The organism is Labrys okinawensis (assembly GCF_047345005.1).
Classification (GTDB): Bacteria; Pseudomonadota; Alphaproteobacteria; order Rhizobiales; family Labraceae; genus Labrys; species Labrys okinawensis.
Window position 1 is genome coordinate 6727434 of sequence record NZ_CP178864.1, and the last position, 57671, is coordinate 6785104.

The following is a 57671-nucleotide window of genomic DNA, read 5'->3' on the forward strand; positions in this document are numbered from 1 at the left end:
ATTGGGCACGAAGCTCGGCAGCGCCAGCGCTCCGGCCGCCATCACGGCGGCGACATCGGACTCGCCGCAGCCGGGCTCGGCGCCGTCGAGGATAACAGCATATTCGCGTCCGCCCATGAATTTGGCTGCCGGCACCGGCCGCGCCTCGACATCGGCATAGGCCTGCATGTCGCGCGCCGGATCGAGCCGCCTGGGGTCGGCGCCCATCGCCATGATCACCACCCAGGTGCCTGAGGAGATCAGCGTGAAGGGCGGCTCGAAGGAGATGAGGTGCGGCAGGATCGAGCCGTTGGAATCGTGGATGCCAGCCCGCACGCGCACGGTCTCGGGCAGGCCCGTCTCGGCCCTCACCCCGGGCAGCAATGGCCCGATCGCCTCATAGGCTTTGACGAACGGCGGAAAGAAAGTCCGCCAGCCGCGCCGCGTGACAAGGGAGGAGAGGCTCCTTTCCTGCATGGCCCAGAGGTCGGAGTGGCCGCCGATGCCCGTGACCTCGCTGCGGGCGATGCCGGTGAGGCGCCAGGCGAAATATTGCGGATAGGGAATGATGTGCCTGACCTTGGCGAAGCCCTCGGCGCAGCGCGTCTCCTGGTAGAAGATCTGGCGACCGGAGTTGAGCCCCGCCGACATCGGCGGCGACAGCGTCTCCCCAAAGGACGGCCGAAAAGGCGCGTATTCGGCTTCGATCGTGTCGACGCCTTCGAACTCATAGTCCATCACCGGCAGTGCGAGGCCATCCTCGCCCAACAGCGCCATGGCGGCGCCATGGGTGGTGACGGCGACATCGGCGATAGCGTGCTCGGCCCCCGCCTGGCGCAAGCCGTCCAGCAGGAAACGCCAGATCGCCTCGACGTCGGCATGGGGATAGGGTGGGCCCGGCAGCGGCCGATTGGGCATGGAGGCCTGCCAGACGATGGCGGCACCCTCGAACAGCACCAGCTTCACATTGGTCTTGCCGACATCGAGAACGGCAATTGCGGGCATGTTGACCTCGGGCGCTCCTCGCTCCCTGTCGGGAGGGCCGGCCGTCGAGGGCCTGACGAATTGCTTGTTGCGCAATTCATTTCCGAGGGCGCGAAGAGCGTCAAGGTCGGGAAAGCCCCATGCGCGAAGTTGAGCGATATGGGGGAGGCTGGTCGCGCCCTCAATACACGTCAGCGAATTTCGAGAAATTCTTCTCGTCCACCACGAAGGGCTTCAGCGTGACGACGCCGCCTTCGGCCATGGTGATCTGGCCGAGACGGCCCGCGTCGAGCGTGCTGCCTGCATTGGCCGTGAGCGTGTTCTTGGCGAGCGCCGCAGCGATTTCGACCGCACCATAGCCGAGATCGACCGGATTTACCGAGGCGAAATATTCGATGGTCTGCGCGGCCATCGCCGTCTTCAACTGTGAAGGGCGCCCGAAGCCGGTGACGAAGACCTTGCCAGTCAGCCCCTTGTCAGCAATGCACTGCGCCGCGCCCACCAAAGCCGCGCCATTGAAGACCAGGATGCCCTTGAGATCGGGATGATCGGCGAGAAGTTTCTCGGTCGCGGCATAGCCCGCCTTGTCGTCCTCGTTGCCGAACACGGTGGAGGCGAGCTTGAGCTTGCCATAGGCCGGCTTCAACCATTCGGCCATGGTGTCGGAGAGCAGTGCCTGCCCATCCGAGCCCGGCCGATTACCGGCAATGATGGCGATATCGCCGCCCTGCTTCACGTCGCCGGCCAGCATGTCCATGAAGGCAGAGGCCTTGCCGCGGCTGCTGACGGCGTCAAGATGGACGAGGCGGGTCGCCTGCGGCAGGGGCTGGTCGAAGGAAATGACCTTGATGCCGCGCGCCATGGCCCGCCGGCAGATCGGGCCGAGTTCCGCCGCATCCACTGGCGCGATGGCGATGGCGTCGACCTTCTGCTTCACGAAACCATTGAGCAGGATCGCCTGGTCGCGGAGGTTGCGCTTGTCCGGGCCGGCGACCACGATGTCGAGGCCGCCGATCTGGGCCGCTGCTTCCTGAGCACCATCGGCGCACGCCTTGTAGAAGGGATCGTCCTTGGCCGGGAGGAGCACCGCCAGCCGCAGATTGCCTGGATTGACCGGTATCACCGGCGTCGGATCCGCGGCTGGCTTGGGCGCAGCGAAGGCAGCGGGCGCGGATGCGGCAAGCCCCAGACCGGCGAGCAGCATCGCGATCTGGCGGCGGGTGAAGATATCGGTCATGAGAACTCCGTCAGTGCGGCCGAATCAGACAGCCGGTGTCATCACAACACATGCCATCATCTTTGCAATATGGCCGTTACCGGGGCATCATTGGGCCGGGAGTCGCGCAGATTTGATGGGAACAATCGGAGTGGCAGTCTCCGACTGCCATTCTGGGCCACGAGCGAATGTCGCTGTGATGAAGGAAGATGGCGGTCGGAGACCGCCACTCCTATTTCACGCCATCAGTATGCGGGCCTGCCGCCCCGCCGCCTGCAGCAATTCGTAGACCTTGAACTTGGCGTCGTGGAAGGCCTTCATTCCCGCTTCGTTCGGTGCATAGGTCGCGCCCAGGGCGGACATGCCGCTCATGGCATCCGCCAGTGTCGGATAGGCCCTGGCGGCAACGGCGCCAAGCATGGCGGAACCAAGCAGGACAGGTTCTGGCGTCTCGGCCACCGCCACTTCAAGGCCGGTGGCGTCGGCAATGATCTGGCGCACCAGCGGGCTCTGGGCCGCGCCGCCGCTGACGATGACCTGCTGCAACGCGATGCCCTTGGCCTCCATCGCCTCGACAATCTGGCGCGCGCCATAGGCAAGGCCGCACAGGCCAGCGAGATAGAGCTTCACCAGGCTGTCGAGATCGTCCTCGAGGTCGAGGCCGGCGATGACGGCGCGTGCATCGGGATCGGCATGCGGGGCGCGGTTGCCGAGGAATTCGGGCACGACATGGAGATCGCGCGCCAGTGTGACGTCGCCGGCGATATTGGCGTGTGCTTCCAGCCAGGCGAGCAGCGGACGGTTGGCGGTGGCAGCCTTCTCCACCGCCTGGGCATAGGAGGGGTGGAGGGTGAGAAGGTGATCGAGCGCCGCGCCGGCCGCGGACTGCCCGCCCTCGTTCAGCCACAGCCCAGGCACCATCGCCGAGAAATAGGGCCCCCAGACGCCGGGCACGAAGGCTGGGTCCCGGGTGCTGGCCATGGTGCAGGCCGACGTGCCGAAGACATAGGCCATGCGTGTTGTGACATCGGCTGGCTGGCCGTCCTTGCCCGCCGCGCCGACCGTGCCAATGCCGCCGGCATGGGCGTCGATCAGCGAGGCGCCAACCGGGATGCCGGCGAGGAGGCCGAGATCGGCGGCGGCCCGCGGGGTGAGGCCGGAGGCAAGAGGCGAGGCGACATCGACGATCTTGTCGCCTATGCGCCTGAAGCCCTCATCCGCCAGGGCACCGAGCCCGATCTTGTGGAAATAGCCGGCATCCCAGCGCTTCTCATGGGCTAGATAGGTCCATTTGCAGGTGACGGTGCACGCGGACCGGTCGAGGCTGCCCGTCGCGCGCCAGCTCAGATAATCCGGCAGGTCGAAGAACCAGCCGGCTGCCTCGAAGATCTCCGGCTTGTGCTCCTTCAGCCAGAGCAGCTTGGGCGTCTCCATCTCCGGGGAGATCACGCCTCCGACATAGCGCAGCACTGCTTCGCCCGTCTCGTTGATGCGCTTGGTCTGGTCGAGCGCCCGGTGGTCCATCCAGACGATGATATTGCGGTTGGCATCCCCGGAGGGACCAACGGAGAGCGGGCGACCCTGCCTGTCCACCACCACCAGGGAGCAGGTGGCGTCGAAACCGATGCCGGCGATGGCGGCGGGCTCCACCCCGGCCTCTTCCAGGGCGCCCTTCACGGCCGTGCAGATCGACTGCCAGATATTCTCGGAGGACTGCTCGACGATATCGCCGGATTCATGCCAGACCGTGATGCCCTGCCTGGCCGAACCTCTGAGGACGCCCTTGATATCGAACACGCCGGCACGCGCCGAGCCCGTGCCGACATCGATGCCAATGAAGAACTGTTCGGCCATCGTGCTGTACTCTCCCGGATTCCTGCCGTCTCATCTGCAACCGCGCTGCAGAGTAGAGCGGCGGGCGGGGTTGGCAACTGCGAAAAAGGGGAGGTGCGGGAGCGCCGGTTTTGATCGCGAAACGGAAACCATTCGTTGCTCGCCCGACTTCTTGCGCCGTCCCTGTGGACATGCATGATGCGGCGACAATGCGGGGATATGGTGAGATGAACTCTGTAACTGTTCTGATTGTCGGGGCCGGTCCCACGGGTCTTCTCGCCGCAGCGGAGCTCCATCGCCATGGGGTGGATTGCCTCCTCATCGATGCCCATGACCGACCGATGGAATGGGACCGCGCGACCGTCGTCCATCCGCGTTCGCTCGAAATCTTCGAGGGGCTCGGCATCGTGGAACCGCTGCTGGCTGCGGGTGTGAAGCAGCGCAAGGCATGCATCCACGCCGGTGGCGACCTGCTCGGCGAGATCGATCTCGAACTATGCGGCAGCCGATATCCCTTCAACATCGGAATTTCGGAAGAGGTCACCGAAGGGATTTTGACCGACTATCTCGCGCGACAGGGCGGCAAGGTCACGCGGGCAGCAAAGCTCGTCGCCCTCGGCGAGCGCGAGGACGGCATGCTCGCGACCATCGAGCAGGAGGGCGTCGCGACCGACGTCCTGGCCCAATGGGTGATCGGCTGCGACGGCCATCACAGTGCCGTCCGCACGCTCATGGGGATCGAGCAGGACGGACACGACATCGCCGAACCCTGGGCTGTCTTCGATGCCGGCGTGCGCGACTGGCCGCATTCCCTCGAGGCGAATTATGGCTATCTGGACGAGCCGCCGGTCATCCTGACCGCCCTTCCAGACAAACGCTGGCGTGTCTATCTGAGGCCGACGTCTGAAGACTCCGATCTGGTCGCCGACGCCCTGCAGACGCTGCAACGTTATTTGCCCACGGCGAGCTTTGAGGACATCGCCAACCCCACGCGCTTCCAGTGCCATACGAAGGTGGCAAGGCAATTCCGATCGGGGCGCGTCCTGCTCGCCGGCGATGCGGCGCACACCTGCAGCCCGGCGCAGGGCCATGGCATGAACTCCGGTCTCCAGGATGCCTTCAATCTCGCCTGGAAGCTTGCCCTCGTGTGCAAGGAACATTGCTCCGAGGCGCTGCTCGACAGCTACCAGGCCGAGCGGCGCCCGGTTGCGGATGTCGTGATGGCCTCGGGCGACGCGGCGGAGAGCGCCCAGATGGTCAAGAGCGCGGAGGAACGCCGTCTACGCGATACCGCCATTCGCAGCGCCTTCGCAGATCGCGCTTCGCGGCATCACGAGGCCGTGGCGGAGGCCGAACTCGATGTCGACTATGGCGAATCCCCGATCGTCGCAGGACAGCGGAACGCCGCTCTCTCACCCGGCCAACGCTTGCCCGACCGGATCGAGATTCAGCTCGCGGCGGGGGGCAACGGCATGCTCCATGACTACACCAATCGCCGGGGCCATACGGCCTTCCTCCTTATCGGCGCATCGGCGTCAGATCATGAGCTGTTGCCGTTGCGGGAGGCCCTGGACCATCCGGGCAGCGCCTCCATCCTCGAAACCACGGTCACGCTGGCAGCACATTCGGGATCAGCGGTCGCGGGCGTCGACGCCCACCTCAAACCGGAGATGGCGCAAAGACTGGGTGCCGGCGACATCACGCTCCTCCTCGTCAGGCCGGACGGCCATGTCGGCCTGCGCGCCGAAGAGGATCACGGCGCGATGCTGGCAGGCTATATGGGACTGCTGGGCTCCAGGCAGGTTCGAGGCGCCTGAAGAGGCCCTCTCTTAACCTCTCGCCACCACCTCGACGTCGACGCCTGCCTCGCGGAGCATTTCCAGAGCCGCCTCCGGCGCCCCGTCATCGGTGATCAGCCTCTTGATGCGCGACAGAGGCGCCACAGCCATCGAGCCGCGGGGCTCGAACTTGGAGGAATCCGCCAGCACGATCAGATCGGCCGCGCGGTTGAGGAGCTTGGCCTCGGCCCTGGCGATGAGCGGGTCGCTCTCGATCACGCCGAGCGGGCCGATCGACATGGCGCTCATGAACATCCTGGATGCCGTGTAGTGCTGGATCGAATCCTCGTCGAAGGGCGAGAGGATCAGGCTCTGGTCGCGATAGATCTCGCCGCCTGGCAAAATGATGCGGTTGTCGCTCTCATGCATCAGCGCGGCGGCGATCGGGAAGGAGTTCGTGAGGATCTGCAGGCGCATGGCGCGCAGAAACTCTACCATCTGGAAGGTGGTCGAACCGCCATTGATGATGATGGATTCACCGTCGCGACACAGGGCCACGGCCCGCCGGGCAATGGCGCGCTTGCGGTCGGCATGCAACGTCTGGCTGACGGTGAAGCTGGCGCTCTCCAGCTTGGCGTTGCCCTTTAGGCCGACGGTCCGCACACCGCCATGGATGCGATGCACAAGGCCTTGGGCGGCGAGATGCGTCAAGTCTCGCCGCAGGGTGGCGGCCGAGGCGCGGGTGATGTCGGAAAGCTCACGCGCCGAGATGACGGAGCGCTCCTGCACCAGGCGCAGAATCGTCTGCCAGCGTTCCTGTTCGTGCATGCCTCCTCCATTCGCTCATGGACTTGCTCAAGTGCTCATTGTCATCAAACATTTGAGCGATAATTGCAATGAACCTCGACTTTCGTGACTCAGCGCGAGCGATCTTGATTGACCATGACTGAACCCCTTCCTACCGTCCAGCCCATCCTCATCAGGCGGAACGCCGCGCGCGCCGCCACCCCACCAAAGGAAACGACCCATGCCCATTGGAAAGCTGGTTGATCTCTGGGACGACGCCGTCGCCGCCAAGCTCGACGAACCGGGCAAGCTGCTCTACCGCTCGAACCTGCTCGGCTCCGACCTGCGCATCACCAATTTCGGCGGCGGCAACACCTCGGCCAAGGTCAAGGCCACCGATCCCCTCTCGCGTCAGGAGGTTACCGTGCTCTGGGTCAAGGGCTCGGGCGGCGATATCGGCTCGATGAAGCTCGATGGCTTTTCCACTCTCTATCTCGACAGGCTGGAGGCCCTGAAAGCCCTCTATCGCGGCCTCGATCATGAGGACGAAATGGTCGGCTACCTGCCGCACTGCACCTTCAACCTCAATCCGCGCGCCGCCTCGATCGACACGCCCCTGCACGCCTTTGTGCCCAAGATCCATGTCGACCACGTCCATCCCGATGCGGTGATCGCCATCGCGGCCTCGAAGAATTCCGAAAAACTCACGCAAGAGATATTTGGCGGCGAGATCGGCTACCTGCCCTGGCAGCGCCCGGGTTTCGATCTTGGCCTGAAACTGTCGAAAATCGCCACCGAGAACCCCCACCTCGTTGGCGTGGTGCTCGGTGGCCACGGCCTCTTCACCTGGCATGACGACGCCAGGGCCTGCTACCAACTCACCCTGCGCATCATCCAGAAGGCGGCGGATTGGCTGGAAGCCAATGCCAAAAGGCCTGCCTTCGAGGGCGAGAAGGTCAAGGCGTTGCCGGCTGGGGAGCGGGCCGCCGTCGCGGCAAGGCTGATGCCGGCGATCCGCGGCCGAATCGGCAAGGACCAGGCCAAATCAGGCCATTTCACCGATGCCCCGGAAGTGCTGGAATTCGTCGGCTCGCGGGCCCTCGACCGGCTCGCCCCTCTCGGCACCTCCTGTCCCGACCACTTCCTGCGTACCAAGATCAGGCCGCTGATCATTCCCTTCAGCGGCGACGTCGACATAGCGATCGCCTCGCTGGACGGGCTGATCGAAGCCTATCGCAATGACTACGCTGCCTATTACGAGCGCTGCAGGCATCCCGATTCGCCGAAGATGCGCGACCCCAATGCGGTGATCTATCTGGTACCGGGCGTCGGCATGATCTCCTTCGCCGCCGACAAGGCGACCGCTCGCATCGCCTCCGAATTCTATGTCAATGCCATCAACGTGATGCGCGGGGCCGATGGCACCGACACCTATGTCGGCCTGCCCGAGCAGGAAGCCTTCAACATCGAATATTGGCTGCTCGAAGAGGCCAAGCTCCAGCGCATGCCCAGGGCGAAGAGCCTGGCGGGGCGGGTCGCCCTGATCACCGGCGGGGCCGGCGGCATCGGCAGCGCCATCGCCGCCCGCCTGATGCAGGAGGGCGCCAATGTCGTGCTGGCCGATATCGACCAGGCCTCGCTCGACCAGCGCATTGCCGATTTCGGCAAGGTCTTCGGCAAGGACGTGGTGCGCGGCGTCAAAATGGACGTCACCAGGGAGGATACCGTGATCGCCTCCTTCCAGGAGACGGTACGGGCCTATGGCGGCATCGACATCGTGGTCAACAATGCCGGCATCTCCTCCGCCGCCGTGGTCGAGGACACCACGCTGGACTTGTGGAACCACAACATGTCGATCCTCGCCACCGGCTATTTCCTGGTGGCGCGCGAGGGTTACCGCCTGATGAAGACCCAGGGCAATGGCGGCTCGATCGTCTTCATCGGCTCGAAGAACGGCGTCTCCGCCTCGGCCGGCGCCTCGGCCTATTGCACGGCCAAGGCGGCCGAACTGCATCTGGCCCGCTGCATGGCGCTGGAAGGCGCGCCCTTCGGCATCCGCATCAACTCGGTCAACCCGGACGCGGTGCTGCGCGGCTCGAAGATCTGGCAGGGCGAATGGCGCCAGCAGCGTGCCGCCTCCAACAGGATCGCGGAGGACGACCTCGAGGAATTCTATCGCAAGCGCTCGCTGCTGCAGCGCTCGGTCTTCCCGGAGGACATTGCCGAGGCGGTCTATTTCTTTGCCTCCGACCTCTCGGCAAAGTCGACGGGCAATTTTCTCAATGTCGATGCCGGCAATGTGGTGAGCTTCACGCGATAGGCCGAAGCCTTGCAAGGTGGGGCGCGGGATCCCCTCTCAACGAGGCTGGGGAGCCCCGTTTCGTGGAGAAGACCTTGTTCCGCCCGGCGGCCTGTGCCAAGTGGCAGGATCATGCCCCGGATCGCCTTCTATGCCCCGCTGAAGCCGCCCGACCATCCCGTTCCCTCGGGCGACCGCGAGATGGCGCGGCTGCTGCTGGCTGCGCTGCAAGCGGCGGGTTTTACGACGCAGATCGCCTCGGGCCTGCGCACGCTGGACGCCGGCGGCAGCCGGGATTTCACGGCGGAGGCTGCGGCCGAGACCGCCTCGCTGCTCGCCGGCTACCGGGCGCATCCTGAAAGCCGGCCGGATCTGTGGTTCACCTATCATGTCTATTACAAGGCGCCCGACCTGATCGGCCCGGCCGTCAGCAAGGCGCTCGGCATTCCCTATGTCATCGCCGAGGGCTCGCGCGCACCCAAGCGGGCCGCCGGCCCCTGGGCCGTCAGCCACGCGCAGGCGGAGGCGGCACTCGATGCGGCCGACCTCATCCTAATTCCCAATCCCAAGGACCGCGAGATGCTGGAGGCATCGAGACCCGCGGGCCAGGTTCTTGTCGACCTGCCGCCCTTCATCGATGCTTCCAAATGGCCATTGCTGGAAGCGAGCAGGGGCGAGGGCGAGCATCGCCTGCTCACGGTCGCCATGATGCGAGAGGGCGACAAGCTCGCCTCCTATCGCATCCTGGCCGAGGCCCTCCACCTGATGCATACCTCGTCCTGGCGGCTGGACATCGTCGGCGATGGCCCGGGACGGCAAGAAGTCGAGACCGTATTTGCGCGCTTCGGCGATCGCATCCGCTTCCATGGCCTTATCGACGAGACCGCCGTGCTCGCCGGTCGGTATGCCAAGGCAGATATCCTGGCTTGGCCAGCCGTCAACGAAGCCTTCGGGATGGTCTTTCTGGAAGCGGCGCTGCAGGGTTGCCCCTCCGTTGCCGGGGACTACGGCGGTGTCGGCAGCGTCGTGATCGACGGCGAGACAGGCCTTCTCGCCCAGCCAGGCGATGCTCGCGATTTTGCCGCCGCGCTGGAGAGGCTCATAGGGGACGCGAGGCTCAGGAAGAGCCTGTCCGCAGGCGCCTCGCACTTTGCACGCGAGGAACGCTCTCTTGCAGGAGCGGCACGACTTTTGCGGGAAGCGCTTCCTGGGAGCGCGGACGTCTCGTCCGCTCTTGAAACGAGGCGGCATCAGGATGGTGCGCCGGACGCGTTCAAGGTAAAGCCGCAGGACAAGCAGGACCCTTGATGCCAGTGCCGCCCAATCCCCAATGCGATCGCTTCAAGAGCGGACGAGACGTCCGCGCTCCCGGCGTGTTCATCCTGGTCACCCACCTCCTCGGCGTCGGTCATCTCGCGCGTATGTGCGCGCTCGCGCGAGGCCTGGCCGCAAACGGACATCGCGTCACGTTGGCAAGCGGCGGTCGCCCGGCGCCGCTCATCGGCAAGGACGGCTTCGATTTCGTGCAACTGCCATCGGTGCATTGCGTCGGCGTCGACTTCCACACCTTGCTCGCCGTCGACGGGACGCCGATCAGCGATGAGGCGCGTCAGACACGCATCGACCAGATCCTCGCTGCGCTGGAGGCCTGCGACCCGGATGTGATTGTTACCGAAACCTACCCTTTCGGGCGTCGCCAACTCGCCGCCGAATTCCGGGCTCTGCTGGAGGCCGCGCGCCGGCGGGCGAGGCCGCCAGCCGTGCTCTCCTCCATCCGCGACATCCTCAATCCACCTGCGAAATCGAGCCGCGCCGCAGAGGCGGAGGAGGTGCTGGCGCGGTTCTACGACGGCGTGCTGGTGCATGGCGACAGCCTCGTCACCCCGCTATCCGCTTCATGGCCTGCGAGCAAGGCGCTCGAAAAGCTGCTGACCTATACCGGCTATATCGCCGACACCGGGCAGGGCCCGATCTCGCCGATCCCTTCGGACGACATCCTGGTTTCTGGCGGAGGCAGCGCCGCCAGCCTGCCGCTCTATCATGCGGCGATCGGAGCAGCCGATATGCTGGACCGACCCTATCCCTGGCGCATCCTGGTGGGCCATGGCGTCGCGGCAGGCGATTTCGAGGCGCTGGCAGCCAAGGCAGGACCAAAGGTCACGGTGGAACGCGCCCGCCCGGATTTCCCGGCCCTGCTGGCGGGTGCGGTCCTTTCAGTCAGTCAGGCCGGCTACAACACCATGATCGACCTCGGCCGCGCCGGCATACCGGCCGTTGTGGTGCCCTTCGAACAGGGCAAGGAAGCCGAACAGCGCCTGAGGGCCGAGCGTTTCCATGCTCTCGGTCTCGCGGGCATCGTGAGCGAGGCTGAGTTGACGCCGGAGCGCCTTGCCATGGAGGTGACCGCCACGCTTGACCGGCCGCGAGCAACCGTTGCCTTCCCCGGCATCGCGGGTGTCGCCAACAGCATGAAAGCCATCGAGGTCGCCGCCTTGCATGCCGAGGCCGAGGCTGCGGCCTGGGCGCGCCTGGACACAGTTCTTGCCGCCCGCGGAGAGATCCGCCTCTGGTGGCGTGATGACGATGCGATCGCCGCCACACCAGCGCTCGACCGCCTGCTCGACCTCGCCCGCCGTCATGACGTGCCCCTTGCCCTCGCCGTGATTCCGGCCGAGGCGACGCCGGCCCTCGCCGAAAGGCTGGCGTCGGAGCCGCTCGTCGATGTGCTCGTGCATGGCTACAGCCATGCCAGCCATGCGCCTGACGGCAGGAAGAAGCAGGAGCTCGGCTACCGTCCGCTTCCCGAAATGAAGGCCGAGCTGCAGCAGGCTCTCTCCCGATTGCAGGGCCTTTTCGGCCCACGCTGCCTGCCCGTGCTGGTGCCGCCCTGGAACCGTATCGATCCGGCGCTCGTGAAGGTTCTGCCAGCCTGTGGGTTCCGAGGTTTGTCCGTCTCCGGCGACGGCCCCGGCGAAGCGTGCGACGATCTTGCCGTCGCCAATATTCGCTTTGACCCGATCGACTGGAAAAACGGCGGCGGCCTGATCAACAGCCTCACCCTGCTGCGGCAGTTCACACAAATGCTGGAAGCCGGAGAACCCTTAGGCATACTTACCCATCATCTTGTGCATGATCCCTGGATCTGGGCATTCCTCGACAGACTTCTTGAAAAGCTCAAGCAGCATACCAATCTGCGCTTCATGCGGGCCGCTGAGTTGTTTGTATAAAATGCTGCAACGAAAAGAGGATACCTGCGTTAGATAGGTGTGGCGCCGATTTCATTGTGCGAATAGGCTGAGGTCCTCACAGCACCGGAAAACGGTCAGAGGGGACAGGTTGCGGAGCGGGAATGAGCAGTGAGCCCTTGCTGAGCGTGCGCGACCTCAGCGTTGACTTCCAGGGAGACGCGGGCGTCGTCCACGCGGTTAAAGGAGTCTGCTTCGACGTGTTCGAAGGCCAGACGCTTGCGGTTGTCGGCGAATCCGGCTCAGGGAAGTCGGTAAGCGCGCAGGCGATCATGGGCCTGCTCTCCAAGAAGGCCCGCGTCACAAGCGGCAGCTGCCTGTTCCGTGATCCCAAGACCGGCGTCACCACTGATCTCCTCAAGCTCGATGCCAACGGCCCACAGATGCGGGCCATCCGCGGCGGGCGCATCGCCATGATCTTCCAGGAGCCGATGACCTCGCTTTCGCCGGTGCACACCATCGGCGACCAGGTGAGCGAAGCGCTTGTCGTGCATACGGGCTGCTCGCGCCGCGAGGCGGAAGAGAAGGCGATGCTGCTCTTCCGGCGCGTCGAATTCCGCGATCCCGAGCGCATGCTGCGCACCTATCCCTTCGAACTCTCCGGCGGCATGCGCCAGCGCGCCATGATCGCCATGGCGATGATCTGCCACCCGGCACTGCTGATCGCGGACGAACCCACCACGGCGCTCGACGTCACCACCCAGGCGCAGATCCTCAGCCTGATCAGGGACGTCCAGGCCCAGAAGAAAATGGCGGTGATGTTCATCACCCATGATCTCGGCGTGGTCGCCAACATGGCCGACGATGTCGTGGTGATGTATCGCGGCGAGGTGATGGAACTCGGCGGACGCGAGACCATCTTCGAGGACCCGCATCACCCCTATCTCAAGGCGCTGATCCGCGCCGTGCCTCATTTCAACATGAAGCCGGGCGAGCGGCTGAAGCCCGTGCGTGAGATCGCCGTATCGATCCCAGGTTCCTGGAAATGCGAGACGCCCGCTCCCGCGGCCACTCCCGCACCCGTCCTGAAGGTCGACAACGTTTCCAAGAGCTTCATCCTTCGCTCCGGCATGTGGTCGGGCCGGGTCGAGAAGATCCAGGCCCTCAACAATGTTTCCCTTTCCCTCGACCGCGGCACCACGCTCGGGCTGGTGGGCGAATCCGGCTCGGGCAAGACCACGCTGTCGCGCATGATCATGCGGGCGCCAGGCAACCAGCCGGACGAGGGGCGAATCTGGTTCGACGATGGTACCGGCCCGCGCAACGTCTTCGAACTCAAGGACGAAGCCCTGAAGGCGTATCGCCGTTCCGTGCAGTTCGTCTTCCAGGATCCCTTTTCCAGCCTCAACCCCCGCATGACGATCTACGACATCCTGTCGGAACCGCTGCTCATCCATAATATCGGCACGCGCGATGAGCGGCATGAGCGGGTGAAGTCCCTGCTGGAACTGGTGGGACTGGAGCCCACCTATATGCGGCGCTACCCGCACTCCTTCTCGGGCGGCCAGCGCCAGCGCATCGGCCTTGCCCGTGCGCTCGCCCTCGAGCCGTCGGTGATCCTGTGCGATGAACCGACCTCCGCGCTCGACGTCTCCGTGCAGGCCCAGATCCTCAATCTCCTGAAGGACCTGCAGAAGGCCCTGGGTGTCTCCTACCTCTTCGTCTCGCACAACCTTGCGGTGATCGAATACATGGCGCGCGACATTGCGGTGATGTGCCGTGGCCATATCGTCGAGCAGGCCCCGCGCGAAGTACTGTTCCGTTCGCCCAAGCACCCCTATACCAAGGCATTGCTGCACGCGATCCCGGATGTCGACCTCGATCATCCGCTCGATTTCACCGCGTTGAAGGCGAGCGCCTCCTCCCATCCCGAACGCTGGCCGGCGCCCTTCACCATCGCGCCAGGCGAGCCACCGCCGCTGATGGTGGAAGTCGAGCCTCGGCATTTCGTGCGCATCAGCGCCGTCAATGCCGGTGTGCCGACGGGAGTGGCAGCATGATCTCCCGACGCACCCTTCTCGTCGCCGCTGCCGGCCTGTTCGCCACGCGGGCGCTCGCGGTCGAGTCGCCTCTCCTCGGCCCGCTGGTCGCTGCCGGCAAGCTGCCGCCTCAAGCCGACCGTCTGCCGAAGCAGCCTCTCGTCGCCGACATGCTGGAGCGCAAGCGTACGATCGGCCAATATGGCGGGGACATGCGCACCCTCGTCGCCAAGCCGAAGGACCTGCGCTACATCACCGTGATGGGCTACACACGCCTTGTCGGCTATGACGAGGATCTCAACCTAAAGCCCGACGTTCTCTTCGATGTCGTCGACGACGGCGACCGCTCCTTCACCTTCGTGCTGCGCGAAGGCCATCGCTGGTCCGATGGGGCGCCCTTCACCACCGATGATTTCCGCTTCTACTGGGAAGAGGTGGCGCTCAACGCCGACCTTACGCCCGCAGGGCCGCCCGCCTTCATGGTGGTCGATGGCGAGCCGCCGAAGGTGGAGATCCTCGACGCCACCCATATCCGCTACAGCTGGACGCGTCCCAACCCGCGCTTCCTGCCCTCGCTGGCCGGCCCGCGCCCGGAGTGGATCTATACGCCTGCTCACTACATGAAGCAGTTCCACAAGAAATATGGCGACATGTCCAAGCTGACGGGCATGGCCAAGGACCTCCAGATGAATTCCTGGGCGGCGCTCTACAATCAGCTCGACGATCCCTATGCCGCCAGCAATCCCGATATGCCTACGCTCGATCCCTGGTGGATAAGGACCAAGGCGCCGTCCCAGCAGTTCATCTTCGAGCGCAATCCCTATTTCCATCGCGTCGATCCGCAGGGCCAGCAACTACCCTATATCGACCGCATCGTGGCCAATGTCGCCGCCACCGGCCTGTTCGCCGCCAAGGCCAATGCTGGCGAGGTGGACCTGCTCTATCGCAGTCTCAACACCGGCGACATTCCCATGCTGAAGGGCGGCGAAGCCTGGCATAATTACCGCACGCTGGCCTGGCAGATTGCCAGGGGGTCGGCCTTCGCGCTCTATCCCAACCTCACCTGCAGCGATCCGGTTTGGCGAGCCCTCAACCGTGACGTGCGTTTCCGCCGTGCCCTGTCGCTCAGCATCGACCGCCACGTTCTCAACAACACGCTGTATTTCCGCAGGGGCATCGAGGGCAACAACACCATGATGCCGGAAAGCGCCCTGCATTCCGACGAGGACCGCAAGGCGTGGGCGACCTTCGACCCCAAGCTTGCCGGCGAGCTTCTCGACGAGGCCGGCCTCGGCAAGCGGGAAGGTTCGGGCACCCGCCTCCTGCCGGATGGGCGAGTGGCCGAATTGATCGTGGAAGTATCCGGCGAGGCGAGCGACATCATCGATGCCCTCGAGATCACCAGCGAGTTCTGGGCCGATGTCGGCATCAAGATGGTGATCAAGGCGGAGGATAGCGGTGCCCTCAACAAGCGAGCCTTTGCCGGACAGACGGTGATGGTGGCCAGCCAGGGCCTCGACAATGCCTATGCCACCGCGGTGATGGCCCCTACCGAACTGGCGCCTCTGAAGCAGGACAACATGGCCTGGCCGAAATGGGGCCAATATGCCGAGACGGCGGGCAAGGCTGGCGAGAAGGTCGACATGCCTGAGGCGCAGCAATTGCTCGACCTCTATGACCGATGGATGGACGCGTCCACCCTGAACGAGAAGACGAACGCCTGGCGCGATCTGCTGCGCATCCATGCAGACCAGCAATTCATCATCGGCACCGTGCAGGGCGCCCTGCAGCCGATCGTGGTGACCAAGACCATCCAGAACATTCCGAAGAAAGCGATCTTCTCCTGGGAGCCCACGGCCAATCTCGGCGCCTATCGCGTCGATGAATTCTACTATGAGCAGAAGACGGCGCAGGCCGACACGGCACCATGATTCGCTATGTGCTGCGCCGGGTGTTGACCATGGCGGTGACGCTCATCTTCATTTCGCTGCTGATCTTCATCGTGATCAAGCTGCCGCCTGGCGACTACATCACCAACCAGATCGACGAATTACGCGCTCAGGGCGAGACGGCCAGCATCGCCAAGGCTGAGCAGATGCGCGTGCAATACGGTCTCGACAAGCCCGTGCTCTATCAGTACGGCGCATGGATTGGCATTCTTCCAGGTCATGACGGCTACAGCGGCCTGTTGCAGGGAAAGTGCGGCTGGTCCTTCGAATATGGTCAACCGGTATGCACCGTGGTCGGGTCGGCCATCGGCCTGACCATATTGGTCAATATACTGGTGATCATTTTCATCCACCTCGTCTCGATCCCCATCGCCATCTATTCGGCGACGCACAAGAATTCAGTCGGGGCGCACGCGGTCACTTTCCTCGGCTACATCGGGCTGGCGACGCCAAGCTTCCTGCTGGCCCTCGCGTTGCTCTATTACCTCAATCGCTGGTTCGGCATTTCCATCGGCGGTCTCTACGATCCGAAATATGCCAATGAAGCGTGGTCCCTGAACAAGCTCGGCTCCTTGCTCAGCCATCTCGTCGTGCCGGTGGCGGTGATTGGTCTGGCCAGTACGGCCGGCATGATCCGGCGCCTGCGAGCAAACCTGCTCGACGAACTCTCCAAGCAATATACGGTCACAGCCAAGGCCAAGGGCCTGCCGCCCGGCAAGGCGCTGCTGAAATATCCCTTCCGCATCGCGATGAACCCGTTCGTCGCCGATATCGGCAATCTCCTGCCCAGCGTCGTCTCGGGTTCGGCCATCGTCTCGATCGTACTCAGCCTGCCGACCATCGGCCCCTATCTGGTGCAGGCCCTGAAGTCGCAGGACCAGTATCTGGCCGGATTTATCCTGCTCTTCGTCGCCTTCCTCACCGTGACAGGCATGTTCATCGCTGATCTCGCGCTCGCCGTGCTCGATCCGCGCATCCGCCTCGGTGGCGGCAAATAGGGTTGAAATGAGCGAGACCAGCACGCCCCATTACGTCAACCCGGCGCCGTTCGACCCGCATGTCGCCAAGCCGATGACCAAGGAAGAGGAGCGCTTCTACCGCGCCTCTTCCTTCAAGCTGATCTGGTGGAAGTTCAAGCAGAATCGCCTGGCGCTGGCCGCCGGCATCTTCTTGGCTCTCACCTATCTCAGCCTGCCCTTCGTCGAGGTGATCGCGCCCTATTCGCTGGCGCAGCGCAACAGCGACTATCTCTATTCACCGCCCCAGGAAGTGCACCTCTTTCATGATGGCAAGTTCGTCGGTCCCTTCGTCTATCCCCTGACCTTTTCCATCCGTGATATCGACGATCCGCTCTTCCCAGGCCTCTACCAGACCGACAGGACCAAGCCGCAGCCCGTGCGCTTCTTCTGCCAGGGCGATCGCTACAAGCTCTGGGGCCTGTTCTACAGTGATTTTCACCTGTTCTGCCCACCGGCGGGCGGCACTGCGTTCCTGCTCGGTACCGACAAGCTCGGGCGAGACATGCTCTCGCGCATCATCTATGGCGCCCGCATTTCGCTCACCGTCGGGCTCCTCGGCATCGCCGTCTCCTTCTCCATCGGCCTGACGCTCGGCGGCTTGGCGGGTTATGTCGGCGGTATCCTCGACAGCGCCATCATGCGCCTCATCGAGGTGCTGCGCTCCCTGCCCGAGCTGCCGCTCTGGCTGGCGCTCTCCGCGGCCATGCCGCCCAACTGGAGCCCGGTGATCGTCTTCCTCGGCATCACCGTCATTCTCGGCCTGCTCGACTGGCCGGGCCTTGCCATCGCCGTGCGCTCCAAGCTGAAATCGCTGCGCAACGAGGATTTCGTGCATGCGGCCGAGTTGATGGGCGCCTCGCGCCGGCGCATCATCGGGCGGCACCTGCTGCCCAACTTCATGAGCCACCTGATTGCCAGCGCCACGCTCTCGATCCCGGCGATGATTCTGGGCGAAACAGCACTCTCCTATCTCGGCCTCGGCCTGCGTCCGCCGGTGACGAGCTGGGGCGTGCTCCTGAACTCGGCCCAGAATCTCGGCTCGATCAGCCTCTATCCCTGGCTGCTGATGCCGATGATTCCCGTGATGCTGGTGGTGCTGGCCTTCAATTTTCTGGGCGATGGGCTCAGGGACGCGGCGGATCCCTATCACTGAGCGGGAGAGCGGGCTTCCAGTCCGCTCTTGGAAACCTCGGCTTTGCTTGTTAAGGGCAGTGGCTCCATGCTTACCCATTGGAACGCCCCGTTTCCAAGAGCGGACGAGGACGTCCGCGCTCCCGGCAGTACCTCATGACCTCCCCCCTCGCCTCCGAACTCCTCGCCCGTATCGACAACCGCCAGGCCGTGATCGGCATCATTGGCCTCGGCTATGTCGGCCTGCCGCTCGCCATCGCCATCTGCCGCGCTAATTTTCGCGTCCTCGGCTTCGACATCGACACGCGCCGGGTCGAGGCCCTCAACCGGGGCGACGGGCTGATCAGGCATATCCCGAACGAGCCCATCGTCGAGGCGATCGGCAAGGGACTGTTCGAGGCGACCGCCGATTTTGCGAGGCTGGGCGAGCCTGATGCCATCCTGATCTGCGTGCCGACGCCGCTGACGCGCCAGCGCGAGCCGGACATGTCCTTCGTGCTGAAGTCGACGGCCTCGGTCGCCACGACGCTCCGCCGCGGCCAGCTCGTCATTCTCGAATCCAGCACCTGGCCCGGCACTACCGAAGAACTGATGAAGCCTTTGCTCGAGAAGAGGGGCCTCGGCTCCGGCAAGGATTTCTTCCTTGCCTACTCGCCGGAACGCGAGGACCCAGGCAATCCCGTCTATGGCACGCAGAACATCCCCAAGGTGGTCGGTGGCGACGGGCCCGATGCGCTGGGCCTCGCTGCCAGGCTTTATGACGCCTTCGTCAGCCAGACCGTGCCGGTCTCCTCGCCCACCGCGGCCGAGGCCGTGAAACTCACCGAGAACATCTTCCGTTCGGTGAACATTGCCCTCGTGAATGAGCTCAAGGTCATTTATGACGCCATGGGCATCGATGTCTGGGAAATCATCGACGCCGCCAAGACCAAGCCCTTCGGCTACATGCCCTTCTACCCCGGCCCCGGGCTCGGCGGCCACTGCATCCCGATCGACCCGTTCTATCTCACCTGGAAGGCGCGGGAGTTCGACGTAACCACCCGCTTCATCGAGCTCGCCGGCCAGATCAACACGGCGATGCCCCGCCATGTCGTCGACCGCCTGGCGGAGGCGCTCGACCGTCGCTTCAGATGCGGGCTCAACGGCGCCCGCATCCTCGTCCTGGGCGTCGCCTACAAGAAAAATGTCGACGACACCCGCGAAAGCGCCTCCTTCAAGCTGATCGAGATCCTGGAAGAGCGCGGCGCCATCACCGATTTCCACGACCCCTATGTCGCCGAGATTCCGCGCACCCGCGAACACGCCGCCCTCGCCGGCCGTCGGTCCGTAGCGCTTACTCCCGAGAATTTAGCCGGCTACAACGCCGTACTCGTTGCAACGGACCATGACGGCATCGACTATGCGATGGTGGCCAAGGAAGCAAGACTCACCCTCGACACCCGCAACGCCTGCGCCAAGGCAGGAGCCGATATGACGAGGGTTGTGAAGGCTTGAGTTGAAAACTTCACATCCGCCATCTCGGGCCAAAGCCATCCAGCCGATTAGGAGAAGCGCTTTTTCGAGCAGATCATTACATCTGCCCCAAGAGGCGCGCGATTGCCTTGACAAGCTCATTCTGTCCTCCTAATTAAATGAGCAGGCACTCACTCAATATTTTCAACCCATGGCCCGCCCCCTCAGCGAAGCAAAACGTGAAGCGATCCTGGTATCTGCGACCAAGCTGGTTGCGGCGCTGGGCACCGCTGCGCCGACCGCGAAAATCGCGCAGGGCGCCGATATCGCCGAGGGCACGCTGTTCAAATATTTCGCCACCAAGGACGATCTGCTCAACGAGATCTACCTGACGCTTAAGGCCGATCTCGCAAGGACTCTCAATGAGGGTTTTCCGGCCCTCACAGACCTGCGGGAGCGGGGCTGGCATATCTGGAGCCGTTGGATCGACTGGGGTGCGAAATATCCGGACAAGCGCAAGGCCATGCGTCAGCTCGGCGTTTCCGAGCGCATCACCCCGGCGAGCCGGCAGGCCGGCATGGCTGCCTTTCTCGAGGTGAGCGAGACGCTCGAGCGTGCCATCGCGGCCGGGCCACTCCAAGGCCAGCCGCTCGCCTTTGTCGGGGCGCTGTTCGAATCCCTGACCGAGGCAACCGTCGAGTTCGTCGCGCGAGACCCCGAGCACGGCGAACGATACAAGCAGGCCGGCTTTCACATGCTGTGGAGCGGGCTGTCCAAATGACCCCCAGGCGTGACCTCATTTACGCCTTTAATGAGCGATTACGCACTCTCTAAATGGAAGGATGCAAGCAATGTCACAAGTCTGGCTGATTACAGGTGCGGCCCGCGGTCTCGGGCGTTCGATCGTCGAAGCGGCGCTGGCCGCCGGCAACAAGGTGGTGGCGACGGCGCGCGATCCCGACCGCCTCGCCGACCTCAAGGCTCAACACGGCGACAGCCTGCTCACCTTTGCACTCGATGTCACGGACGCCGAGGCCTCAGGCAAGGCCGTCCAGGTTGCCGTCACCGCCTTTGGCCGCCTCGACGTGCTCGTCAACAATGCCGGCTTCGGCAATATCGCGCCCTTCGAGCAGGCGAGCGCCGAGGATTTCAAGGCGCAGATCGACACCAATCTCTATGGCGTGGTGAACCTCACGCGTGCCGCCCTGCCGGTGATGCGCAAGCAGCGATCCGGCACCATCATCAACGTGTCCTCGGTGGGCGGACGCGTCGCCACGCCGGGCCTCAGCGCCTACCAGGCGGCGAAATGGGCCGTCGGTGGCTTTACCGAGGTGCTGGCACTGGAAGCGGCGCCCTTCGGCGTCAAGGTCATCGCGCTGGAGCCAGGCGGCATGCGCACCGATTGGGGCCACACCGCACATGGCAGCGTGCCGGAACTCCTGCCTGACTACCAGCCGAGCGTCGGCGGCATCTTGCAGCTGATGCAAGCTTATGCGGGCAATGAGATCGGCGATCCCGACAAGATCGCCAAGCTGGTGGTGAGCCTGCCCGGACGCGAGACCCTGCCGAACCATCTCGTGCTCGGCACCGATGCACTCTACGTCTTCGGCCAGGCGGAAGCGGTGCGCCAGAAAGCGGCGGCAGAATGGGCCGAGGTCAGCGCCTCGACCGATTTTGAGGGCAGCAATGTCACGGCGCTGTTGGAAAGCCTGCATCCATGAGTGCCTGGTCGATCCGGGATATCCCCGCCCAGAAGGGGCGTCGCGTGATGATCACCGGCGCCACCGCAGGCCTCGGCTACGAGGCCGCACTGGCGCTGGCTGGGGCGGGCGCCGACGTGCTGCTGACGGGGCGCAATCCCGCCAAGGGCCGGGCAGCGCTGGAGCGCATCCGCGCTCTCTATCCGGCCGCCATCATCCGCTATGAGGATCTCGACCTCTCCGAACTCGCCAAGGTCGAGGCCTTCACCGAGCGGCTTGCGGGTCAGCAGGAGGCGATCGACCTCCTCATCAACAATGCCGGCGTGATGACGCCGCCGTCGCGCTTCGAAACCAAGGACGGTTTCGAACTGCAGTTCGGCACCAATTATCTCAGCCATTTCGCGTTGACGGGACGTCTCCTGCCCCTGCTGCGGCGGGGCAACAGGGCTCGGGTGGTCAATCTGTCGAGCGGTGCCCACCGGCTGATGGCGGCGATCCATTTCGACGATCTGCAATGGCAGAAGAACTACAAGCCCTGGCAGGCCTACGCCCAGTCCAAGCTGGCCATGATCCTGTTCGCCTTCGAGCTGGAGCGGCGCAGCGAAGCCAGTGGTTGGGGCCTGATGAGCAATGCCGCCCATCCCGGCTATGCCGTCACGGGCCTGCAGACCAGCGGTCCCCAGATGGGTCGGAACGGCAGGCCGCATCCCATTCAGTTCGTCAGCCGGTTGATGCAGCCTCTGATGTCGCAATCAGCCGCCGATGGCGCGCTGCCGACCCTGTTCGCCGCCACCTCGCCCGATGCCAAGCCGGGCGGCTACTATGGCCCGCAGAACATGTTCGAGTTGAAAGGACCGGTCGGCGAGGCCAGAATAGGCAAGGAAGCACAGGACAGGGCCCTGGCCGCCCGTCTATGGTCCCTCTCGGAAAAACTCACAGGTGTGATATGGCCGACCCGTCAAGCGAGCTTCGTCTAACCGACCCGGGCACGTCCCGTGCCGATTTCAGCCGCTTCTTCCGCGCCTGGGTCTCGAACCCCCGGCGCGTCGCCGCCGTCGCGCCGTCCAGCGACGCCCTCGCTCGCGTGATCACCCGAGAGGTGACGCCGGACATGGGTCCCGTGCTGGAGCTCGGCCCCGGCACCGGTGTCTTCACCCGCGCCTTGCTGGCGCGCGGCGTCAAGGAGAGCGACCTTACCCTGATCGAGTTCGGCCGGGACTTCGCCCACGTATTGGAGGTACGCTATCCGCAGGCCCGCGTCCTCTCGATGGACGCTGCGCATCTGGCCAGGGAAGCGATCTTCGACGGCCGGCCCGTGGGTGCCGCAGTGAGCGGCCTGCCCCTCTTGATCATGCCGCCCAAGCAGGCGGAAGACATCGTCGCGGGCGTGTTTCACTATATGCGCCCGGGCGGCGCGCTCTACCAATTCACCTACGGACCGCGCTGCCCGGTGCCGCGCGCGACGCTCGACCGCCTCGGCCTGAAAGCGGTGAGGATCGGCGGCGCGCTGTGGAATATCCCACCGGCCGGCGTCTATCGCATCACGCGCAAGGATGGCAATTGAGGCGCAAGGCGGGTGGCGCTCCTGGGACCGCAGGCGCCTCGCATGCTTGCAGATTTCGCCGGACGCAAGACCTCCTCACGCTGCGGCGGCAGCAGGCTGTGTGCCGCCGCCCGGGATCAGCACGGTCTGCGTGCCGTCGGCGAATGGAATGCCGGCCTCCTTCAGCGCGGCCTCGATGCGCCTGAAGGCCTGGGCGCGCACGTCGAACTGCTTGCCCGGCGCGGTCTGGAACTTGCACCGGAAGATCTTCACGCCGGGGTCGATGCGGTAAAGTTTCGTCTTGAGCGGCTCGCGCATCAGGGGGCCGACGTCGGGGTCGGCCTTCATGGCTTCGCCGACCTTCTTGACGATCTTCCGTATCTGCTCGGAATCGACATTGACCGGCAGTGGCAGGTTGAACTTCTCGATCACCCAGTCGCGCGAATTGTTGCGCACCGTGCCGAGGGAGCCATAGGGCACGAAATGCAGCGGCCCGTTATGGTGGCGCAGCGCCACCGTGCGTAGGGTGATGCGCTCCACCGTGCCCTTCGTTGTGGTGCCGCTCTCGATATATTCGCCGATGCGGAAGACATCCTCGACGAGATAGAAGATGCCGGCGATGACGTCGCGCACCAGCGCCTGGGCACCGAAACCCAGCGCCAGGCCAAAGACGCCGGCGCCGGCCAGGAGCGGCGTAATCTCGATGCCGAGTGTCCACAGGGCCGAGAGCACGAGCAGCACCAGGAAGACGATGGCGCTGGTCATGCGCATCAGCGGCAGCAGCGTGAGCAGGCGGGCATTGGGGCCGGCCTCGCCATGCGGATCGAAGGGGCCGATGGCGCGCAGGCGGCGGTCGATCAGCTCGCGCACGGCGATCCAGCCGATATTGGTGGCGAGCGCCAGGCCCGCGACGCCGAGCAGATGCAGCACGAAGCGCATCAGGGGATTGTCGTTGTTCATCGCCATGTCGGTCAGCGGCGCGCCCAGTGCGAGGACGGCAGCACCGATGCCGAGGATCACCACCGCATAGCGCGAGAGCGAAAGCACGATATTGGGCACGAGCCCGGCACCCGACGTGCCCTCGGTGGGTAGCACCTCCTCCGGCCAGAAGAAGAACACCCAGTCGCGCAACTGCGTCTGGATCGCCGCGACGATAGCCGTGATGGCGAAGAGCGAGGCGGCCCTGGAGCCTGCGGCCAGCCAGACGCCGTAAATGCCGAGAACCAGCGCCGTTGCCAGGAAGGCATAGGGAAAGCGTGGCGGCGTGCGCCCACTGGCCTTGGCCCGGGCGTGGCCGTGGCGATGGCCCGAGAGCACGGCGGCCAATACGATCAGGGCGAGCAGGGTGGTGGCAAGGACGCGAAGGGCGGAAGCGGCATGCGGTGCACCGGCGCTGCGTTCCAGGAGATCGAAAATGAAATAGGAGAGCGCGATCAGGAAGACCATGCCGACCGTGGCGGCAACGAAACGGCCAGCATGGCCAGGTTCGATTGCGGCCAGGCGCAATTGCGGATTGCCAGGCGAGGCGATGGTGTTCGCGCACAGCCAGGCGAAACGCACGATCATCGTAAGCAGGATCGAGGCGATGACGAACCCGTCGAAGCCCGATGGCCAGTTGAAATAGGCGGCCGCGCCGACGATGCCGACGACGAAGAGGGCGAGCCCGAAGAAGCGCATACCGAAACGCCGCATCGCCAGGCGGAAACCCTGGCGGGGGTTGGCCACGGGCGCCGACTCCACCGCGCGCACCACCGGAGAGGCATAGGTCCAGTAGAGCCACTCCGCGCCAGCCCCGACAATGACGAGGATGAGGCCATAGGTGATGGTGAGAATGCCATTGCCGGTGGGCATGGCGGTGGAGGCATCGCTCATCAGGCGCATGAGTTCGCCCGGCGCCTCGAAGATATCGGCGGCCAGGCCCGACAGCCGGTGCTTGGCCGCCACAAGGATGCCACCGATCAACCCGGAGACCTGCGCCTCCGCGCTTTCCGAGGCCGATGCGGCCTGAACGCCGGCGGATTGGGCGAGCGCGGCCTGCGTCAGGCCGGCAAGCAGGACCATGGAGGCGGCGACAATCTCGGCAGGCTTTCTCATGGCGCACCTTCGGCGGTGGCGACAGGCGGCAGGACCGGCTTCCATTCTTCCGGATTGCGCGAAGCGGAGGCGTCGGCATAGGCCGGGCGCAGCCGCGTGACCTCGACCGGCGCGCCTGTGAGGCGTGCCTGGCAGGCGAGGCGCTGCCCCGGTCTCGCATGGATGCGATGAAGCGTGGCCGCTTCGTCTCCCTTGATCGACGTCAGCCCCTGGGCGCCGCTGTCGACCTCGATCAGGCAGGTACCGCAACGCGCCCGACCCGAACAGACATGGGCATGCGGAACATGGTTGAGCAGGCTGACTTCCAGCACCGAGAGCCCGCGCTTGCCGGAGGCCGAAACGCCGCCATCATAGAGCACCGGCACGGGCTGGGCCCTGGTGCGCAGGGCCCTCATGATGAAAGTCGCGAAGGCGAGAAGAGTCAGGATCGAATAACCCAGCAGCATCCCGTTCCTGATGCTGTCGATCTCGGCCTTGGAAGCGGTGATGAGCGCCATGTTGTCGGCGATCTTCGCCTGCCATTCGCCGTTGCCGGCGAGGCGGACCATCACATCCTTGCCGCCCTGTGCAAAGCCGAGCAGCGCGGCGATCGGCACCAGGAAGAAGAGAGGCGTCACCAGCGGCCCGATCCGCCGCCACGCCGGCCGCAGGACCAGCCAGGTATAGAGGCCTATGGCACCATGCACCCATACGGCCACCACCCCCAGCACCTGGAGCAAGGCGTTGGTGGGCATATATTTCCAGAAGATCGCGAAGAGCAGGCCGTAATCGGGCTGGAACTGGCTGTTGAGGGTCTTGAAAACTCCCACCAGCGCGAGGTGGTTTATGAGGAGCGGCACCGTTGCGACACCGAGCAGCAGTTGCACCCAGTCGGTGCGCGAGAGCGCGAAGCTGCGACGTGAGGCGATGGTGAGGAGGCCGAGAACGGCGTGAATCAGCATCGATCCCGCCAGCAACACGGTGCCCGGCAGGGTGCGCCAGGGCGCCAGCAGGACGGCCCGGGCCTGGTTCATTGCCTCGATCGAATCAAGGGCAAGGGCGAGATTGATCAGGTGCCCCAGGGCGAAAACCAGAAGCACCAGGCCGCCGAGAAGACGCAGTCGACGCACGAAGGGTGGGAGAAGCATGGAAGAGCCGCCCGCTTGGAACCGGTTCACCCTATACGCAAGGACCGAACCTTCAGTTCACAATCGTACCTTTGCCGTCGCACGCCTGCAAATTGCATGACGCAGATGTGATGCTGGCAGCGCGGACGTCCCGTCCGCTCTTGAACCGCTGCACAATGAGGAAAAGGCGCTGGCGTATTTAATGCTGCAGCCTTTCTTGCAAGCTTCCCGGTTCAAGAGCGGACGAGGACGTTCTCGCTCCCAGGCGATACAGGAAATACCGCTCATGGGGCACCTCCACGGGTAGGTTCAATGGCACCAATTCCGGATGGCACAGGGCCAGGCCGCTGGCGACGATGCCACCCTCCCGCAGGAGGCTGGCGGCGAGAGGCGGCAGCCAGCGGGCGGTCTCGGCGTCGACATCGGGGTAGTTGGTCTCGATGTCGGCATGCACGAGTGCGGCACCGATGCCGGCGAAGCGGGCGGCTGTCTCGCTGATTTCGCCGATGACCAGATCCTCCCCCGGCGGGATCGAACTCTCATGGGCGCCGAGCGCACGATCGAAGGCGATGACACGCCGGCGGGGGAGCTTCTCCCGCAGATGGTGGAAGGTGCGGCCATTGCCGAGGCCGAGCTCGATCACCGGGCCCGGCAGGTCAACCAGCAGCGTGCAGACATGATCGAGCACGTCGCGCTGGGCCGTCACCCGCCGGATGAAGCTGTCGAGGCGGCTCATGCTTCCTTCCCCGCCAATATGGCATCGAACCTTTCTGCGAGAACGGCAATGCCGGCCTCGAAGGAAAAGGCTTCGCTCACGCGCCGGCGCGCGCCATTGCCGAGTTTCCGCCGCAAGGCAGGATCCCCGATCAGGGTCGCAAGGGCTTGCGACAGCGCGGCTGGATCCTGTGGAGGCACCAGCAGGCCCTCCTCGCCCTCGCGCACAAATTCCGGCACGCCGGCAAAGCGGGTGGAGGCGATGGGCAAAGCCTGCGTCGCCGCCTCCATGATGACATTGGGCAGGCCGTCGCGATCCCCGGCTTCACCCTCCTTGCAAGGCAGCACGAAAATGTCGGCGGCGCGCAAGGCCGCAATGACCTCGTCCTGCGCCAGCGCCCCGCGCCAGGTGATGCGGTCGGCAAGCCCCAGCCGCTCGGCCTCGGCCTTCAGGGCAGCGCGCAATTCGCCCGTGCCGATATGGCTGAGCCGCCAATGGAGGCCGGCGGGCAGCTCCGCCAGGGCGTCGAGCAGATCGTCGAAGCCCTTCTTTGCCACCGCCCGCCCGACGGTGACGAGTTGCACCGGATCGTCGCCGTTGCGGCCATCGCGAGCCGGCCGATCACGCGGCGGCTCGGGAAAACGGGCGAGGTCGAGGCCGTGATAGAGGAGGCTGACCCGATCGGGGTCCGACGGAGGCGCCAGCTTCCGGAGGATATCGACGCCGGCGCGCGTGCAGGTGACGCCCCATGAACTGTCGGCGATCTTCTCACGCTTTTCCCAGTCCGTCGTGGTCCAGATATCCTTGGCATGGGCCGAGAAGCTGAAGGTTCGCCCGGTCAGCAGCGCCGCATAGCGCACCACCGAGGCGGGCGTGTGCAGATAATGCACGTGGATATGTCCTATGGCCGGATCGAGCTCGCGCGCCATCACCAGGGCCTGGCCGAGACGGCGACCGCGATTGGCGCTGAAATCGCGGCTGAGATCGCGCAGGAACAGGCCCAGCAACCTGAAGAGACGAGGCCGGGCAAGGGCAGTGAGCGCTCCGGCCAGGACTCGCCCCGGCGCCTGGTAGAGATATTCCGGCAGGTAGACGGCCCTGGCCTTGATCTGCTTGTTCAGCAGGTGCACCGCTCCATCGGTCGGATGGCGTAGCGACCAGATCTCGATCGCGAAGCCCGCCTTCTCCAGCGCCAGGATCTCCTGGGCGATGAAGGTCTCGGACAGGCGCGGATAGCCCTTGACGACCACGGCAATGGGGGATCGGACAGGCGCCATGGATGGGTTCAGCGCACGCCGGTCATTTGGAGGCGACGCGATCCAGCTGGACGGCGTTCATCCTGGCGTCGAACCATGGCGTCGTCAGCTTCTCGATGCGGTCGAGCCCCTCCAGGAGATGAGGCAGGAAGGCCTTCGAAGGCAGCGGCTGCTCGGGCAGATGGCGGATCGCCCGCGCCATCGCCATGGCATCGCGCTTGGCGCCAGGATTGAGATTGTCGCCGTCGAGCATGCTGACGAGGCCTATGCGAGCGGCCTGCTCGGCCCGGATCGACTGTTCGCGCCGGGGCGTCGTGCGCGGCACGATGAGCGCGCGCTTGTCGAGCGACAGGATCTCGCAGAAGGTGTTGTAGCCGCCCATCGAGACGATGCCCTGCGCCTTCATCATCAGGTGCTCGATCTTGGCGTCGAAGGTGATGGCATCGACATTGGGCAGCCGCGCGATGCGATCCATGAAGGGCCCGCGCCGGTCTCGCGCCACGAAGGGTCCGAAGACCAGCAGCGCCGGCGTCGGGATGCCCGGATCCTGCTCGTAGGCCGACAGCACCCAGTCGATCAGTTCATGCCCGTCGCCGCCGCCGCCGGTGGTAACCAGGATGAACGGGCCCTTGGTGAGCCGGGGATAGCGCATCAGCTGGGGCAGAGGGGGCAGCTCGCGACGCAGGAAGCCGGTATAGACGATGCGACGCCGCACATGCTCCGGCAGGTCGAGACCAGCCAGCGGTTCGTAGATCTCGCGCAGGCCATAGACCCAGATGTCGTCATAATAGCGGACCAGCGCATCCACGGCGCCCTTGCGCTCCCATTCCTCGGCGAGGACGGTGGGCTCGTCCATCACGTCGCGCACGCCCAGCACGATTCGGGCGCCGCCTTTGCGCAATTCCTCGAGTGCCGGCAGCAATTCGCCGCGGAAGCCCGTCGGTTCCTTGTCGACGATGACGAGGTCCGGCCTCAGCGTGCGCGCCGTCTGCAGGATGATCCCCTCGCGCATTGCCACCGCTTCGTCGAGCGGCATGTTGAGGCTGAGGGTGGTGTAGTCGCCATTGGCGTGCTTCACCACGCCCGGCACGCGCACATAATCGACGCCGTCACCGAATTCGAAGCTCCCGATGATAGGCGAGCCCGAGATGATGACGATCGAGGCGTCCGGATGGCCTTCGACCAGGCGGTTGGCAATGGCACGCGACCGCCTGAGATGGCCCAGGCCAAAAGTATCGTGGCTGTAGATCATCACGCGCGGGCCAGAAAAGGCGCGTTGCGCGCGGCGGGAGCTTCCCCCCGGCCCGGGCTGATGCAACATATCTATAAGCCCCCCGCGCCTGGTAGGATGCTCTTCATGCAAAAATCCGAAGTCTTGTCCGACACTTAGGCCGAGGTTTCCGCATCAAGTAAGGTGGGCCAGCCGCGGCAAGCCAGCACCACTCGCAGATATCATATCCACACGATTGCCTAGCCACAACGGGGGATGCGCCGATAGTTGCGACTCTGATATCAAGGTCCCTTGATGATTTCGTGACCCTTGCCCGCGTTGACGTGCGGGCCTCGAATTCCTACTTCAACGGAAATAACCATAGGCGTCGCACGTTGGACCCTAGTCTGTTCCGATATATCTGGCGGCATTCTCGCGGTGAGCAGATTTTTCTGCTGCTGGTGATTCTGGTCTCGCTTCCCTTCAATTGGATCGCGCTGGAAATCCCCAAGCGCATCGTGAACGATGCCATTCAGGGCGACGCGTTCAAGGTCGCAGGTCAAGCCATGAGCTTGATCGACTGGACGGCCTACCTGCCCGATTATCTCGGCGGCGGGCGCTGGAAGATCCTGGTGGAGCATGGCGCAACCAGTCATGCAAACCAGACCGCGCGCCTGTTCGCATGGTCGATTTCGCTGCCGAGCTATCTGGGCGGCTACACCTGGAAGATTTTCGACGGCATCGAATTCACGCGCCTGCCATACCTCATCGCGCTGAGCTGCTGGTTCCTCGTGATGGTGCTGATCAACGGCGCCTTCAAATACGTCATCAATATCCGCAAGGGTATCCTGGGCGAACGCATGCTGCGGCGCATGCGCTTCGATCTCTTCGCCATCCTGATGCGTTTTCGCCCCGAGGACATCGCACCGCTGAAGCCGGCCGAGGTCGCCGGCATGATCAAGGACGAGGTCGACCCGATCGGTGGCTTCATCGGCGATGCCTTCATCCAGCCCGTCTTCCTGCTGAGTCAGGCCGGTACCGCGTTGGTGTTCATCCTGGTTCAAAGCCCGAGCATGGGGCTGGCGGCTCTCGCCGTCGTGCTGGTGCAGGCCATCGTCATCCCCTATCTGAGGCGGGAACAGATTCGCCTGGGGCGCATGCGGCAGCTCGCCTCGCGCCAGCTCGCCGGACGCATTGGCGAGGCCGTCGAGACGGCCCCTGCCCTGCATACCTTCGGCGCCACGCGCTATGTCGAGGCTGACATAGGAGACCGGCTGGGTGGGCTCTATCAGATCCGCACCACCCTGTTCAAACGCAAATTCGCGGTCAAGTTCCTCAACAACCTGCTGGCCCAGATCACGCCCTTCATGTTCTTCGCCGTGGGTGGCTATTTCGCGCTTGCCGGCAGCGTTAACATCGGCCAGCTCGTGGCCGTCATCAACGCCTACAAGGATCTGCCGCCGCCTATCAACGACCTGATCCTTTGGGATCAGCAGCGCCAGGACGTGCAGGTCAAGTATGAGCAGGTCTCGGCCCAGTTCTCACCCGATCGGCTGCTGCCCGATTTCGAGCCGGCCCACAAGCAGGACCTGCCGCCGTCGGATGCCCCGATCCAGCTCACTTCGGTGAGCGTGCAGGATGCGCGCGGCGTGCCGCTGCTCGACCGGCTGTCGCTGCAGCTCGAGCGGCCGAGCCATGTCGCGCTCACCGGCGCTGTCGGTACCGGGCGCGACATCCTCGCGCGCATCATCGGCCGCCAATATCTGGCCTATCAGGGCAGCGTGAAGATCGGCGAGGCCGAGATTTCGACCTTCTCCGACGTGGAGCTCAGCCAGATCCTGAGCTTCGTCGGATCGGACAGCCATCTCTCACCGGGCTCGATCCGCGACAATATCCTGTTCGCCGCCAAGCGCCGGCCGCCCTCGCTCGGGGATATCTCGGTGCTGGTGTCCGACAACGAGCAATACCGCGCCTTCGTGGAATCGCGTCGCTCCGGCAATCCGCTGGTCACCGCCAATGCCGACTGGATCGATTACCGTGCGCTGGGCGTCGAGGGGCCGGACCAGGTCTATGAGGCCTTGCACCGCGCCCTCGAGGTTGCCGGCGCCCTGCCAGACATCAACCGCTTCGGCGTGCGCGGGCGTTTCGACGACAGCTATGGCGACGAGTTCCTCGAACTCTTCGTGCATGCCCGCCATGTGGTGCGCGAGCGCCTGGCCGAGAAGGGCATGTCGCACCTCGTCGATTCCTTCGACCCGCGGCTTTACAACGCCGGCGCCTCCGTCGGCGAGAACCTGCTGTTCGGCGTGCCCAAGGGCAAGAGGCTGCGCATGGATACGCTTCAGCGCGACATCTTCGTGCGCTCCATCCTGGAGGCCGAGGCGCTGATGGAGCCCCTGATCGACCTTGGCCTCCACATGGCCGAGATGGCGGTGGAGACCTTTGCCGGCCTGCCGCCCGAACACCCGGTGTTCGAGCGCTATTCCGCCATCCGTCCCGAGGATCTGCCGCGTTTCCAGGAGATCGTCGACTCCGTCCATGCCCGTGGCACGACGCGGGCCCTCTCGGCCTCGGCGCGCACCCGCCTGCTCGGCGCCGGACTCGCCTATATCGAGCCTCGGCACCGCCTCGGCCTGGTGGACGAAGCCTTTTCCAGGCGAGTGCTGCGCGCGCGCCAGAGCTTCCGCGACCACCTGCCATCGCATTATTCCGACGAGATCGAGTTCTATGATCCCGATCGCTACATGCGGGCCGCCCCGGTCGGCGACAACATCCTGTTCGGCCGCATCTCCTATGGCATCGCCAATGCTCCGGAGCGCGTCTATGCTGTGGCGCGTGGCGTGGTCAAGGAACTCGATCTCGAAAGGCACATCCTCGCGCTGGGCATGGAGTTCGAAGTCGGCAAGGGCGGCTGGCAGTTGCAGCCGGCCCAGCGTGCCCGCGTCGCCATCGCCCGCGCCCTGATCGCCAATCCGCAGATCCTGGTGATGGAGAACGCCTTCCTTGCCTTCACGCCAGCCGAGGCGGAGGGGCTGCTCGCCAGCATCCGCCAGGCCATGAAGGGCCGCACGCTGATCGCCACCCTGGCCGAGAGCGAGGAAGCGGAGGGTTTTGACCGGATCGTTCAGTTCGAAGGTGCAAGAATCGTTAGCCGGGATGTTGTAGAGCTTGCGCGGAGTGCCTAGATAATGCTTCAGTGAGTCTGGATTTCGCCTTGATCGCTCAACGATCGGTTGTTGGGTTGGGAGTGTGGCCTTGGATCTGGATCTGGAAGTCAAGACCATCAGGAATGCACCGATCTTCACGGGCATCGACCCCTGCAAGATGCGCCTGCTGGCCTGCATGAGCGAGCAGATCACCTTTGAGAAGGGTGACTATCTCTTCCGCTGCGGTGAAATTCCCGACGCTGCCTATGTGATCCTCAAGGGCGAAGTCGAGTTCATGGCGCAGACGGGCGAAGGCATGAGCGTCATCGGCCAGGATGGCCCCGGCGCCATGATCGGCGAGGTCGCGATCCTGTGCGACGCCAAACGCTTCACGTCGGCCCGCGCCCTCACCCCGCTTTCGGTAATGCGCATCAACAAGGACTGCCTGTTGCGCATGATCCAGGACAGCCCGCAATTCTCGCTGTCCATCGCCAAGGAACTCGCCCGCCGCGTCATGCAGGTGGCAATGCATGAAGGCATCCACGCTCAGTGAGGGCGACTGGAAAGCTTGCGTCGACGCATGAAGGATAGGGCCTGGCCTTGAGCGAGGTGTTTTCATGCGCGTGCCCGGAACCCTCTTTCTCGCCGGCCTTCTGCTTTCCATCGCCGGCCTCGGCGCGCAGGCCCAAACGGCGCAGACTGGCGGCGCGGCTCCCGTGTTCTCGCCCACCGGTTTCGATGCCGAATTTTATGGCGAACCTCTCGGCTATCCTGCCGCCATGCCCATCGAGCAGCAGTCGAACATGGTGGGCGGCTTCAGCCATTACGATCTCTTGTTTCCCACACGTGCCGTCGCGGCGCCAGGCCACGCGTCGACGCTCAAACGTGCCGCCCGCGAATTCTCCGCCAGCTTCACGCGGTGGGGCGTTACCTATTCGATCGAGGACTATCTCAAGCGCAACGCCACCACCGGCCTGTTGATCGCGCGTGGCGATACGATCCTGTTCGAGCACTACCAGTATGGACGCACCGACCACGACCGCCTGACATCGCTATCCCTGTCGAAGACCCTGGTGGGCATGCTTGTGGGCATCGCCATCGCGGAAGGCGCCATTCGTTCGGTCGACGACCCGGCGGCAACCTACGTTTCGGAACTCGCCGGCAGCGAGCTTGGGCGCACGCCTCTCAGGGCCTTGCTGCATATGGCTTCCGGCATTGGATTCGAGCAGGATTACGGCCCGGACAGCGAACTCACCCGCCATAACCGCCTGCAGGTGTCCGGCGACATGCCGGATATCCTGGCCGCGCTGCCATCGTTCAAGACACGTATCGCGCCGCCCGACACGCTTTGGCGCTATGCCAATGTCAACGCAGAAATCCTCGGCCTCGTGCTGGCGCGCGCCACCCATATGCCATTGAGCCGCTATCTGGAGAGCCGCATCTGGCAGCCCATGGGCGCGGAGGCGCAGGCAAGCTGGCGTGTCGACGCCTCCGGCCAGGAGATTGCATCCTGCTGCTTCAATGCCGTGCTCCGCGATTACGCCCGCTTCGCCCTGCTCCTCGCCCATGATGGCGCCTGGAACGGCCGGCAGATCATTCCCCGCCAATGGATCCTCGATGCCACCCTGCCTGTCGCGGCTGGCTCCTATCTCGCGCTGGACAAGAGTGAACGCCCCAGCGGCTATGGTTATCTGGTCTGGCTGATGCCGGGGCCGCGCCGGACCTTCGAACTGAGGGGCATTTACGGCCAGCGCATCTTCATCGATCCGCAATCCCAGCTGGTCATGGTACACACCGCCGTGCGCCGCCAGCCCGTCGACGACCCCCGCGAGGCGATGCTGGATGCGCTCTGGCAAAGCGTGCTCGCAAAGGCCGAGCGGGAATAGGAAAGACATGCCCCTCCTCGCCATTGACCACGTCCAGCTTGCCATGCCGGCGGGGCAGGAGGCAGCAGCCAGGCGTTTTTATCAGGGCCTGCTCGGCCTTGCCGAGACGCCCAAGCCGCCGGCTCTCGCCGCGCGGGGCGGCTGCTGGTTCGAACAGGGTAGCGTGCGGGTGCATCTGGGCGTCGAGGCCGAATTCAAGCCTGCCCGCAAGGCCCATCCGGCTTTCCTTGTCGATGACCTGGCCAACCTCACCCGAAGGCTGCAGGAGGCGGGTGTCGCCGCCATCGAGGACGAGGCTCTCCCGGGCTATGAGCGCTGTTATGTCGCCGACCCGTTCGGCAACCGGATCGAGCTTATGCAGCGCCTCTGATCCGAGCGACAATTTCTTCGGCCGATCATGCCCATCGCGCCCATCTCAACAATGCGTGCGCTGCGCCGATGCCGGCCTTCCCGCCCTTGTGCGTGCATCGCCGCATTACTACAACAATGCGGACGAGGTCGATGCCCTCATCGAGCTCGTCCGGACTTTGTGAGGATCAGGCGCCGTCTCTTCGAATCACCGTCGCGTCAGTGGCGGCTGATGACGCAGGAACGGAGCATCGCCTGTCTCGCTCTTGCGCCGTATTTCACCTACCTTATTGAGCTTGTTGCATCGGGTGGCGATTCCCGGAGCGGCTTCCATCGAGTCTTGCTGAATGAGCGACATTGATACCGCACCGGGGCGGATTGCATTGCGTCTTCCGCGGGAACGCGAGCTGCGGCTATGGGCCGGTGTCGTGCTCTTCGTGTTCGTCACGACGCACCTGTTGAACCACGCGCTCGGCATTTTCGGCGTCGGCGTGCTGGAGGCCGTGCAGGCCTGGCGCATCTGGGTCTGGCAATCGCCGGTCGGCACCGGGCTGCTCTACGGCGCCTTCCTCGTACATGCCCTCCTGGCGCTGAAGCGCCTGACCACCCGGCGCATCTCGCGCATGCCCCTCGAAGACCTGATACAGATCGCTCTCGGCCTCGCCATCCCCTATTTCCTGATCGGCCATGTGCTGGGCACCCGCATCACCGCCTATTATGGCTATAGCGAGAGCTATACGGAGGTGCTGGCGCGCATCTGGCAGGGCGACCAGATCAAGCAGATCCTGCTGTTGCTCTGCGCCTGGACGCATGGCTGCATCGGCATCGGCCAGACGTTGCGCTCGCGCAAATTCTACGCGCGCTGGCGCGACCCCCTGATCCTCTCCACCGGCATGCTCCCCACCCTGGCGCTGGCCGGCTTCTTCGCCGCCGGCCGCGAGATCGCCGCGATGGGCTATACGCCCGCACCCCTCAAGGTGAACGACACCATCGCCCTGTTGACGCTCGGCCAGAGGCTGTCCCTCGGCTTTGCCGGCCTGCTTGCCCTCGTTGCCCTGGTGATGTTCCTGCGCGTGCTGCTGCGGCTGCGCTCGGGCTCGATCACCATCCGCTATGTCGGCCACGGCACTTTCAAGATCCCGCGTGGCACCACCGTGCTGGAGGCGAGCCGCGCCAACGCCATTCCCCATCCCGCCCAATGCGGCGGCCGCGGACGCTGCTCCACCTGCCGTGTGGCCATCACCTCCGACCCCACCGCCATGCCCGCGCCGCACATTGCCGAGCGCGCCATGCTGGAGCGCATCTCCGCGCCCGGCAATGTGCGCCTCGCCTGCCAGCTGCGCCCGGACCACGACCTCTCGGTGCAGATCCTGCTGCCGATCGTGCCGACCGGCATGCGCGGACGAAGCGGCGACGATCTCTACCGCTGGGGCGCGGAGCGCGAGATCACCGCCTTGTTCGTCGATATCCGCGCCTTCAATTCCATGACGCGGCTGCAGGTGCCCTACGACATCGTGCTCCTGATGAACCGCTTCGTGCAGGAGATGACGCAGGCCGCCGAGGCCCATGGCGGGCGCGTCGACGCCTTTGCCGCCGACGGCCTCATCGCCATCTTCGGCCTCGACGACGACAAGGGGCAAGGCGCCTACAACGCCGTCCGCGCCGCGCAGGACATGCTGAAGAGCGTCGAAGAACTCAATACCGAATTCGGGGCGGCGCTGGCGATGCCCCTGCGTGTCGGCATCGGCATCCATTCCGGCAGCGCCATCATTGCCCGCGTCGGCGACGCTCAGCGCGGCATGCGCCTGGTGGCCCTCGGCGAGACCGTGACCATCGCCGGGCGCCTGGAGGCCGCGACCAAGGACCACCTCACCGACTGCCTGATCTCGGAGGAGGCCGTGCAACGCTCCGGCCTCAGCCTGCGCCGCCAGAACGGCAAGAACCTGCATATCGTGGGCAGGGACAAGCCGATTGCGCTGTATACGCTGGATGAGGCAACGGTCCCGGCTGAGTGAGGGGAGCGTGCAGGAGTATGACTTGTAGGTCAGTGAGGATTTCGATGCCCTTTAATTCAAGCCGGCCGGATATTCAGCTATTCACCTTCTACATATCGGGAGAGATATTCGCGCAATTCCTCGATGAGTTCTCTCAGCACTTCACGGAGCTTACAGAAAGTCGAGAACGGTCGATCGCAGCTCCATCGCTTTTTTTCGAGGACGAGGATGAGGAGGGGGAGAGTTTTAGCATTGGCGGCGAATTGAAAGTGCTCAATGCTTGGCGAGGCAAACTGAATAGAGAAGACGATCTGAGAAATTATTACGATGTGAAAATTCTCATCGATTTTCTGAGCGCCTATTCCTTTCGTTATTCTGCAGAGATCGAGTTTGAGCTCGCGGACGATCAGATTGGTTCAATTACCGATGGCAATCCATGTGAGTCGCTGTCAGTCGGACTTCTAAAGGAATGGGAGAAGAAGCTGGGTTTGCAGTGAATGGAAAACCTCACAGGCCGACTACGAACTCATGGAACGGCGGAGGGCCATAGCAGCCGAGTTGGCCGAAATCACACCGCGCGCAGCGGCCTGAGGGCTTGGTGCGAAATTGAGGTTTGCGAAATTTCCTGATTCTCGCCTCACCCAAAAGTGACGCGCGCCTGTCGCTCTTGCCCGAATTCTGCGCTACACAAGTTGCAAGCCTCCGGCCTTGAACCGGAGCGCGACAAGGAGAAGACCGTGCTTGATTTGACTGCGATCGGAACGAAGTCCGCTGCCCCCAAGCTCTTGCACCGCGTGCGCGACAAGCTGACGGACCAGATCCAGAAATCGCCTCTGGCGCGCAAGGCGTTCACCTACGCCGCCAGCCATATTCCGCTCAGCTATTTCAAGAAGCTGCCGACCATCATCGTGGTCGATGTCACCAACAGCTGCAACCTGCGCTGCCCCGTCTGCCCGGTGACCTTCGCGATGACGCGCCCGCGCGGCCTGATGAAGATGGAGATCTTCCGCCAGATCGTCGACGACTTCGTCGACGAACCGCTCAAGCCGGCGATGTATTTCAACTTCTCCGGCGAGCCGACCATGAACAAGGCTCTGCCGGAGATGATCGCCTATGCCAGCGAGCACGGGCACGACACTTTCGTCTCCACCAACGCCACCAAGCTTTCCTCGGAACTTATCGAGAAGATGCTCGAGGCCGGGCTCGGCCGCATCAATCTGTGCATCGATGGCTTCGACGCCGAAGCGCAGGAATCCTACCGCGTCGGCTCGAAATTCGACCAGGTGAAGGCCAATATCGAGAATTTCCTCGCCATCAAGCAGCGCCTCGGGGCCACCAAGACGGTGACGGTGCTGCAGACGCTGCTCACCTCCTATTCGGAAAAGCAGATCGATGCGATGGTGGAATGGGCCGACAATATCGGCTTCGACCAGGTTCGCTTCAAGACCTTCAGCCTCGGCTCCTACACTGACGAGGACCAGCAGACGAAATATGGCCATCTCGTTCCGAGGAACCACGAGCTGCAGCGCCACCAGAACGAGAAGATCAGCCTGCTCTGCGACGTGCCGCTTTACCAGACCGTGGTGTTCTGGGAGGGAGACCTCGGCCTGTGCTGCATCGACTATGACCGCATGATCAAGCTGCCCAATGTCGACAAGGTCGGCTTCAAGAGCGCCTATCTCTCCGACGAGGCCGCCAAGGCCCGCCGGCACGGCTACACCAAGCAGTTCGAGATCTGCCAGAGCTGCTCCTATTCCAACGCGGACAACATGGGCTTCAAGATCAAGCTCGACAAACTGCGCCGCCAGAAAGCCGTCGAGCCTGGGAAAGTCGCCGCGTGAGTGCGGGAATTCGCAGCCTTGCCGTCGGTGGTGCCCGTTTCAATACCGCCGACGACAAGGACGGCTTCTGGAATAAGGCTGCCGCCGGCGCCTGGGAGCCGGAGACGCTGGCGAGCGTGCGCGCGCTGGTGGACGAGGACACGCTCTTCATCGATATCGGAGGCTGGATCGGCCCGATCACCCTCCTGGCCGCGGCGCTCGGCGCGAGGGTATTGACCTTCGAGCCGGATCCGCGCGCGTTCGAACTCATCCGGGCCAATGTAGCCGCCAATCCAGCGCTGGCGCCCCGCATCACACTGCACAATGCGGCGGTTTCCCCGACGCCGGGGCGCGTGCGCCTCGGTTCGCCCAGGAAGCCCGGCGACAGCATGGGCAGCATCCTGGCCGCCGACAGCGGCGTCGCCTTGTGGGACGCTGCGGCCATCCTGCCCAGCGAGATCGCCGCCATGGCCGCGGATGCCGGCCGCATCGTCCTGAAGATGGATGTCGAGGGTGCCGAATACGGGCTGCTGCCGCATCTTGCCCCGCTGCTGGGGCCGCGCACCGTGGCGGCGCTGATCGCGTTCCATCCGCGCCTGCTGGCCAAGGCCGGGCGCACGGCGGATGAGATGGAGGCACTGACCTTGGCGGCCGAGCAATCCCTGGGCGACTATGTCCTGCGCAGCCTCGATACCGACGAGGCCCCGATCTCCCGTTCCGTGAACTCCACGATTGCGCTCACGCGCAAGTAGCAATGGCATTCCATTGCCATTGACCCAAGCCCGACACTATGTCGTGAATTGCACATCTCCCATCTGGGAGTTCGAGCGGGGGGAGACGAGAGTGAGACGCTCAGCCTGGATTTGTTGCGTCTTGATAGGCCTAGCCCTCGCGGCTTCCGCGGCGCTGGCGCAGACCGCACCGCCGGCCCAGACCCCCCCGGCCTCTTCCCCCGCCATGTCCCAGCAGCAGATGGATCAGATGGTCGACGCGATCAGCCAGGCTGTGATGAAGAAGATGTCGGACAAGGAAAAGGAGAAGCAGCCGCCGAAGCCGGCGGCCGACAGCGGCGCCGGCATGGACATGGCCAGCACCGAGCAGACCGAGATGTTCATGGAGATCGGCGAATTGGCCACCGGCCTGCCGGCGCTTGGCACCGAGTTCCGCCATCTCGGTGAGCGCCTCGATGCCCCCATGAATCAGGGGCGGACGGTGGGGTCCTATTTCCTGCTGCTGTTCGCCGCCGCCGCGCTGGTCCTCTTCACCGAGTGGCTGGTGAGGCTGCTGCTGACGCCATTGCGCCGGCGGGTCGCCGACGGCATGCGGGGCCTGCACGGCGTACGGGCCCTCATCCTGCTGTTCGCACTCGAGATCCCCCCGCTGCTCGCCCTCTGGCTGGTCGGCAACGCCTGCCAGGCCATCCGCTTCATAGGCGACATGCCGCAGACGCGCTTTTCCACCGCCATCCTCGGCCTGGTGATGCTCTGGCGCGTGGTGCAGGCGCTTTTCCGCTTTACGCTGCAGCCATGGTTGCCGAAGGCGCGTTTACCGGACCTGGCGGATGCGGACGCCCGACGCATCTATTTCGGCGTCTCGCTGTCCCTGCTCCTGCTGCTGGTCAACGGAGCCGTGTCGCGTATTCTGGTGGCCTTGGAATCGCCCGCGGTGGCGATCGGCTCCGCCCAGCTCTATAGCGCCATTATCATGGCGGCCGGCATGATCGCCATTTGCGCATGGCTGAACCGGCCCGTCAGCCACTGGTTCATCGGCGTCACCAATCCCGCCCATGCCAGTCCGATCAAGAGGAGCCTGGCTCGACACTGGCTGATCGCGGCGGTGATCATGTTCGTGTCGTTCGCCGTCGCCGACATATATGGTGCCGTGACAGGGCGTTCGAACGTGCCGAGGGCTCTCGCGCTTACATTGGCCATCGTGGTGGGATTGCTGCTCCTCGAGTCGCTGGTGCATCGCCTGCGCATCCTGCTGCAGCACCGCTCGGAAGGCGGAGTCCACGTCGTGCATCCACGCGGTGCCGAGGCACTTGCCCGCTGTGCCCGCTTCGGCATCCTGATCGCGGCCGCCGCCCTGCTTGCGCGCACCTGGGCCGTCGATGCCAGCGGCATGATGGCGGGGGATGAATTCAGCCGGATTTCCAGCAGCATGATGGCGGCTGCTCTCACGGCTTTTACCGCCTATGCGGCCTGGGAGCTGGTGCGCTACTTCACCGACCGCTACGCCAGCAACAATTCCGGCCAAACCCTGCCGCCAGGCCTTGGTGCCGCGGACGAGGACGTCCCGCTGGCCACGGCCTCGCGCATCGCCACGCTGATGCCGCTGCTGCGTATCGGCCTTGCCATCGCCCTCGCCATCATGGCGGTGCTGACCATCCTCACCCAGCTCGGCGTCAACGTCACGCCGCTGATCGCCGGCGCCTCCATCTTCGGTCTCGCCATCTCGTTCGGCTCCCAGACCCTGGTGAAGGACGTCGTCTCAGGTGTGTTCTTCCTGGTGGACGATGCCTTCCGGGTCGGCGAGTACATCGACGTCGGCAAGGCCAAGGGCACGGTCGAGGGCTTTACGCTTCGCTCCCTGCGTCTGCGCCACCAGAACGGGCCGGTGCACACCATCCCCTATGGCCAGCTCGGGCAGGTCACGAATTACAGCCGCGACTGGTCCACCATCAAGTTCACACTGCGCTTCGCCACCGACACCGATCTCGAAAAGCTGCGCAAGGCTGTCAAGAAGATCGGCCAGGACATGCTCGAAGACCCCGAGATGAAGGAGGAGTTCCTCGCCCCACTCAAGATGCAGGGCGTCTCCGACATCGTCGACAACGCCATCGTGGTGCGCTTCAAATTCACCGTGAAGCCGAACAAGCCGACCTTCATCCAGCGTGAGGGCCTCAAGCGTCTGGTGCGCATCCTGCCCGAACAGGGCATCGAGTTCGCCAGCGGCGCGGTTTCCGTGCGTACGATCGGCGGCCAGGTGGTGCCTGACGTGGTGGCCGGCGCGGCAATCTCGACGGCCGCGGCCGCCGCTGCGCCCGTCCTGCCGGGGGCCTGAAGGAAATATCTTCCGTCAGGTGCGATCTGGGTGTAGCAGGCTGAGAAAGCCCGTACCCATCGTCGACGGATGGTCGCCATGAACTTCCTGCCCGATTCCCATACGCTGCTGATCTACTCGGCCGCCTGCGTGCTGCTGTTCATCACGCCGGGCCCGGATATGAGCCTGTGGCTGGCCAAGACGATCTCGGGCGGCCGGCGCGGCGGCACGGCGGCCATGCTGGGCACGCAGGTCGGCTGCGTGTTTCACACCTTCTTTGCGGCTGTGGGGCTCTCCGCCGTGCTCGCCGCCAGTGCCACTGCCTTCACGGTGCTGAAGGTGGTTGGTGCGCTCTACCTGCTCTGGCTCGCCATCAACGCCATCCGCTCGGGTTCGGCTCTCAACGTGAAGGACGAGGGCAAGCCGATGGGCGGCTTCTGGCCCACCTTCATGACGGGGCTCGGCATCAATCTGACCAATCCCAAAGTGGTACTGTTTTTCCTGACCTTCCTGCCGCAATTTGTCGATGCCGGGGATCCGCATGCTTCCCAGAAACTTTTCTTCCTGGGACTCTATTTCATTGCCATCAATGTGCCACTTGCGTTCATTCTGATTCTCGGCGCCGAAAGGGTGGTGTCCTGGCTGAAGGCGCGCCCGCGCTTCCTGCGGGGCATCGACTATACCTTCGCCGGCGTGTTCGGCGTGTTCGCGTTCAAGATCCTGACAACGCAGGCGCGCTGAGCCGTCGAAGTTCTTTATGGGAGCGGTTTATTGCTATCGTTTCTGCGCCGGGCGCTGCTTGGCCTGATATTTGCCGCCTCGATCACCGGCTTCGCCGCCTCGGCCCAGGCCGCCTGCGAGAACCTGACCGAGCAGGGGCGTGCCTATATCGTCTGCCGCTTCGACCTGAGCAATGACGCGCTGGCCCTCTATTGGCGTGGCGCCGACGGCACGCCGCTCGGCAGCACCAGCCGGCTTGCCGACGAGTTGGGCGCCCAGGGCAAGAAGCTGATCTTCGCCATGAACGCCGGCATGTATGACAAGGCGCTCGGCCCGGTGGGCCTTTACATCGAGAATGGACGGCTGCTCCACAACGCCAACACCCGCAACGGTTTCGGCAATTTCCACCTGAAACCCAACGGCGTGTTCTACTTCGGCGACGGCAAGGCCGGTGTGATGGAGACGAGCCGCTTCCTGAAATCGCGCATCAATGCCCGCTTTGCCACCCAGTCCGGACCGATGCTGGTGATCGACGGCCAGATCCACCCCAAGATACAGCCGGACGGGCCTTCGGAGAAGATGCGAAACGGGGTCGGCGTGCGCGACGGCAAGATCGTTATCTTCGCCATCTCGACCGAACCGGTGAGCTTCCACGACTTCGCCCAGCTCTTCCGTGACCGGCTGGGCACCCAGAACGCCCTCTTCCTCGATGGCTCGATCTCAACCCTCTACGCCCCACCCATGCCCGGCATCGGCGGCTGGAACAGCCTGGGGCCGATGGTGGGCGTAACGGAAGGACCGTGAGGCTGGAGTGGCGGTCTCCGACCGCCATTCTTCGCTGCAAGCGAAGCACTCTGTTCCGAAGAAAGACGGCGGTCGGAGACCGCCACTCCGCGTTTCCAGCGCTTCGATAAATTACCATGCGAGGCTGGTAGTTTTTACACTCTTTTCCAACGGCCCGTTTTTGACTAAATGACCGTCAAAATCACGTCACACGCAGGAAATGCCATGGCTCCCCGCACCCTCTACGACAAGATCTGGGACGACCACCTCGTCGAAACCGCGCCCGATGGGACAAGCCTGCTCTATATCGACCGCCACCTCGTGCATGAGGTGACGAGCCCGCAGGCTTTCGAGGGCCTGCGCGTCTCCGGCCGCAAGGTGCACTCGCCCCAGCGCACGCTGGCCGTCGTCGACCACAACGTGCCGACCACCGACCGCTCCAAGGGGATCGACGATCCCGAGAGCGCCATGCAGGTGGAAACGCTGGCCCAGAACGCCAGGGATTTCGGCGTTGAATATTATTCCGAGCTCGACAAGCGCCAGGGCATCGTCCACATCGTCGGCCCCGAGCAGGGCTTCACGCTGCCCGGCACCACCATCGTATGCGGCGACAGCCACACCTCGACGCACGGTGCTTTCGGGGCGCTCGCCCACGGCATCGGCACCTCCGAGGTCGAGCATGTGCTGGCCACGCAGACGCTGATCCAGAAGAAGGCGAAGAACATGCGCGTCACCGTCGACGGGAAGCTTCCCGAAGGGGTGACGGCCAAGGACATCATCCTCGCGATCATCGGCGAAATCGGCACCGCGGGCGGCACCGGACATGTGCTCGAATATGCCGGCGAGGCCGTACGCGCGCTTTCGATGGAAGGCCGGATGACGATCTGCAACATGTCGATCGAGGGCGGCGCCCGTGCCGGCCTGATCGCGCCGGACGAGAAGACCTATGCCTACCTCAAGGGCCGCCCCAAGGCGCCCCAAGGCGCTGCTTGGGACCAGGCGATGGCCTATTGGAGCACGCTCTACACCGAGGAGGGCGCGCATTTCGACCGTGAGGTGAAACTCGACGCTGCCTCCCTGCCGCCGATCGTGACCTGGGGCACCAGCCCCGAGGACGTCGCTTCGATCACCGGTACCGTGCCACGCGTCGAGGATGCCGCGAACGACCACAAGCGGGCATCGATCGAGCGCGCCCTGGCCTATATGGGCCTGAAGGGCGGCGAGCGCATCCAGGATCTCAAGCTCGATCGCGTCTTCATCGGCTCGTGCACCAACGGCCGCATCGAGGATCTGCGCGCCGTTGCCGGCATCGTCGCCGGCCATACCGTCAACGCCAATGTCAACGCCATGATCGTGCCAGGTTCGGGCTTGGTGAAGATGCAGGCCGAGGCCGAGGGTCTCGACAAGATCTTCCGCGCCGCCGGCTTCGACTGGCGCGAGCCTGGTTGCTCGATGTGCCTGGCTATGAACGCGGACAAGCTGGCTCCGGGCGAGCGCTGCGCCTCGACCTCGAATCGCAACTTCGAGGGCCGCCAGGGCTACAAGGGCCGCACCCACCTCGTCTCGCCGCAGATGGCCGCCGCCGCCGCCATCGCCGGTCATTTCGTCGATATCCGCGAATGGGAAAAGGTCGCGGCCCTGGCGTAAGGGTGCGACGCGAGCCTCCCCCACGAAGCTGGGGGAGGTGGGCTTGCGAAGCAAGCTCGGAGGGGGTGTGGTCAGGATAAGGCGCGTGAAAAGGAGACCGGGTCGATGGTTCCCTCACTCTATTCTGGCCACACCCCCTCCGTCACGACTTCGTCGCGACACCTCCCCCAGCTTCGTGGGGGAGGCTAGAGTCCCGCCCCTATACCTGACGTCGTAGCGCTCTCCGCAGGATGAGTCTTGCCAGGAAATCTCCCCAGCCCCGCCGATGCCCGCCGCCTGCCGTCCTTCTCGCCGGGCATGACCATCGGCCTGTTCGGCGGCAGCTTCAACCCGCCGCATGAAGGCCACCGGCATGCGAGCCTCGTGGCGCTGACGCGGCTCGGCCTCGATCAGGTCTGGTGGCTGGTCACGCCCGGCAATCCGCTTAAGGACAACCAGGCGCTGCCCTCGCTCGAGATGCGCGTGGCGGCGGCGCGCCAGCTGGCCGACCATCCGCGCATCGTCGTCACCGGCATCGAGGCGGATATCCACACCCGCTACACCTACGACACCATCGCCTGGCTGCAGCGCCGCTGCCCGGGCGTGACCTTCGTGTGGATCATGGGTGCCGACAATCTCGCAGGCTTCCACCGCTGGCAGCATTGGCAGGGCATCGCCTCGCGCGTCGCCATCGCCGTGGTTGCCCGGCCCGGCGCCACCACCAAGGGGCCCCTCGCCAAGGCGGCTCGCGCGCTCGCCGCCTTCCGCCTGCCCGAATATAAGGCGCGCAACCTCAAGCGCCACAAGCCGCCCGCCTGGGTCTTCCTGCACGCACCGCTCGACAGCAACTCCTCGACCGCACTGCGCGCACGGGGTCACGGCCTGCCGGCCAGCGAAAATTAACGCCGGATTCACCCTGTTGGGGTAGGTTTATCCCATTGGTGTCATTGAATCGACGCCATGACTTGCTAATATTGTGGAGCGAATGGAATTCGCGGAGGTCCGCGAATCAATGAGCAAGAGGGTGTGCCCCTGACCACGTTGGTGAGACGCGAAGCGGATGTGATACCGCTTCATCCCGTGAGCCGAGCGATCCGCCCGGACGTTGACGCCACGGTTCGCCTGATCCTCGAGAGCCTGGACGACATGAAGGCCGAGGAAATTGTGGAAATCGATCTGCGCGGTAAAAGTGCTATCGCCGATGTCATGATCATCGCAACGGGTCGCGTTGCGAGGCATGTCGGCGCGATGGCCGATCGCCTGATCAAGGATCTCAAGGACAATGGACATGGCAGTCCCCGCCTCGAGGGCATCCCGGTCTGCGACTGGGTGCTGATCGATACGGGCGATGTGATCGTGCATCTGTTCCGTCCCGAGGTCCGTGCCTTCTACAATCTCGAGAAGATGTGGTCGTCGGGCCGTCCGAACGAACTGCGCCCGAGCTAAACGCGAGATGCGCCTCCTGATCTGCGCCGTCGGCCGGCTCAAAGCCGGCCCGGAACGCGATCTCGTGGCCCGTTATGCCGAACGGCTGAATGCGACTTCCCGAAGCCTGGCGCTCGGCCCTCTCGACATCATCGAGATCGACGAAAGCCGCGCCCGCCGTGCCGAGGACCGCAAGGCCGAGGAGGCGGACAAGCTGCTCGCTGCGGCAGGCAGCGCCCAGGTCGTCGCCCTGGACGAGAACGGCGCCTCGCCAGGCAGCGAGGCCTTTGCCGCGAGGATCGCCGGCTGGCGGGATGGTGGCACTGCCTCCCTCGCCTTTCTGATCGGCGGCGCCGATGGTCATGGTGACGCGATAAGATCGCACGCGACCATGACACTTTCCTTCGGCAAGATGACCTGGCCGCACCAGATCGTTCGCGTTCTCCTTGCCGAACAGCTCTACCGGGCCTCGACGATCATCGCCGGACACCCTTATCACCGGGTCTAAATTCGGATGCCGGTGCACCCGGACTACGAGCCGATCGCTGCCTTGATCAGCGCCTTGGCATCGTCGCTCGCCCATTCGGCGGGGCCGGCCAGGGCGCCAAGACGGCAGCCCTGCTTGTCGACGATCACCGAGGTCGGCAGGCCCTGTCCCAGTCCCTCGTTCCTCAGGCTCTGCAGGATGCTGGTCGAGGGGTCGGCATAGCGGTGCAGCTTGTCGATGCCGGCTTTGTTGAGGAACGCCTCGACGCGATCCGTTCCCTGCGTGTCGATATTGACGGCAACGACCTCGAAATCCTGCCCGCCGAGGTCGGCCTGCAGCTTGTTGAGCGCCGGCATCTCCTTTCGGCAGGGAATGCACCAGGTGGCCCAGAGATTGAGCAGCACGGTCTTGCCCTTGAAGTCGGCGAGCGTCACCTTGGTGCCGTCGGCGTTCTGGAAGCTGATGGGCGTGAGCGGCTGGGGCGCTGGATTGACGTTGAGTGCTGCCACCTGGCCCTTGGCCAGGGGATCCATCTTCGCCGCGACCGCAGCGGCCCCCGGGCAGGACACGCTTTCCTGATTGCCCATGCCGCCCTTTGTCCCGTATACCGCGCCCACGCCAACCACGGCTCCTGCCAGGATGGCCGCACCAACCAGCCAGCGCCGGTTCGATCTTTGCGGGGGCCGCGCTTCGGGATTTTCCTGCCGACTGTCTTCGTTCACTGAAAGCCTATCCAGATGAGCAACAAAATGTGGGGCGGCCGGTTCCAGTCGGGACCGGACGCGATCATGGAAGAGATCAACGCCTCGATCGACTTTGACAAGCGCCTCTGGGCCCAGGACATTCGCGGCTCGCTGGCGCATCTCGCCATGCTGGAGAAGCAGGGGATCGTCGCCACCGCCGATGCCAAGGCCATCTCGGAAGGTCTAGAGGCGGTCCGTGGCGAAATCGAGAGCGGCTCGTTCACTTTCTCGCGTGCGCTCGAAGACATCCATATGAATGTGGAGTCCCGGCTGGCAGCCCTTGCCGGCCCGGCTGCCGGGCGCCTGCACACCGCCCGCTCCCGCAACGACCAGGTCGCGACCGACTTCAGGCTCTGGGTGCGCGACACGATCGACGACCTCGACGCCCAGCTGAAAGACCTGATGACGGCGCTCACCGAAAAGGCCTTCGCCTTCGCAGGCGCGGTGATGCCGGGCTTTACCCATCTGCAATCGGCACAGCCGGTGACCTTCGGCCATCACCTCATGGCCTATGTCGAGATGCTGGGGCGTGACCGCGGCCGCTTCGCCGATGCGCGCCGCCGCCTCAACGAATGCCCGCTCGGCGCAGCCGCGCTGGCCGGCACCTCCTTCCCGATCGACCGGCATGCCACGGCCAAGGCCCTCGGCTTTGATCGCCCCACAGCCAATTCGCTCGATTCGGTCTCGGATCGCGACTTCGTGCTGGAGGCCCTATCGGCCGCCTCGATCACGGCGATGCACCTCTCGCGCTTTGCCGAGGAGATCGTGATCTGGACGACTCCGCAATTCGCCTTCGTCGCGCTGTCGGACAAGTTCACCACCGGCTCCTCGATCATGCCGCAGAAGCGCAATCCCGATGCCGCCGAGCTGGTGCGCGGCAAGGCCGGCCGCGTCATAGGCGCCCTGATCGGGCTGCTGGTGATGATGAAGGGCCTGCCGCTTGCCTATGGCAAGGACATGCAGGAGGACAAGGAGCCAGCCTTCGACGCGCTGCAGACCCTGTCGCTCTGCACGGCGGCCATGGCCGGCATGGTCAGGGACATGGTGCCCGATCTCAAGCGCATGAAGGCAGCGGCGGGCTCCGGCTATGCCACCGCCACCGATCTCGCCGACTGGCTGGTGCGCGAGCTCAACCTGCCGTTCCGCGAGGCCCATCATGTCACCGGCCGCCTGGTCGGCATGGCAGCCGAGCGCAAACTGCCGCTGGAAAAGCTTACCCTGGCCGACATGCAGGCCGTGGAGCCCCGCATCAATGACGGCGTGTTCGGCGTGCTGGGCGTGGAGAAGTCGGTGCGCAGCCGCACCTCCTATGGCGGCACGGCCCCGGCCAATGTGAAGGCACAGGCGAAGCGCTGGCTGAAGGTGTTGAGCAGGGGATAAGAAAGGCGCGACGCGAGCCTCCCCCACGAAGCTGGGGGAGGCTTTGCGTGGCGCCCCTTGCCTTACTACCTTGCATCACATTTCGAATTTCGTGCTACACAGCGAGAAACATTGGAGTTCCCTATGCTTGGTAATGCGTTCCGCGTCGCTCTCGCTCTGGCGCTGGTTTCGAGCCTTGGCCTGGCTGGCTGTGGCCGCAAGGGCAAGCTTGAGCCGCCGCCGGAGCAGAACGTGCCGCAGAAGGGCGGTCTCACCGGCAAGAAAAAGGATCCGGGTTATGTCAAGCCGGACCGCAAGCTGCCTATGGACTTCCTGCTGAACTGATCGTCCGATGCATCATTTCACTTATCGAAACGGCGTGCTGCACGCTGAGGATGTCGCACTGCCGGCAATCGCCGCGGCGGTGGGGACGCCTTTCTATTGCTATTCGGCCGCAACCTTGCGCCGCCACTACAAGGTCTTCGCCCAGGCGTTCGCCGACGTGCCGTCCCTCGTCTGCTTTGCCATGAAGGCCAATTCCAACCTCGCGGTGCTGCGCGTGCTGGCCAAGCTCGGCGCCGGCATGGACGTGGTCTCCGAGGGCGAGTTGCGCCGCGCCCGCGCCGCCGGTGTGCCGGCCAGCAAGATCATGTTCTCGGGCGTCGGCAAGCTCCTGAGCGAGCTCGATTACGCGCTCGACGAAGACATCCTCTGCTTCAACGTCGAATCCGAGCCGGAGCTGGAGCTGCTTTCCCAGCGCGCCAGCGCCAAGGGCCGCACGGCGCGGGTCTCCCTGCGCATCAATCCGGATGTCGACGCCAAGACCCACAAGAAGATCTCGACCGGCAAATCCGAGAACAAGTTCGGCATTCCGATCGCCCAGGCGCGCGCGCTCTATGCCCGCGCGGCCAAGCTGCCCGGCATCGAGGTCACAGGCGTCGACATGCATATCGGCAGCCAGATCACGGCGCTCGAGCCCTACGACGCCTCGATCGAGCGCCTGGTCGCCCTGGTGCGCGACCTGCGCGCCGACGGTCATGTCATCGACCATATCGATTTCGGAGGCGGCCTCGGCATCCCCTACAAGGACGACAACGAGCCCCCTCCCCACCCGGACGACTATGCCGCGGTGGTGAAGCGCTATTCCAAGGATCTGGGCGCCACGCTGGTATTCGAGCCCGGCCGCCTGATCGCCGGCAATGCCGGCATCCTGGTCACGGAGGTCGTCTATGTGAAAGAGGGCGAGGGCAAGACCTTCGTCATCGTCGACGCCGGCATGAACGACCTGATCCGCCCGACGCTCTACGAGGCCTACCACGCGATCTGGCCGGTGAAGGAACGTCCGCTCGGCGGCGCCATGCTCACGGCGGACGTGGTCGGGCCGGTCTGCGAAACCGGCGACTACCTGGCGCTCGACCGCGACATCCCGGAAGTGGCGAGCGGCGATCTCCTTGCCGTGATGTCGGCGGGCGCCTATGGCGCCGTGCAGGCCGGCACCTACAACAGCCGTCCGCTGGTGCCGGAAGTGCTGGTGGATGGAGACAGGTTCGCGGTGATCCGGAAACGGCCGAGCTACGAGGAGCTCTTGGGGCTCGATAGTATCCCGGATTGGATGTGAGCTGGGAGCGCGGACGTCTCGTCCCCTCTTGTAAGCGACACGCTCAAAGGAAAGGGCGCGAAACTTATTGGTCGCGCCCTTTATGATGCTGCCGGTGCTTCAAGAGGCGGACGAGACGTCCGCGCTCCCAGGCTCAATGCCTGCGGCGGCGGCGCTCTTCGGTACCTCCGGCCTTGGGCGGTGCCACCAGCGGGCCGATCTCTGCGATGACCTTGGCGGTATCCGGCCGTTCGGCGCGGGTGTGGCCGTCGATGGCCTGGCGCATCGCCTTGAGATGGGCCGGGGATGTGCCGCAGCAGCCGCCGATGATGCGGGCGCCGGCATCGATGGCAAGGCGCGCATATTCGGCCATCAGCTCCGGCGTGCCGGAATAATGGATGTGGTCGCCATGGAACTGCGGAATGCCGGCATTGGCCTTGGCAATGACGATGGCGTCCGGATTGGCCTCCGTCATCGACAGCACCGAGACCAGCAGGTCCGAGGCGCCCACGCCGCAATTGGCGCCCACCGCTACCGGGTTGGGATCAATGCCATCGGCCACCTCTGGCATGGCAGAGGGCGGAATACCCATCATGGTCTTGCCGGCGGTATCGAAGCTCGCCGTCACCGTATAGGGCATGCCGGCCTTGACCGCGGCCTTCGCGGCGGCGCGCATTTCTTCGGAGGCCGACATGGTCTCGACCCAGATCACGTCAACGCCGCCTTCCTTGAGGCCCTCGATCTGCTCGTGGAAGATCTCGACGGCATCGTCCTCGGTCAGCGGGCCGAGCGGCTGGAAGAGATCGCCGGTCGGGCCGACCGAACCCGCAACGATCACCGGCCGGCCGGCACCGTCGGCGACGAGACGGGCATTGCGCGCGGCAGCGGCGTTGAGTTCCCTGACGCGCCCGTCGAGCTTGTGCAGGGCGAGACGCCGGCGATTGCCGCCGAAGGAATTGGTCAGGATGATGTCGGCGCCGGCATCGACGAAAGACTGGTGCAGCGCGTGGATGCGGTCGGGATGCTCGAGATTCCACATCTCAGGCGGATCACCCGACATCAGGCCCATCTCGAACAGATTGGTTCCTGTGGCGCCGTCGGCAAGCAGCACGGGCTTCTGGGCCAAGAGATCTGTGAGACGCATGGGGTATCCTTTAGCGAAGACCAAGTTTCCACATAGGCCTTTGCGGGGATGTTTCAAGCGGGAAATCCAGCAGCGAACCGCAAGGGTCTCCAGCGCCATCACCTGCAGCCGTAGAGGCGTAGTGGGACGAGCGAGATGAGTTCAATAGCATAAATATAATGATATCTTTATATGTCAATCTTTATAAGTTAAAGAACCTGATCAGCCAGGAAGCGCGCGTGGCGAGGATCCTGGGAGCGCGGACATCACAGCGACATTCTATCGAAGATAAATGTCGCGATGTCCGCCTCTTGAAACGGTACTGCCGGAAGCAAAAATGCCGCGGCTGATAACAACCGCGGCACTCAATTTTGTGACCTCAATGGCTCAAGAGCGGACATCGCGACATTTATCTTCGATAGAATGTCGCTGAGATGCCTGCGCTCCGAGATCAGTTCGGCACGCCGGCCTTCGGGTCGGGCGGGAAGAAGGCGCTCTTCTGGCTGCCGTGCAGAAGGTCGATCGCCTGCTGGAGCTGGGTATCGTCCTTCTCGTCGGCCGGCACATAGGCCGAGGAGCCGCCCTCCTCCGACTTGTCGTCGCCCGGATTGGCGAGATGCCCCTTGAGGCCCGCTTCGCCGCTGGTCTGGTCCTTGCCCTTCAGGTCGGCCGGCACGTTCTCCTGCACCACGATCTCCGGCTCGATGCCCTTGGCCTGGATCGAGCGGCCCGACGGCGTGTAGTAACGCGCCGTGGTCAGGCGCAGCGCACCATTGCCCTGCAGCGGGATGATGGTCTGCACCGAGCCCTTGCCGAAGGAACGCGTGCCCAGGATGGTGGCGCGCTTGTGGTCCTGCAGGGCGCCGGCGACGATTTCAGAAGCCGAGGCCGAGCCGCCATTGACCAGCACGATCACCGGCTTGCCGCCTGTCAGGTCGCCCGAGCGCGCCGTGTAGCGCTGCACGTCGTCCGGACTGCGCCCGCGGGTCGAGACGATCTCGCCGCGTTCGAGGAAGGCGTCCGAGACCTGGATGGCCTGATCGAGCAGGCCGCCCGGATTGTTCCGGAGGTCGATGACATAGCCCTTGATCTTGTCCTGGCCGATATCCTTGTTGAGCTGGTCGAGGCTCTTCTTCAGGCCATCGAAGGTCTGCTCGGTGAACTGGGTGATGCGGATATAGCCGATATCGTCGCCCAGCTTCTTCGAGCGCACCGACTTCACCTTGATGATGTCGCGCACGACCTTGACGTCCATCGCATCGCCCTTGCCGCCGCGCAGGATCTTCAGCGTGATCGGCGTGTTGACGGCGCCGCGCATCTTGTCGACGGCCTGCTGCAGGGTCATGCCCTGGACCGGATCGCCATCGAGGGCGGTGATCACGTCACCGGCCAGTATGCCTGCCTTGGAGGCCGGCGAATCGTCGATCGGCGAGACGACCTTGAGGTTGTTGTCCTCCATGGTGACCTCGATGCCGAGGCCGCCGAACTCACCCTTGGTCTGGACCTGCATGTCCTGGAAGCTCTTGGCATCCATGTAGCTCGAATGCGGGTCGAGCGAGGTCAGCATGCCGTTGATGGCCGCTTCCACCAGTTTCGAATCGTCGGGCTGCTCGACATAGTCGGAGCGGACGCGCTCGAACACATCGCCAAACAGGTTGAGCTGCTTGTAGGTATCGGTCACGGCTGCGTGGGCGCCGCCCATCAGCATAGGGGCCTGGGTTATCGCGACCGTCGCGACAACGCCGAGGGCCACACCGCAGAGTAGAATGGGAAGCTTGCGAATCATCCGCGTGCCTTCTCGCCTTGATTGGACCACCATGGTGTGGGGTCTATGGAAACACCGTCTTTTCTGAACTCGATATAAAGGGCTGGCTGATGCGTGCCGGAGGCAGCATTGAGCGCCGCGGTCATCGGCTCCGCCCCCAAAGCGGACTGGGCCCCGTTGTCTGTTCCCGGTCCTCGGGCCTGATCTGAACCCATGGCGGCAACGGGCTCGCCCGTCAAGACAAACTGGCCCAGCGCAACATTAATCTTGTCCATGCCGGCCATCACGACATGATATCCACCGCCGGCATTGATGATCAAGAGCTGGCCGTAGGAACGGAAATTTCCGGCGAAGACCACCCAGCCGTCGCAGGGCGCGGTAACGTTGGCGTCGGCCGCCGTGGTCAGCGTCATGCCCCTGAACTGGCCGCCATTGCCGTCATCGGAGCCAAAACTGCGGACGATCGAGCCGGTAACCGGCAGCCGCAGCATGCCCTTGGCCTGATCGAAGGGGACTGCGGGGGTAAGGCGGCTGGGATCCTGCAGCGCCACCAGGGACGATCTGGCGCCAGCGGCAGCCTGGCTGGAGGCCGCGTCCGCGCTGCCCGCGGCGCGCTGGGCCGAAGGCACCTCGCGTTCCATGCGGGCGATCAAATCTTTGAGATTGGCTGCCTGCTGTGCCAGCGCGGTGGCATGAGCCTGCTCGGTGGAGAGGCTGTCCTGTTCCTGCGCCAGCACCTTCTGGCGTTCCTCGACCAGGAGCTGGGTGCGCGTGCGGTTCTCGGCAAGATCCTGCAGCGCCTGCTTCAGCGTGTCGCGCTGGGCGGTGATCTCGCCGCGCACCCGCTGCAATTCCTTGAGGTCGGCGATGAGGGCCTGGGTTTCCTGGCGCATTTCCGGTAGCACGGCGCCGAGCAGCATGGCCGTGCGCACGGCCTGGAGAGCATCGTCCGGGCGGACCAGCATGGCGGGCGGCGGATTGCGGCCCATGCGCTGCAGGGAGGCGAGCACCTCGACCAGCAGGCCCCTCTTGCTCTGCAGGGAGACGCGGATGTTGTCCTCATTGCTGTCGAGCGAGGCAAGGCGTGCCTCGGCGGCCAGCACCTTGGCCTCGGTGTCGTGCGTCTGGTTGCCGGTGTCGACGAGTTGCTGGCGCAGCTTGTCGCGATCGGCTCCCAGCGACTGGATGTCGCTGCGCAGGCGCGCCAGCGTCTCGTCGGAAAGCTTGATCTCGCCCTGCAGCCGCGCGAGGTCGTCGCGCCTGGTGGTGGCCTCTCTGGCCGGATCGACGGCAGGCTGGGTCGCGGGAACGGGCGTCGCCGATTGGGCGAAGGCGGCAATGGGGGATAGCGAGAGCGCGACCGTCAGCCCGGCGAGCATGGCCAGGTTCCGCTTCACATGTGCGCCCGTTGCGATCATTCCCGACAGATGCAGCCCATAAGGTTAACGAATTCTTCATTCGTTAACGATTCTTCTTACCCACAAGAGAAACTGGCGAGCCATCGCGCCTTTTCTGGGGCAAATCCATGGAGCACTTCGTCCGCCCGCGATTCGCCACCTCAAACCTCATCCTGCGCTAATCAACGGTGGAGAAGATGCCTCGACCAACGGGAAGTTGATCATCCGGGGCGGTAACTGACGACACACCCCGGTGGATTTCCTTTGCCTGGCCCGCTAAAGCGTTTTGCGATTTGACGGAATCGTCAGGAACCGCAAAGACGCGTCGAAACATGGAGTGAGAGCAGAGCAGCGTTCACGCCTGAACGCGTTTTGCTCTAAGGGACTTGCAATCAATTAGGAAAGCCCATGCTGCGCCGCTTCTATGACTGGATGATTCGTGCCTCGGAAAGTCCCTTTGCGGTCTGGGTGCTCGGGTTCATATCATTCGCCGAGAGCTCCTTCTTTCCAATGCCTCCCGACATCATGTTGATCCCGATGTCGGTGGCCCAGCCGAAGAAGGCCTGGCTCTACGCCACCATCTGCACAATCACCTCGGTTCTGGGGGGTGTCCTCGGTTACATGATCGGCTGGCTGCTCTACGATACGGTGGGCACCTGGCTGATCAATCTCTATGGCTATCAGCACGGCGTCGAGCAATTCCGCTGCCTCTATGCGGAGAACGGCGCCTGGATCATCCTGATCAAGGGCCTGACGCCGATCCCCTACAAGATCGTCACGATCACGTCCGGATTTGCCGGCTACAGCCTGTTCTGGTTCGTGGTCTTTTCGGTGATCACGCGCGGCGCGCGCTTCTTCGTGCTCGCCGGCATCCTGAACTATTTCGGCGCGCCGCTGCGGGCCTTCATCGAGAAATATCTCACGCCTGTCGTGGTGGGCCTGGTGATCTTCCTCATCGCCGGCGTTTTCGCGTCGCATTACATTTTCCCCGAGAGCAGCACATGCCATTGACCAGCGCCTCACGGGCCGTTCTCGTGGCCGGACTGATCGGTCTCGTCGTCATTCTCGCTGCCCTGGTACTGCAATATGGCTTCGGCTACGCGCCCTGCCCGCTCTGCCTCCAGCAGCGCTGGCCCTATTATATCGGCGTGCCGATCGCCATCATCCTCGGCCTTGTCGGCAACCGCCTGCCCGGCAAGCTGCTGGCGCTGCTGCTGGTGCTGCTTGCCGCCCTGTTCGCCTATGGCTGCTTCCTCGGCGTCTACCAGGCCGGCGCGGAGTGGAATTTCTGGCTCGGGCCGGCGGACTGCTCGGCCGGCAATGTCGGCTCGAATCCCGACAATGTCGGCGGCCTGCTCGATGCCATCGACAACTCCACCGTCGTCTCCTGCACCAATCCGCGCCTGCGCATCCTGGGCGTGTCGCTGGCGGGCTGGAATGGCGTGGTGATGGCGGTGCTGGTGCTGATCACACTGTGGGGCGCCTTGCGGGCGGCGAAGGCGAGGTAGGGAAGTCGTCCTCAGCACATACTTGCGAACGAGCATGTGCGGGGACACGATGCGGCACGAACTGACGCTTCGCAGATCCGCGGCCGGTTGCCGAGAAAGATGCCCTTCCCGTCTTGCGGTTCCGGGTCTCGCTGCGCTCGCCCGGGATGACCCTCAGATCACATTCAGCTCGAACACCGGCTTGTTGTCGATCACGCGCTGATAACCGAACACGCTGAGATCCAGTGTCTCGAAACGGCCGGCGGTGATCAGCTCCGCGATCGCCCGCCCCGCCGCAGGCGATTGCTGCAGGCCGTGCCCCGAAAAACCATTGGCGAAAAAGAAATTCGGCATGGCCGGGTGCGGGCCGATCACCGCGTTCTGGTCGAGCGTGTTGTATTCGTAGTGGCCGGCCCAGGCGCGCACGAGCTTCAGTTCCTCCAGCGCCGGCACCTGCGTTGCGAGCGCCGGCCAGAGGGCCTCCTCGAACAGGGAATAGTTCACCTCGAAATCGCCATCGGCGCGCTGCTCGCCGCGCTCATCCTCGGCGCCGCCGCAGATATAGACCTCGCCTTCCGGGCGGATATAGATGCCGCCGGGCTCGACCAGCAGCGGCATGCGCGGCAGAGGCGTCTTGCAGCGCACCACGAAGACGGAGCGCTTTCGCGGCTCGACCGGCAGCGCCAGCCCGGCCATCGCGGCGACATCCCCGCCCTGCGGCCCCGCAGCGTCGACCAGCGCACCGCAGGCGATGCGCCCACCCGATTTGAGCCTGACGGCCTCGACGCGATGACCGTCGTGCTCGATGCCGACGACCTCGTCCTTGACATAGACGGCACCGGCATCGCGCGCTGCCTTGCGCAGGAGGTCCAGAAGCGAATGGGCGTCGAACCAGCCTTCGCCCCGGCGGCCATAGGCGCCGGCCGCGATGCCCTCGACGTTGAGCCAGGGGAATTCGCGCTGCAACGCCTCAGGGTCAAGCAGTTCGATTTCCGTACCCTCCGCCCTCTGCACCTGCCAGTTCTGCTCGAGGATCGGCTTTCCCGCCTCCGTCGCCAGCAGGAGATACCCGCCCTCATGGAAGCCGATATCGGCGCCGGGGCCGAAGCGTTCCTTCAGATTGCGCAGCATCTCGAGCCCGAACAGGCTCATGCGGATGTTTTCCGGCGTCGAGAATTGCTGGCGGATCGAGGCGGCCGACAGCGTGGTGGAGGAAAGGGCATAGGTCGGATCGCGCTCGACCACCGTGACCTTGCCGGCATAGCCCAGGGCGGCCTTGAGGAAATAGGCGGTGGCGGAGCCGATGGCCGCGCCGCCGACGATGACGATATCGGACGAAGAGGGATTCACGAGGGACTCGCAGGAAGTGCGGCAATTGCGCCGTGGAAGCGACCTTTCTATGATCGACGACGGGGGAAGTGCAATATGCTGGGAGCGCGGACGTCCCAACGACACTCAAGAGAGTGTCGGACGATCCGCTCTTCCCAACTTGCATCCGCTACGGTCTCAAGAGCGGACGAGGACGTCCGCGCTCCCAGGGAGAATCGCTTTGACCGCCTGGCGCCCGCAACCGGCCGGTGACCTGCCCGACGGGCTGATCCTGTTCGACGGGGTTTGCGTGCTGTGCTCGGGCATGGTGCATTTCGTGC

General features: G+C 64.4%; 48 protein-coding genes (2 of these 48 cut by a window edge). 34 read left to right on the forward strand and 14 right to left on the reverse strand.

Annotation, left to right across the window (positions count from 1 at the left end):
* The 3 genes from ACMDCR_RS31250 to ACMDCR_RS31260 all read right to left on the reverse strand — a co-directional run.
* On the reverse strand, positions 1-984 hold the 5' portion of the coding sequence (locus tag ACMDCR_RS31250; RefSeq protein WP_413990347.1) for an FGGY-family carbohydrate kinase. It extends 381 nt beyond the left edge of the window; 984 of the gene's 1365 nt are visible here — the first part of the coding sequence; it begins with the start codon at positions 982-984; its stop codon lies beyond the left edge, outside the window.
* Positions 985-1144: 160 nt separating this feature from the next.
* Entirely contained in the window at positions 1145-2200 is a 1056-nt protein-coding gene (locus ACMDCR_RS31255; protein ID WP_413990348.1) for a substrate-binding domain-containing protein, read from the reverse strand.
* Between the two features lie 216 nt (positions 2201-2416).
* On the reverse strand, positions 2417-4033 hold the full coding sequence (locus ACMDCR_RS31260; protein WP_413990349.1) for an FGGY-family carbohydrate kinase: 1617 nt from the start codon (positions 4031-4033) through the stop codon (positions 2417-2419).
* A 206-nt stretch (positions 4034-4239) separates the two neighbouring features.
* On the opposite strand from ACMDCR_RS31260, the gene ACMDCR_RS31265 reads away from it, so the two are divergent.
* Positions 4240-5829, forward strand: a complete 1590-nt coding sequence (locus ACMDCR_RS31265; RefSeq protein WP_413990350.1) for an FAD-dependent monooxygenase — start codon at positions 4240-4242, stop codon at positions 5827-5829.
* Between the two features lie 12 nt (positions 5830-5841).
* On the opposite strand, the gene ACMDCR_RS31270 is transcribed toward ACMDCR_RS31265, so the two are convergent.
* Complete coding sequence (locus ACMDCR_RS31270) at positions 5842-6618, reverse strand: DeoR/GlpR family DNA-binding transcription regulator (RefSeq protein WP_413990351.1); 777 nt, start codon at positions 6616-6618, stop codon at positions 5842-5844.
* Between the two features lie 199 nt (positions 6619-6817).
* Here ACMDCR_RS31270 and ACMDCR_RS31275 point away from each other — a divergent pair, with 199 nt between their 5' ends.
* From ACMDCR_RS31275 to ACMDCR_RS31330, 12 genes are all read left to right on the forward strand, one after another.
* Positions 6818-8896, forward strand: coding sequence for a bifunctional rhamnulose-1-phosphate aldolase/short-chain dehydrogenase (locus ACMDCR_RS31275; protein ID WP_413990352.1), 2079 nt, complete (start codon positions 6818-6820; stop codon positions 8894-8896).
* Between the two features lie 111 nt (positions 8897-9007).
* On the forward strand, positions 9008-10183 hold the full coding sequence (locus ACMDCR_RS31280; RefSeq protein WP_413990353.1) for a glycosyltransferase family 4 protein: 1176 nt from the start codon (positions 9008-9010) through the stop codon (positions 10181-10183).
* Positions 10183-12102 (forward strand): glycosyltransferase, encoded by a 1920-nt coding sequence (locus tag ACMDCR_RS31285; protein WP_413990354.1) that lies wholly within the window; start codon positions 10183-10185, stop codon positions 12100-12102. The genes ACMDCR_RS31280 and ACMDCR_RS31285 overlap by 1 nt, the downstream gene beginning before the upstream one ends.
* A 122-nt stretch (positions 12103-12224) precedes the next feature.
* The gene (locus ACMDCR_RS31290; RefSeq protein WP_413990355.1) at positions 12225-14120 is read left to right on the forward strand and encodes a dipeptide ABC transporter ATP-binding protein; all 1896 of its coding nucleotides are present in this window, start codon (positions 12225-12227) and stop codon (positions 14118-14120) included.
* On the forward strand, positions 14117-16030 hold the full coding sequence (locus tag ACMDCR_RS31295) for an ABC transporter substrate-binding protein (protein ID WP_413990356.1): 1914 nt from the start codon (positions 14117-14119) through the stop codon (positions 16028-16030). Before ACMDCR_RS31290 ends, ACMDCR_RS31295 begins: the two co-directional genes overlap by 4 nt.
* Positions 16027-17046, forward strand: coding sequence for an ABC transporter permease (locus ACMDCR_RS31300; RefSeq protein WP_413990357.1), 1020 nt, complete (start codon positions 16027-16029; stop codon positions 17044-17046). The genes ACMDCR_RS31295 and ACMDCR_RS31300 overlap by 4 nt, the downstream gene beginning before the upstream one ends.
* 7 nt (positions 17047-17053) lie before the next feature.
* Positions 17054-18220: an ABC transporter permease gene (locus ACMDCR_RS31305; RefSeq protein ID WP_413990358.1), complete on the forward strand. Its 1167-nt coding sequence runs from the start codon at positions 17054-17056 to the stop codon at positions 18218-18220.
* A gap of 134 nt (positions 18221-18354) precedes the next feature.
* Positions 18355-19692 carry a nucleotide sugar dehydrogenase gene (locus ACMDCR_RS31310; protein WP_413990359.1) on the forward strand — a complete coding sequence of 446 codons (1338 nt, stop codon included), beginning with the start codon at positions 18355-18357 and terminating at the stop codon, positions 19690-19692.
* 169 nt (positions 19693-19861) lie between these two features.
* Complete coding sequence (locus ACMDCR_RS31315; protein ID WP_413990360.1) at positions 19862-20431, forward strand: TetR/AcrR family transcriptional regulator; 570 nt, start codon at positions 19862-19864, stop codon at positions 20429-20431.
* Positions 20432-20501: 70 nt separating this feature from the next.
* On the forward strand, positions 20502-21371 hold the full coding sequence (locus ACMDCR_RS31320) for an SDR family NAD(P)-dependent oxidoreductase (protein ID WP_413990361.1): 870 nt from the start codon (positions 20502-20504) through the stop codon (positions 21369-21371).
* A complete protein-coding gene (locus ACMDCR_RS31325) occupies positions 21368-22327 on the forward strand; it encodes an SDR family oxidoreductase (RefSeq protein ID WP_413990362.1) in 960 nt (319 codons plus the stop codon). The genes ACMDCR_RS31320 and ACMDCR_RS31325 overlap by 4 nt, the downstream gene beginning before the upstream one ends.
* A complete protein-coding gene (locus ACMDCR_RS31330; protein ID WP_413990363.1) occupies positions 22297-22914 on the forward strand; it encodes a class I SAM-dependent methyltransferase in 618 nt (205 codons plus the stop codon). Before ACMDCR_RS31325 ends, ACMDCR_RS31330 begins: the two co-directional genes overlap by 31 nt.
* Before the next feature lie 75 nt (positions 22915-22989).
* Here the strand turns inward: ACMDCR_RS31330 and ACMDCR_RS31335 are convergent, their stop codons facing one another.
* The 5 genes from ACMDCR_RS31335 to ACMDCR_RS31355 form a co-directional block, all read right to left on the reverse strand.
* Positions 22990-24987, reverse strand: a complete 1998-nt coding sequence (locus ACMDCR_RS31335; protein ID WP_413990364.1) for a mechanosensitive ion channel family protein — start codon at positions 24985-24987, stop codon at positions 22990-22992.
* Complete coding sequence (locus tag ACMDCR_RS31340) at positions 24984-26114, reverse strand: 2Fe-2S iron-sulfur cluster-binding protein (protein WP_413990365.1); 1131 nt, start codon at positions 26112-26114, stop codon at positions 24984-24986. The genes ACMDCR_RS31335 and ACMDCR_RS31340 overlap by 4 nt, the downstream gene beginning before the upstream one ends.
* A 178-nt stretch (positions 26115-26292) precedes the next feature.
* Positions 26293-26829: a class I SAM-dependent methyltransferase gene (locus ACMDCR_RS31345; protein WP_413990366.1), complete on the reverse strand. Its 537-nt coding sequence runs from the start codon at positions 26827-26829 to the stop codon at positions 26293-26295.
* Positions 26826-28085 (reverse strand): glycosyltransferase family 4 protein, encoded by a 1260-nt coding sequence (locus ACMDCR_RS31350; RefSeq protein ID WP_413990367.1) that lies wholly within the window; start codon positions 28083-28085, stop codon positions 26826-26828. Before ACMDCR_RS31350 ends, ACMDCR_RS31345 begins: the two co-directional genes overlap by 4 nt.
* Positions 28086-28107: 22 nt before the next feature.
* Positions 28108-29385: a glycosyltransferase family protein gene (locus ACMDCR_RS31355; protein WP_413990368.1), complete on the reverse strand. Its 1278-nt coding sequence runs from the start codon at positions 29383-29385 to the stop codon at positions 28108-28110.
* A gap of 284 nt (positions 29386-29669) precedes the next feature.
* Here ACMDCR_RS31355 and ACMDCR_RS31360 point away from each other — a divergent pair, with 284 nt between their 5' ends.
* From ACMDCR_RS31360 to rlmH, 15 genes are all read left to right on the forward strand, one after another.
* Positions 29670-32459 (forward strand): ABC transporter transmembrane domain-containing protein, encoded by a 2790-nt coding sequence (locus ACMDCR_RS31360; RefSeq protein WP_413990369.1) that lies wholly within the window; start codon positions 29670-29672, stop codon positions 32457-32459.
* A gap of 70 nt (positions 32460-32529) precedes the next feature.
* Positions 32530-32973 (forward strand): cyclic nucleotide-binding domain-containing protein, encoded by a 444-nt coding sequence (locus ACMDCR_RS31365; protein WP_413990370.1) that lies wholly within the window; start codon positions 32530-32532, stop codon positions 32971-32973.
* A 64-nt stretch (positions 32974-33037) separates the two neighbouring features.
* Complete coding sequence (locus ACMDCR_RS31370) at positions 33038-34306, forward strand: serine hydrolase domain-containing protein (protein ID WP_413990371.1); 1269 nt, start codon at positions 33038-33040, stop codon at positions 34304-34306.
* 7 nt (positions 34307-34313) lie between these two features.
* Positions 34314-34676, forward strand: coding sequence for a VOC family protein (locus ACMDCR_RS31375; RefSeq protein ID WP_413990372.1), 363 nt, complete (start codon positions 34314-34316; stop codon positions 34674-34676).
* A 325-nt stretch (positions 34677-35001) separates the two neighbouring features.
* Positions 35002-36669, forward strand: a complete 1668-nt coding sequence (locus ACMDCR_RS31380; protein WP_413990373.1) for an adenylate/guanylate cyclase domain-containing protein — start codon at positions 35002-35004, stop codon at positions 36667-36669.
* Positions 36670-36713: 44 nt separating this feature from the next.
* Positions 36714-37145, forward strand: a complete 432-nt coding sequence (locus ACMDCR_RS31385) for a hypothetical protein (RefSeq protein ID WP_413990374.1) — start codon at positions 36714-36716, stop codon at positions 37143-37145.
* A 240-nt stretch (positions 37146-37385) separates the two neighbouring features.
* Complete coding sequence (locus tag ACMDCR_RS31390) at positions 37386-38489, forward strand: radical SAM protein (RefSeq protein ID WP_413990375.1); 1104 nt, start codon at positions 37386-37388, stop codon at positions 38487-38489.
* Complete coding sequence (locus ACMDCR_RS31395; protein ID WP_413990376.1) at positions 38486-39220, forward strand: FkbM family methyltransferase; 735 nt, start codon at positions 38486-38488, stop codon at positions 39218-39220. The genes ACMDCR_RS31390 and ACMDCR_RS31395 overlap by 4 nt, the downstream gene beginning before the upstream one ends.
* Before the next feature lie 91 nt (positions 39221-39311).
* Positions 39312-41531: a mechanosensitive ion channel family protein gene (locus ACMDCR_RS31400; protein ID WP_413990377.1), complete on the forward strand. Its 2220-nt coding sequence runs from the start codon at positions 39312-39314 to the stop codon at positions 41529-41531.
* A gap of 78 nt (positions 41532-41609) precedes the next feature.
* Positions 41610-42251, forward strand: a complete 642-nt coding sequence (locus ACMDCR_RS31405; protein WP_413990378.1) for a LysE family translocator — start codon at positions 41610-41612, stop codon at positions 42249-42251.
* 30 nt (positions 42252-42281) lie between these two features.
* On the forward strand, positions 42282-43034 hold the full coding sequence (locus tag ACMDCR_RS31410; RefSeq protein WP_413990379.1) for a phosphodiester glycosidase family protein: 753 nt from the start codon (positions 42282-42284) through the stop codon (positions 43032-43034).
* A gap of 168 nt (positions 43035-43202) precedes the next feature.
* Positions 43203-44660, forward strand: coding sequence for a 3-isopropylmalate dehydratase large subunit (leuC, locus tag ACMDCR_RS31415; protein ID WP_413990380.1), 1458 nt, complete (start codon positions 43203-43205; stop codon positions 44658-44660).
* A 297-nt stretch (positions 44661-44957) separates the two neighbouring features.
* A complete protein-coding gene (locus ACMDCR_RS31420) occupies positions 44958-45542 on the forward strand; it encodes a nicotinate-nucleotide adenylyltransferase (RefSeq protein ID WP_413993774.1) in 585 nt (194 codons plus the stop codon).
* A gap of 138 nt (positions 45543-45680) precedes the next feature.
* On the forward strand, positions 45681-46085 hold the full coding sequence (rsfS, locus tag ACMDCR_RS31425; RefSeq protein ID WP_413993775.1) for a ribosome silencing factor: 405 nt from the start codon (positions 45681-45683) through the stop codon (positions 46083-46085).
* Between the two features lie 7 nt (positions 46086-46092).
* A complete protein-coding gene (rlmH, locus tag ACMDCR_RS31430) occupies positions 46093-46572 on the forward strand; it encodes a 23S rRNA (pseudouridine(1915)-N(3))-methyltransferase RlmH (RefSeq protein ID WP_413990381.1) in 480 nt (159 codons plus the stop codon).
* A gap of 23 nt (positions 46573-46595) precedes the next feature.
* Here the strand turns inward: rlmH and tlpA are convergent, their stop codons facing one another.
* Entirely contained in the window at positions 46596-47273 is a 678-nt protein-coding gene (gene tlpA / locus ACMDCR_RS31435; RefSeq protein WP_413990382.1) for a thiol:disulfide interchange protein TlpA, read from the reverse strand.
* Positions 47274-47288: 15 nt separating this feature from the next.
* Between tlpA and argH the strand changes: the two genes are divergently transcribed.
* The 3 genes from argH to lysA all read left to right on the forward strand — a co-directional run bounded on the left by argH (position 47289) and on the right by lysA (position 50271).
* Positions 47289-48674, forward strand: a complete 1386-nt coding sequence (gene argH, locus ACMDCR_RS31440) for an argininosuccinate lyase (protein ID WP_413990383.1) — start codon at positions 47289-47291, stop codon at positions 48672-48674.
* A gap of 123 nt (positions 48675-48797) precedes the next feature.
* Positions 48798-48998: an LPS translocon maturation chaperone LptM gene (gene lptM, locus ACMDCR_RS31445; protein WP_413990384.1), complete on the forward strand. Its 201-nt coding sequence runs from the start codon at positions 48798-48800 to the stop codon at positions 48996-48998.
* 7 nt (positions 48999-49005) lie between these two features.
* A complete protein-coding gene (lysA, locus tag ACMDCR_RS31450) occupies positions 49006-50271 on the forward strand; it encodes a diaminopimelate decarboxylase (RefSeq protein ID WP_413990385.1) in 1266 nt (421 codons plus the stop codon).
* A gap of 133 nt (positions 50272-50404) precedes the next feature.
* Here the strand turns inward: lysA and bmt are convergent, their stop codons facing one another.
* The 3 genes from bmt to ACMDCR_RS31465 form a co-directional block, all read right to left on the reverse strand.
* Complete coding sequence (bmt, locus tag ACMDCR_RS31455; protein ID WP_413990386.1) at positions 50405-51394, reverse strand: betaine--homocysteine S-methyltransferase; 990 nt, start codon at positions 51392-51394, stop codon at positions 50405-50407.
* A gap of 430 nt (positions 51395-51824) precedes the next feature.
* A complete protein-coding gene (locus ACMDCR_RS31460; protein ID WP_413990387.1) occupies positions 51825-53159 on the reverse strand; it encodes a S41 family peptidase in 1335 nt (444 codons plus the stop codon).
* Positions 53156-54535 carry a murein hydrolase activator EnvC family protein gene (locus ACMDCR_RS31465; RefSeq protein WP_413990388.1) on the reverse strand — a complete coding sequence of 460 codons (1380 nt, stop codon included), beginning with the start codon at positions 54533-54535 and terminating at the stop codon, positions 53156-53158. The genes ACMDCR_RS31460 and ACMDCR_RS31465 overlap by 4 nt, the downstream gene beginning before the upstream one ends.
* A 408-nt stretch (positions 54536-54943) precedes the next feature.
* Between ACMDCR_RS31465 and ACMDCR_RS31470 the strand changes: the two genes are divergently transcribed.
* Both ACMDCR_RS31470 and ACMDCR_RS31475 read left to right on the forward strand, forming a co-directional pair.
* The gene (locus ACMDCR_RS31470) at positions 54944-55546 is read left to right on the forward strand and encodes a YqaA family protein (protein ID WP_413990389.1); all 603 of its coding nucleotides are present in this window, start codon (positions 54944-54946) and stop codon (positions 55544-55546) included.
* On the forward strand, positions 55537-56043 hold the full coding sequence (locus tag ACMDCR_RS31475) for a disulfide bond formation protein B (protein WP_413990390.1): 507 nt from the start codon (positions 55537-55539) through the stop codon (positions 56041-56043). Before ACMDCR_RS31470 ends, ACMDCR_RS31475 begins: the two co-directional genes overlap by 10 nt.
* Positions 56044-56196: 153 nt before the next feature.
* Here ACMDCR_RS31475 and ACMDCR_RS31480 read toward each other — a convergent pair whose 3' ends face one another.
* Positions 56197-57372, reverse strand: a complete 1176-nt coding sequence (locus ACMDCR_RS31480) for an NAD(P)/FAD-dependent oxidoreductase (RefSeq protein ID WP_413990391.1) — start codon at positions 57370-57372, stop codon at positions 56197-56199.
* Between the two features lie 199 nt (positions 57373-57571).
* On the opposite strand from ACMDCR_RS31480, the gene ACMDCR_RS31485 reads away from it, so the two are divergent.
* A protein-coding gene (locus tag ACMDCR_RS31485; RefSeq protein WP_413990392.1) for a thiol-disulfide oxidoreductase DCC family protein crosses the window boundary here: on the forward strand, positions 57572-57671 show its beginning. The gene runs 356 nt beyond the window's last position; 100 of the gene's 456 nt are visible here — the first part of the coding sequence; it begins with the start codon at positions 57572-57574; its stop codon lies off the right edge, out of view.

Bases quoted from the DNA above. Each gene is read 5' to 3' on its own strand.
- ACMDCR_RS31255 (WP_413990348.1), bottom strand. From the start codon at position 2,200: ATGACCGATATCTTCACCCGCCGCCAGATCGCGATGCTGCTCGCCGGT.
- ACMDCR_RS31260 (WP_413990349.1), bottom strand. From the start codon at position 4,033: ATGGCCGAACAGTTCTTCATTGGCATCGATGTCGGCACGGGCTCGGCG.
- ACMDCR_RS31265 (WP_413990350.1), top strand. From the start codon at position 4,240: ATGAACTCTGTAACTGTTCTGATTGTCGGGGCCGGTCCCACGGGTCTT.
- ACMDCR_RS31270 (WP_413990351.1), bottom strand. From the start codon at position 6,618: ATGCACGAACAGGAACGCTGGCAGACGATTCTGCGCCTGGTGCAGGAG.
- ACMDCR_RS31275 (WP_413990352.1), top strand. From the start codon at position 6,818: ATGCCCATTGGAAAGCTGGTTGATCTCTGGGACGACGCCGTCGCCGCC.
- ACMDCR_RS31280 (WP_413990353.1), top strand. From the start codon at position 9,008: ATGCCCCGGATCGCCTTCTATGCCCCGCTGAAGCCGCCCGACCATCCC.
- ACMDCR_RS31285 (WP_413990354.1), top strand. From the start codon at position 10,183: ATGCCAGTGCCGCCCAATCCCCAATGCGATCGCTTCAAGAGCGGACGA.
- ACMDCR_RS31290 (WP_413990355.1), top strand. From the start codon at position 12,225: ATGAGCAGTGAGCCCTTGCTGAGCGTGCGCGACCTCAGCGTTGACTTC.
- ACMDCR_RS31295 (WP_413990356.1), top strand. From the start codon at position 14,117: ATGATCTCCCGACGCACCCTTCTCGTCGCCGCTGCCGGCCTGTTCGCC.
- ACMDCR_RS31300 (WP_413990357.1), top strand. From the start codon at position 16,027: ATGATTCGCTATGTGCTGCGCCGGGTGTTGACCATGGCGGTGACGCTC.
- ACMDCR_RS31305 (WP_413990358.1), top strand. From the start codon at position 17,054: ATGAGCGAGACCAGCACGCCCCATTACGTCAACCCGGCGCCGTTCGAC.
- ACMDCR_RS31310 (WP_413990359.1), top strand. From the start codon at position 18,355: ATGACCTCCCCCCTCGCCTCCGAACTCCTCGCCCGTATCGACAACCGC.
- ACMDCR_RS31315 (WP_413990360.1), top strand. From the start codon at position 19,862: ATGGCCCGCCCCCTCAGCGAAGCAAAACGTGAAGCGATCCTGGTATCT.
- ACMDCR_RS31320 (WP_413990361.1), top strand. From the start codon at position 20,502: ATGTCACAAGTCTGGCTGATTACAGGTGCGGCCCGCGGTCTCGGGCGT.
- ACMDCR_RS31325 (WP_413990362.1), top strand. From the start codon at position 21,368: ATGAGTGCCTGGTCGATCCGGGATATCCCCGCCCAGAAGGGGCGTCGC.
- ACMDCR_RS31330 (WP_413990363.1), top strand. From the start codon at position 22,297: ATGGCCGACCCGTCAAGCGAGCTTCGTCTAACCGACCCGGGCACGTCC.
- ACMDCR_RS31335 (WP_413990364.1), bottom strand. From the start codon at position 24,987: ATGAGAAAGCCTGCCGAGATTGTCGCCGCCTCCATGGTCCTGCTTGCC.
- ACMDCR_RS31340 (WP_413990365.1), bottom strand. From the start codon at position 26,114: ATGCTTCTCCCACCCTTCGTGCGTCGACTGCGTCTTCTCGGCGGCCTG.
- ACMDCR_RS31345 (WP_413990366.1), bottom strand. From the start codon at position 26,829: ATGAGCCGCCTCGACAGCTTCATCCGGCGGGTGACGGCCCAGCGCGAC.
- ACMDCR_RS31350 (WP_413990367.1), bottom strand. From the start codon at position 28,085: ATGGCGCCTGTCCGATCCCCCATTGCCGTGGTCGTCAAGGGCTATCCG.
- ACMDCR_RS31355 (WP_413990368.1), bottom strand. From the start codon at position 29,385: ATGTTGCATCAGCCCGGGCCGGGGGGAAGCTCCCGCCGCGCGCAACGC.
- ACMDCR_RS31370 (WP_413990371.1), top strand. From the start codon at position 33,038: ATGCGCGTGCCCGGAACCCTCTTTCTCGCCGGCCTTCTGCTTTCCATC.
- ACMDCR_RS31375 (WP_413990372.1), top strand. From the start codon at position 34,314: ATGCCCCTCCTCGCCATTGACCACGTCCAGCTTGCCATGCCGGCGGGG.
- ACMDCR_RS31380 (WP_413990373.1), top strand. From the start codon at position 35,002: ATGAGCGACATTGATACCGCACCGGGGCGGATTGCATTGCGTCTTCCG.
- ACMDCR_RS31385 (WP_413990374.1), top strand. From the start codon at position 36,714: ATGCCCTTTAATTCAAGCCGGCCGGATATTCAGCTATTCACCTTCTAC.
- ACMDCR_RS31405 (WP_413990378.1), top strand. From the start codon at position 41,610: ATGAACTTCCTGCCCGATTCCCATACGCTGCTGATCTACTCGGCCGCC.
- leuC (WP_413990380.1), top strand. From the start codon at position 43,203: ATGACCGTCAAAATCACGTCACACGCAGGAAATGCCATGGCTCCCCGC.
- ACMDCR_RS31420 (WP_413993774.1), top strand. From the start codon at position 44,958: ATGACCATCGGCCTGTTCGGCGGCAGCTTCAACCCGCCGCATGAAGGC.
- rlmH (WP_413990381.1), top strand. From the start codon at position 46,093: ATGCGCCTCCTGATCTGCGCCGTCGGCCGGCTCAAAGCCGGCCCGGAA.
- argH (WP_413990383.1), top strand. From the start codon at position 47,289: ATGAGCAACAAAATGTGGGGCGGCCGGTTCCAGTCGGGACCGGACGCG.
- lptM (WP_413990384.1), top strand. From the start codon at position 48,798: ATGCTTGGTAATGCGTTCCGCGTCGCTCTCGCTCTGGCGCTGGTTTCG.
- lysA (WP_413990385.1), top strand. From the start codon at position 49,006: ATGCATCATTTCACTTATCGAAACGGCGTGCTGCACGCTGAGGATGTC.
- bmt (WP_413990386.1), bottom strand. From the start codon at position 51,394: ATGCGTCTCACAGATCTCTTGGCCCAGAAGCCCGTGCTGCTTGCCGAC.
- ACMDCR_RS31460 (WP_413990387.1), bottom strand. From the start codon at position 53,159: ATGATTCGCAAGCTTCCCATTCTACTCTGCGGTGTGGCCCTCGGCGTT.
- ACMDCR_RS31470 (WP_413990389.1), top strand. From the start codon at position 54,944: ATGCTGCGCCGCTTCTATGACTGGATGATTCGTGCCTCGGAAAGTCCC.
- ACMDCR_RS31475 (WP_413990390.1), top strand. From the start codon at position 55,537: ATGCCATTGACCAGCGCCTCACGGGCCGTTCTCGTGGCCGGACTGATC.